This is a genomic window from Microbacterium halophytorum, assembly GCF_002970975.1.
GTDB classification, from domain to species: Bacteria; Actinomycetota; Actinomycetes; order Actinomycetales; family Microbacteriaceae; genus Microbacterium; species Microbacterium halophytorum.
This window is the reverse complement of the sequence record NZ_PNFA01000007.1, coordinates 169,853-221,756: the sequence shown is the minus strand read 5'-3', so window position 1 is coordinate 221,756 and position 51,904 is coordinate 169,853. Positions and strand designations below refer to the sequence as shown.

The following is a 51,904-nucleotide window of genomic DNA, read 5'->3' as shown; positions in this document are numbered from 1 at the left end:
CACCGCTGTTCGACGGGCGCTCAGACCAGGTCGTGCCGAACGACGACCTCGTCGCGGGCGGGGCCCACGCCGATGACCGAGATGCGCGTGCCGCTCATCTTCTCGAGCGCGAGCACGTAGTCCTGCGCGTTCTGCGGCAGGTCCTCGAAGCTGCGGCAGTCCGAGATATCCTCCGTCCAGCCGGGGAACTCCTCGAGGATCGGCGTCGCGTGGTGGAAGTCGCTCTGGCTGACCGGCACCTCGTCGAAGCGCTCGCCGTTCACGTCGTATGCGACGCAGACCGGGATCGTCGGGCGGCCCGTCAGCACGTCGAGCTTCGTCAGCACGAGGTCGGTGATGCCGTTCACGCGCGTCGCGTATCGCGTGATGGGGGCGTCGTACCAGCCCACGCGGCGTTCGCGGCCCGTCGTCGTGCCGAACTCGTGGCCCGTCGTGCGCAGCCAGTTGCCGTCGCCGTCGGTGTCGAACAGCTCGGTCGGGAAGGGGCCTGCGCCGACGCGGGTCGTGTACGCCTTCACGATGCCGACGATGCGGTCGAGCCGGCCGGGCCCGACGCCCGCGCCGCTCGCGGCGCCCGCGGCGGTCGCCGTCGAGCTCGTCACGAACGGGTACGTGCCGTGGTCGACGTCGAGCATCGTCGCCTGGCCGCCCTCGAAGACCACGACCTCGTCGCGCTGGAGGGCCTGGTCGAGCAGAAGGCCCGTGTCGCACACCATGGGGCGCACGCGCTCCGCGTAGCTCAGCAGGTCCTCGACGACCTCGTCGACCGTGATCGCGCGGCGGTTGAAGACCTTCAGCAGCAGGTGGTTCTTCTGGTCGAGCGCCCCCTCGACCTTCTGGCGCAGGATCGACTCGTCGAAGAGGTCCTGCATCCGGATGCCGACGCGGTTGATCTTGTCGGCATAGCTGGGCCCGATGCCGCGGCCCGTCGTGCCGATCTGGCGCTTGCCCAGGAAGCGCTCCTGCACCTTGTCGAGGGTGCGGTGGTACTGCGTGATGACGTGTGCGTTGGCCGAGATGCGCAGCTTCGACGTGTCGATGCCGCGGGCGTCGAGGGCCTCGAGCTCCTCGAAGAGCACGCCGAGGTCGATGACGACGCCGTTGCCGATCACCGGCGTGACGCCCGGCGAGAGGATGCCGCTCGGCAGCAGGTGCAGCGCGTACTTCTCGTCGCCGATGACGACGGTGTGGCCGGCGTTGTTGCCGCCGTTGAACTTCACCACCCAGTCGGTGCGCTCGCCGAGCAGGTCGGTCGCCTTGCCCTTGCCCTCATCGCCCCATTGGACGCCCACGATGACGATGCCAGGCATTCGTCCCCCTTATTCGTTGGGATGCGTACCCCCAGATCCTACGGGGCGCCCCTGACATCCGGCGAAGCGGGCCCCCTCCTGCCGGCGCGGAGGGGGCCGGCAGTCGCTACGCGATCCGGCTGCCGGGCGGCGTGCGGCGGGCGGGCGTGCGAGTGCGCGCCGCTCCCCACAGCATCAGGCCGACCGCGAGCAGCGCCTGCACTCCGAGCCCGACGAACCAGCTCGGCACGCTGGATTCGATCTGCTGCTGCGCCGTCGGCGGTTGCTCGAAGCCGTCGCCGTAGTACTCGCCCGTTTCGAGCGCCGGCTCGCCGTCGCACGGGTCGTTCCAGTCGTCCTGCACGAGCTCCGGCGGGTGCTGGGCGCCGCGCACGCCGTACTTGATCTGACCGAACAGGTCGACCGGGTACCCGGACGAGTCGTATGCCGTCGGGGTCGCGTCGGCGAGAACGACGAACGGGTTGGCCGCGAGCACCCACCACACGTAGTCGTAGCGGGGCGCCGTGCCCGTGCCGATCACCTGCACGCACTGCGGCGAGACATCGGGGCGCGGCACGATGCATTCGTCATCGTCGGCGGCATCGCAGGCGCCGGCTTCGACGTACACCTCGCCGGGGCTCTCCGTGAGAGTCGACGTCGTCGCGCGCACGGCCAGCGAACCGAGCGCGAACGCGATGAGCGTGCCGATCACGAGGAGCATCACGGTCAGGTAGGTCGCGGCGACCGAGAAGAGCGGCCGCGCGATCACGGCGCTGAGCCCGACGCCGATCGCTGACACGATGCCGATCTCGACCGCCAGGACGACCAGCGACACGACGAGCGTCCAGGGGTGCGGCTCGATGAACTCGAAGCCGTCGTACGCGGTCGCCGGCGGGACGTACCCCTTCACGAGCGAGAAGATCAGCGCCGGCAGCGCCGCGACGAGGTAGACCAGCCCGGTCGCCCACCCCGCGAGCAGCTTGGCGATCAGGATGTCGCCCGTCGTCGCGCGCGTCACCTGCACTGGCGCGAGCGTCGCGGCGTCCCTGTCACCGTTGATGGCGTTGCCCGTGAACGTCGGCGTGACGAGTACGGCCATCATCAGCACGCCGTACACGGCGAGCGAGAACATGCCGGAGCCGATCGATGCTGAACCCGAGAACACGAGCGAGCCGAGCCAGGTGATGGCCGTGACGACGACGAAGAAGATGCCGAGCAGCACGTAGAAGCCCACGCGGCGCACGCGCTGGCGCAGTTCGAGCCCGACGAGCACACCGATCCGAGAAGCGCTCATCGCTCGCCCCCTTCCGTCGCGTCCGATCCCGATGAGCGATGAGGCCCATCCGGATGCCCGAGGCCGAGGAACGCGCTCTCGAGCTCGCCCGTCGCGGGCGCGAAACCGGCGACGGGGATTCCCGCCGCGACGAGCGCCCGCAGGCCGTCGGCCGCCTCGGCCTCGCCGGGGAAGGCAGCGACGAGGTCGCGGCGGTCGACCCGGATGTCGGCCCCGGCGAGCGCCGCGCGGGCGCCGTCGACCCAGCGCTCGGCGCCCGCCTCGCGCGCCCCGACGACGCGGATGCGCCAGTCGCGCCGCCGCGGCGCCGCGGCGGCCGCGCGGCCGTCGACCGTCGCACCGGCCGAGAGGAACACGGCGTCGTCGACCATCTCCTCGAGCTCCGAGAGCACGTGGCTGGAGATCAGGACGGCGGTGCCGGCGTCGGCGAGGCCGCGCAGGTGCGCGCGCAGGGCGATGCGTGCGGCCGGGTCGAGACCCGACGCGGGTTCATCGAGGAGCAGCACGCTCGGCCGATGCACGAGCGCGCGGGCGAGACCCAACAACTGCTTCTGACCGCGGGAGAGCACCCGGGCGGGCGACCCGGCCAGCTCCTGCAGCCCCACCTCGCGCAGCAGCTCGTCGGCCCGCGCGGCGGCGTCTGCCTTCGGCGCGCCGTAGAGGCGGCCGGCGACCGTGAGCGTCTCCCGCGCGCTGAGCGAGTCCCAGGCCCCGAGCGCATCCGGCATCCACCCGATCCGGTTCCGGACGGCGGCGGGGTCGGCCTCGGGGTCGGCGCCGGCGATGCGGATCGTGCCCGCATCGGGGGCGAGCAGCGACGCGAGCATGAGGAACAGCGTCGTCTTCCCCGCCCCATTCGGCCCGATGAGCCCCGTGATCCTGCCCGGCAGCGCGTCGAACGTCGCGTCGCGCACGGCGTGCACCTCGCCGAACGAGCGCGCGAGCCCCCGCACCGCCACCCCGGCATACCCTCCTGCTGTTTCCGTCATATCGGAAGAGTATCGGCAGATATCGCCCGGCGCACCTCCGAGTCACCTGGCAAACGCCGGGGAGTGCGGCCGCGGGTCGACTCGCCCGGTCGACGGCGCCGGGCCGCTCACATCAGCTTCGTCGACTTCAGCGCCGCCAGCATCTTCTGGTTGGCCGTGATGAACGGGAGGCGAAGCACCAGGCCCAGCAGGAGCGCGGGGAGCGCGAACGCGGCGAGCCAGCCCAGCGAGACCCAGAAGTCGTTGTCGTAGATCCCGGCGATCGCCGAGCGCATCGCGTTCACCGCGTGCGTGGCGGGGAGGAACGGACTGATGCTCTGGAACCACTCCGGTAGCACCTGCAGCGGGTACGCCCCGCCGGAACCGGAGATCTGGATCACGAGCAGCAGCACGGCCAGCGCCTTGCCGGCGTTGCCGAACGTCACGACGAACGTGTACACGATCAGCGCGAACACGAGCGAGGCCACCCACCCCGCCAGGATCAGCAGGAACGGATGCTGCGGCTGGACCTGCGTGAAGAACACGCTGCCGAGGCACACGAGCGAGCTCTGGAGGAACGCGACGATCGCGAAGATTCCGAACCGGCCGACGTACGCCTGCGCGGGCGTGAGCTGCGGCAACGGCGATCCTTCGCCCTGCGGCGGGTCGACCCGGATCGAAACCGAGATGAGCAGGGCGCCGACCCACAGTGCGAGCACGGTGTAGAGCGGCGTCATGGCGGCGCCGAAGCCGACGACCGAGTAGACGGGCACGCGCTCGAGCGCAACGGGCTCGGCCAGGTGGGCGGCCAGCGCCTGCGGGTCCGCACCGATCAGGTCGGTGAGGGCGCTGAGGTCGCCGGTGTCCATGGCTTTCAGCAGAGCGTCGCCGAGCTCGTCGAACTTCTCGGCCGTCTCCGTAAGGGAGTCGGCCATGCCCATCGTCAGGTGCTCGGCGCTCGTCAGCGCCTCGCTCAGCGATCCGGAACCGGCGAGCGAATCGGCCGCCGATCGCAGCTCGCCGCCGATCGAGTCGACGTCCTCGCCGATGCCCGCGAGGGTGTCGGCGAGCGAGTCGAGCTTGGGCCGCAGGCTGCCTGTGTAGGCGTCCTGCGCGTCGTCGACGGCCTGCTTCGCCCGGGCGGTGAGCTCCTGCAGCTCGGCGTGCGTCGCCTGCACGTCGGTGTTGGTGTCTGTGACGTTCGCCGCCGCCTCGTCGAGCCGGTCCTGCAGCGCCTGCTGCCTCGCGATCGCGGCATCCAGTCGGGAGACGGCGCTGTCGAAGGCGTCGAGACCCGCATCCGGAAGCAGCGGGCGCACGTCGTCCACGAGCGCGTCCCGCAGCTCCTGGTGCCGATCGACCTGCCCCTGCACGCGATCGGCCAGGCCGCCGATCGTCTTCGCCGAGCTCGCCGATTGCGCGTCGGCCGCGGCGTAGACGTCGTCGATCCGGTCCGCGACGTCCTGGTAGCCGTCGGCCGTGCCCGACAGGGCGTCGCCGAGTGCCGCGGAGGTCTCGCCCAGCACGTTCTTCAGCGACTGCGCGGCATCCTTGCCCGCGCCCAGCGCGCCCGTTGCCTCCTGCAGCGAGTCCGCAGACGATGCGGCCAACCCCGCCGCGCTGTCGACCATCGGCCGCGTCGACGAGATCAGCGACGTGAACATGTCGGCGGTCGCCGATGCCGCACGCATCTGCGCGGATACCTCGCCGACGTGCGCGTGCAGGCGCGTCAGCACCGCCTGCGTGTCGGCGTCTTCGAGGTAATCGGACAGCGACGAGACGACGCCCAGCCCCACCTCGCTCAGCGTTTCGGCGAACACCTCGTTGATGCTCGCGGTGACCTCGCTGGCACCCTGGTCGGTCACCTTCGGCGCGAGCGCGTTCTTCTTCTCGTTGACGTAGTAGTCGATCTCGGTGCGATCCGAGCCGCCCGTGTAGAACGTCATCATGTCGGAGCTGAAGCTCGAGGGGATCACGATCGCGGCGTAGTACTCGCCCGACTCCGTGCCGTCGATCGCCTCGTCCTCCGAGACGAACTCCCAGTTCAGCTGGTCGTTCGCCCGCAGGGCCGACACGACCTGGTCGCCGACCGTGAGGGGCAGCGGCATGAGGTCGCTCTGGAAACCCTCATCGGTGTTCGCGACGGCGACCGTGAGGTTCTCGGTGTTGTCGAACGGGTCCCAGCTGGCGATCACGTTGAACCACGTGAACAGCGACGGGATGACGATCAGGCCGAACATCACGATGCCGACCATGACGCTGCTCGTCGCCCGGCGCAGGTCGAAGCGCACGAGGCTGAGGATGTTCTTCATGCGCGACCCTCCCCCTCGTTCCCGTCGGGGTCTGCCTCCGCGGCATCGTCGCGCCCGGATGCGGGTTCGGCGGTGCCGTCCGACCCGTCCGCCCGCGCATCCTCCGCGACATCCGGATCGAACAGGTCCTGCAGGGCGGCGAAGTCGTCGTCCTCCGGGTCGACCAGCGACGGATCGAGCACCACCGTCGGAGCCGCCCCCGCGGATGCCGATGCGGGTGCCGCGGCCCCCATGACGGGCAGCACCAGCGTGTCCCGGCTCGCCTCGGCGGCGAGCGCGCCGCGCAGCTCGGACTCGGGCATCCGGCCGACGGCCGCAGCCTGCCCGATGCTCTGCTCGAGGTACTCGAGCGCGACGAGCACCGCGATCACGATGAGGCTCCACAGGGCGAACAGGCCGAGCACGACGGCCTTGGCCTCCGGGACCAGCCACGCGATGGCGCCGAGCACGACGAGGCCCGCGGCGCCGATGATCAGCGTGAGCCGAAGCACCGACGGATACCGCTCGGTGAAGCGCCGGGTGCGCCGCGCGACCTCGGCGCGGAACCCGTCGCCGTCGGTGAGTGCCCGAATGATGTCGGGGGTGCGGCGACGGCCGATCACCTGCAAGTCTTCGTTCACCATCAGCTCGCTCTCGGCGAGGCCGCGGTTGAACAGCAGCGCGAAGTTGCCGAGGCGGCGGCGCAGGAACAGGCCGAGCACGAACGCCAGCACGACGAAGACGCCGAGCGTGCCCATTGCCTGCCAGTAGTGGCCGCCGTCGAAGCCGCTGACGGTCTCGCGCAGCGCGTCGATCCCGTACGTGAACGGCAGGAACGGGTACAGCGACTGGAAGAAGTCGGGCATCATCTCGATCGGATACAGCCCGGATGCCCCCGGTATCTGGAAGATCACGAGCAGGATGCACAGGCCCTTGCCGACGTGTCCGAAACACACCGACAGCGCGTAGATGATGCTGAGGTACGCCAGCCCGATGAGCACGGCGGTGCCGACGAACGCCACGGCGCTCGCGGTCTGCACACCGATCACGAGGTTTCCGACGGTCACGAGCACGGCCTGGAACACGGCGATCGCCGCGAACAGCAGCCACCGGCCCATGTACGCCTGGCCGACGGAGATGCCCTCGACGCCCTCCGTGTCGACCTCGAGGCGCATGATCACCATCAGCACGAACGCGCCGATCCAGAGCGAGAGGTTGGTGAACAGCGGTGCCATCGCCGAGCCGTACGTGTCGGTCGGGAACAGGACGTGCTGGCTCACCTCGACGGGTGACGCCATGAAGTCGGCGATCTGATCGGGCTCCAACCCGCTGATGGTGCTCAGCTGCGCCCAGACGTCGGCTGCGCCGAGGGCGAGCACGTCGGTCCGCACGGTGCCGAGGCCGCCCTGCGCCGCGGCGAGGTTGTCGTCGAACGCCGTGAGAGCGTCGACGTTCCCGCCGAGCTGGGTCTGCAGGCCCCGCAGCAGCTCCTGCGCCTGCGCGACCTGCGTGCGCTGAGCGCCCAGCGCGGCCGAGAACGCGTCGGCGCTCGACGACAGCGCCGACATCGCTCGGTTCAGTTCGGGAACGCTCTGCGTGAGGGCATCCCGGATGTAGCCGGCCGAGCTCGCGGCTCTCTCGACCGCCGCATCTGCGGCGTCGGCGGCCTCGGTGACGGCCGCGGTCGTGTCGCCGATGTCGGTGTTCAACTGCTTCAGGTCGGCGAGCATCTGCTGGTCGGCGTCGTTGCGCTCCTGGAGTGTGGCGATCGCAGCGCTGATGCGGTCCGCGGCGGGGGTCGTCGGATCGGTCTGGTCGAGCAGCGCCTGCAGCTCGTCGAGCGCCTCGCCGTTCGCCTCGACGACGGCGGTCAGGTCGTCGATTCCGGTGCCGACGGCGACGTTCGCGTTCTGCAGCTGCGCCGACAGGGTCGAGACCGCGGCGTTCATCTCGGATGAGGCGTCCGCGATCAGCGTCGTTCCCGACACGTACGCCGAGGTGACTTCATCCGTGAACGAGAGCACCTCCTGCTGCGCCTCGTCGGCGAGGCTCTGGGCCTGCGCGACGGCGCCCTGCACGTCGCCGAGCGTGCCGTCGACCCTCGTCAGCGTCGCGGCGGTGTCGTCGAGGCGGCCCTGCGCGTCGGTGAGCCCGCCCGTCAGGTCGCCGATGCGGTCGCGCGCCGTCTCCAGCGTCGCGACAGCTTCGTCGAGTTCGGCGACGGTGGAGTCCCGGGCCGTGCCGAGGCGGTCCTCGGCGTCCTCGCCCGCGAGCTGCAGCTCCTCGGACACGACCTCCGAGACGGTCGAGACGAACGTGCTGTTGATCTGCGCCTCGAGCGTCGACGCCCCGACATCCGTGATCTTCGGAGCGATCGCGTTGGCCTTCTCGTTGACGTAGTAGCGCAGCGCCGGCTGGTGGAAGTCGCCGCTCGTCATGCTGACGAAGTCGCGGCTGAAGTCTGCGGGGATGATGATCGCCGCATAGCTGTCCCCGCCGCGCACGGCCGCCATGGCCTCGTCCTCACCCGTGAACTCCCAGCCGAGCTGGTCGTTCGCCTCGAGCTGGTCGACGAGCTCGCCGCCGACGTCGATGTAGCCGGTCGCGTCCGACTCCGCGCCCTCGTCCTGGTTCACGACCGCGACGCTGACTTGCTCGGTGTTCGAGTACGGGTCCCAGAACGCGACGATATTGAACCACGCGTACAGCGAGGGCGTGACGATGACGCCGATGATGATGATCCACGACTTGCTGACGCGGGCGAGGCGGCCGAGATCGCGCCGGAAGACCGTCCAGGCGTTCGGCCTCATGACGACTCCGTCCCGACGATGTCCGGATGAGCGGACAGCAGGTCGTCCGCCTCCCGCCAGGACAGCCCCGCGATGCTCAGGACTGAACGTACCGCGATGACTTCGATCCCGGCGCGAGACACATCAGTCCGCGACACAACGGTGCGCGCCACCTCCTCGATCAGGCGCGCGACGGTCGCGGCCTCGAGGTCGGTGCGGAAGGCGCCGTCGCCCTGACCGCGCCGGACGAGGTCGAAGACCGCGCGGCGCAGGGGCGCGAGCGCAGCGACGGTATCGGCGACGTGGGCCTCGTCGAGCGCGAGCGCCGCGGTGACCTGCACGTGCGCGGCCTCCTGCCACAGGCGCGATGCGAGGCGCGCGAGGGCGATGCGGGCATCCGGGTCGTCGACCGACGCCGCAACGGCGTTGAAGCGCTGCGCGCCGTTCGCGATCAGCTCCCGGATGAGCGCGTCGCGGTCGGCGAAGTGGCCGTAGAGCGTGCGGCGCGAGAGGCCGGCGCTGCGGGCGATGGCGTCGACGGAGGCGTGCGGGTCGGTCGACAGCGCGGCCCTGGCGGCGTCGAGGATGCCGGCGCGGTTCTCGACGGCGTCGCGGCGGGGGGCACGGGCGGTCATGCCTCGATCCTATAAACGTGCACACGGGTGTGCAAGATATGCGCGCGACTCACAGCATCCGGTCATCCGCCGTGAATGCCCCGGATGGGCACCTCGGCCCGGGCCGGACGTCGGCACGCCGCCGTAGGCTGGGAGCGCAGCCGACACAGGGGGAACCGCCAGATGGCACAGCAGAACGCACCGACGCCCGACGAGATGGCGCGCGCCAGGGCTGTCCTCGACGAGATCGCGACGGCGTACTCCCGCCGCATGGTGGGCCAGGAGCGCCTGCGCACCAGCCTGCTCGTCGCGCTGATCTCCGGCGGCCACATCCTGCTCGAGTCCGTGCCCGGCCTGGCGAAGACGACGGCGGCGTCGACGCTCGCCGACACCGTCGCGGCCGACTTCAAGCGCATCCAGTGCACGCCCGACCTGCTGCCGAGCGACATCACGGGCAACCAGGTGTACGACCAGGCGAAGGGCACCTTCCGCACGGTGTTGGGCCCCGTGCACGCCAACTTCGTGCTGCTCGACGAGATCAACCGCTCGAGCGCGAAGACGCAGTCGGCGATGCTCGAGGCGATGCAGGAGCACCAGACCACGATCGGCGGCCAGGTGCACCACCTGCCGAAGCCGTTCCTCGTGATCGCGACGCAGAACCCGGTCGAGCAGGAGGGCACCTACGAGCTGCCCGAGGCGCAGCTCGATCGCTTCCTGCTGAAGGAGATCGTCGAGTACCCGAGCCCCCAGGAGGAGTTCGAGGTGCTCGCGCGCATCGACACCGGGCTGCTCGACCCCGAGGCCCACCTCGCGAGCACGGCGAGCCTCGACGACGTGCTGCTGATGCAGGACGTCGCGCGGCGCGTGCACGTCTCCCCCGAGATCCGGAACTACATCGTCGGCATCAGCTACGTGACCCGCAACCCCGCGCCCTACATCGGCGAGGAGCGCGCCCGGTACATCAAGTACGGGGCGAGCCCCCGCGCCTCGATCGCGTTCCTGCAGGCCTCGCGCGCGCTCGCCCTCATCAACGGCCGCGCGCACGTGCTGCCGGAGGACGTGCGCGAGCTGCGCCACCTCGTGCTGCGCCATCGCGTGCTGCTCACGTTCGAGGCGGAGGCCGACGGCATCCGGAGCGAAGACCTCGTCGACGCGATCTTCCAGTCGGTCCCGACGCCGTAGCCGATGCCTGCCACCCTGCTCACGCGGGTGAAGGGGAAGCTCTTCATCCACTCGCGGCGCAAGTCGGCGCACGCCCTCGACGGCGCGTACGCGTCGCTGTTCCACGGGCGCAGCCTCGACTTCCAGGATCTGCGGCGCTACGAGCACGGCGACGACATTCGCGACATCGACTGGCGCGCGACGGCCCGGCTGTCGAGCCTCCTCGTGAAGCGCTCGCGCGCGACCCGGATGCACACGGTGCTGTTCGCGGTCTGCACCGGCAGCGAGATGGCGGCGCTGGCCCCGGATGAGCGGCCCAAGAGCGAGCTCGCGATCATGGCCGTCGGCGCGCTGGGCCTCCTCGCGGCGCGGCACGGCGACGACGTCAGCGTGCTGCGCGGCGACGCCTCCGGCGTCAGGCGCACTCCGCCGCGGCGCTCGGAGGGCGCGCTCGAGCACGCGCTGCGGGCGATCCAGCGCGAGTCGACGCGCGACGGCCCGCCGAGCGACCGCGGCGCGATGCTGCGGGCGATCGCCCGCACGGTCTCGAAGCGCGCGATCCTCGTGATCGTGACGGACGAGGCGCCCCTCACGGCCGACGACGAGCGCACGCTGCGGCGCCTGCGCGCGCAGCACGACGTGCTCTGGGTGACGGTGCGCGACGCCGACCCCGTACTCGCCGAGCGCGCCCGCGGCGAGCGCCGCGACTCGTCGACCGGCTGGGCGGTGCCCGCGTTCCTGCACGGCGACGCCGATGTGGTCGCCGACCTGTCGGCGGCGCGCGCCGCCGAAGACGCCCACCGCGCCCGCGTGCTGGCGGCGCTCGAGATCAGCACGGCGGAGGTCTCGACGCACGACGACGCCGTACCGGCACTGCTCGGCATGCTGAACGCGAGGAGGGCGGCGCATGCGGGCCGCTGACGGCATCCGCGCGGCGCTCGCGCGCGGCCAGGGCGGCATCGGCCCGGAGGAGCTCTACCCGCCCGACCAGTACTCCGGCTGGTGGCTGCTGCTCGCGGTCGGCATCATCGCGGTGCTGATCGCGGCGACGGCCGCGATCCTCGTCGCCACCCGGGCGCGGAGGCCGAGGCCCGACCAGGGCCCACCGGGGACGCCCGTCGAGCGCCTCGGCCGCCTGCGGCTCGACTACCTGCATCGCATCGACCAGATCGAGGCGGCCCACGCCGACGGCAGGATCGACGCGCGCCGCGTGCACGCCGAGCTGAGCGCGCTCACGCGCGCGTTCGTCAACGATTACACGGGCATCGCGACGCCCGTGATGAGCCTGGAGGAGATCGGCACGCAGCAGGTGCATCCGGCGCTCGTCGCGGCGCTCGAGACGTACTACTACCCGAGCATCTTCGGCGACCGGCCTCCCGGCGACCCCGCACCGGGGATCGCCGCCGCCCGCGAGGTGGTGACGGCGTGGCAGTAGCGCAGCTCTGGCCCTTCTTCGCCGTCGCGGGCGCCCTCGCGATCGCGATCGGCATCGGCCTGTGGCGGGGCCGCACCCGCGGTGCGGAGGACGAGGACGGTGCGACCGTCTCCCGAGCCGAGCGCGTGCGCTGGCTGCCGTCGGTGCGCCGGGCGACCCGGCGACGTGCGGCGGGCCTGACGGCGATCGTACTGCTGGGCGTCGTCGCGGCGGGCGCGAGCGGCGTCGTCGCGGCCCGGCCGATGAGCGAGCAGACGATCGAACCCGCGAGCGCGAGCCGCGACATCATGCTGTGCCTCGACGTCTCCGGCTCCATGTCCGACGTCGACAAGGAGGTCCTCGACGTCTTCCTCGACCTCATCGACGGCTTCGAGGGCGAGCGCATCGGGCTGACGATCTTCAACGCGTCGCCTGCGCAGATCTTCCCCCTCACCGATGACTACGACTTCATCCGCGAGCACCTCCAGTCCATCCGCGACAGCTTCGAGTTCGGTGACATCACGCCCGAGCACTGGATCGGCACGCTCGACGGGCCCGGCGCCTCCCTGATCGGCGACGGCCTCGCCGCCTGCGCGCTGCGCTTCGACCACGCCGACCTCGACCGCTCGCGCTCGATCATCCTGGCCACGGACAACCAGCCGGCGGGCGCCGAGGTGCTCGACGTGCAGGAGGCCGCCGACTATGCGGGCTCGCAGGACATCCGGGTCTACGCGCTGAACCCGGTGCAGGGCCAGGCCGAAGCCGCCGACAGCCTCGTCGCCGCCGCCGAGTCGACGGGCGGCGCGGCGTACGCGCTGCGGGGCACGACGACGGTGTCGAGCATCGTCGACGACGTGCAGCGCCAGGAGGCCAGCGCGCTCACGGGCGAGGCGGAGGTGGTCGAGACCGACGACCCCGCCGCGTGGATCGTCCTGCTGCTCATGACGGTGCTCGCCGCCGTCGCGGTGATGTGGCGGGTGAGGCTGTGACGTTCCTCCCCGTGCTCCCATTCTGGCTGCTCGCGCCGCTCGCGCTGGCCGGCCTGGGCGTCGCCGTGTGGGCGCTCGCGCGCGCCAGGGCCGCTCGCGAACGCGCGCTCTGGGCGGTGCGGGTCCTCCTCGTCGCGGCGTGCGTCGTGCTCGCGCTGCGCCCCGGTGTGCCGGGCGGCACCTCGACCTCCGTAACGACGAACGTCGACGTCGTGATCGCGCTCGACAACACGACGAGCATGCTCGCGGAGGACGGCGCCTCGGGCGACGAACCGGATGGCGCGGGGGCGGGCGGCGACGCGGCCCCCGCGACCCGCGCCGACGACGCCCGCGCCGATATCGCGGCGCTCGTCGAGGCGTACCCCGGCGCGCGCTTCGCCCTGGTCACGTTCGACGACTCGGCCCAGCTGCGGCTGCCGCTGACGACCGACACCTCGGCGCTGATGTCGTCGCTCGACGTGCTCTCGCCGCCCCCGACCGACCGCTCGTCCGGCAGCTCGATCGGCATTGCGGCGCCGGTCGTCGCCGAGACCCTCGCGGGCTCCGCGGACGACGACGACCGCGCCCGCCTGGTGTTCTACCTCGGCGACGGCGAGCAGACGGCGGGCGGCGAGCCGGCGTCGTTCGCCGACAGCGCCGAGCTCGCGGGCGGCGGCGCGGTGCTCGGCTACGGCACCGAGGCCGGCGGCCGGATGCCGAGCGTCGCCGCGGGCACGGGCGGCACGGGCGAGTACCTCGAGGACCCGTCGACGGGGGAACCGGCCGTCTCCGTGATCGACGAGGAGGCTCTGGGCGCGATCGCCGACGACCTCGGCGTCGACTACGCGCACCGCGCGGGCGACCCCCTCGAACCGCCCGCGGTGCCCGAAGCGGTGACGACGACGAGCGACGCCGCGACTCCCGGTTCGCGCATCGAGCTGTCGTGGATCGTGGCGCTCGTCGTCGCGGCTCTGCTCGCGATCGAGGTCGGCGTCGCGAGCGGCCGCATCGCGCGCACCCTGCGCATCACGGCACCGAGGAAGGAGGCGCCATGACCCCGAACTCGGCTCCCGCACCCGCGCCGGCGGCCCCGCGCCGGCGCCTGCGCCGCCGCCTGCTGATCGGGCTCGCGCCCGTCGCGCTCGTCGGCCTGCTCGTCGTGGCGAAGATCCTGTCGATGTACGCGTTCGCGTTCGGCGCCGTGACGAGCCACGTCGCGGGCGATGCCCCCGCCACCGTCGCGGCGGCCGAGAACCAGGAGCCCGTCAACGTCTTCGAGCGCTGGCTCGCGCCGTACAACGTCGGCGTCGGCCTGGCCGCATCCGGGGACCTGCCGGAGGCGCGCGCGAAGTTCGAGGAGGCCCTCCCCCTCGCGCGCGGGCTCGACGTGTGCCCCGTGCGGCTCAACCTCGCGCTCGTGCTCGAGATGATGGGCGACGCCACGCGCGGGAGCGACCCGGATGCCGCCGCCGAGCTGTACGCGGAGGCGCTCGAGGTCAACGCGGGAACGCCGGAGGAGTGCCGCAGCGAGGAGGCCGACGCCGCCTCGCCCGACCCGTCGCGGCAGAGCTCCCAGACCCTCGACGACCAGCGGCAGCGGCTCGAACAGCAGCAGCAGCAACAGGGCGGCGACGAGGAGGAACCGCCGGAGGAGGAAGCGCAGCAGCAGCAGGACGACCTCGACGAGATCGAGGAGAAGCTGCGCGAGAGCGACCGCGAGCGCCAGGAGCAGCAGGGCGATGAGGGCGGCTCGGGCGGCGGGACGGACAAGCCATGGTGAGCGAACCGCGCTATCTCTCGCACCACGACGGCGCCCCGCCGACGCCGCCGCCGGGCGGGTACCAGCACGAGCGGCGGTTCCCCGCGTCACCGTTCGAACCAGCCGCGGCGGCCCCCCAGACGCCGAAGAAGGAGCCGAACCCCCGCCTGCGCCACCCGCTCGGCTGGGTCGCGCTGGCGGCGGCCGCCGCGTTCGGCATCGCGCTCGTCGCGACCCTCCTCGTCGCGGGTGCGGACGCCGTCTACGGCACGACGATGCTCGCGCTGCAGCTGATCGTCGCGGCCGCTGTCATCACGGCGCTCGTCGTCGCGCCGGCACGCGCGATCGGCTCGTGCGCGCTGGCGCTCGCGCTCGTGCTGAACATCGGCACCGTCGGGGCGGTCGGCGCGGTACAGGCCTCCGCCTCCGGCACCTACGCCGGCGCTGGCGCCGAAACCGACCCTGAGGCCGCGTACCCCGGTGTGAAGGGCGTCGACGACGACCTCGTGCTCGAGGCGCCGTCGCTCGAGCAGACGGCCGACGGCATCGACCGGGTCGCGAAGCGCATCCGCGACGAGCTGAGCGCCGAGTTCGGCTTCACCTGGGTCTCGGGGGGCGAGCCGGCGCTCCGCGGCGAGCGCAACGGCTACGGCGGCGAGTCGATGCTGCAGGAGTACACGGCGCCCGGATGGGCGACGAACGAACCGATCCACGGCTACGACGAGAAGCTGGCCGTGATGCGGGCGATCGACCGGATCCTCTACGACGAGGGCGTGTACTACTCGCTGTACCCGCTGAACGAGCCGGCCGAGGGCTCGATCTCCGACGAGAGCATGGAGCAGCTCTACGGGTCGACCGACCCGCGCGAGCAGGTGCGGTGGTCGTACTACACCGAGCTGACGCGCCCCGACTACTCGCCGGAAGCCCCGTCCCCTCCCCTGTTCTACGCCGACATCATCGACCTCGACAACGACGAAACGGGCCGATGGACGCAGCAGCAGGAGGCCTTGGCCGAGGACCACGGCCAGCCCCTGGAGGGCCTGCAGCTGCAGTTCATCGCCCCCCAGCAGTTGTCGGAGTCGGACCGCGAGGCCTTCGTGAAGGCGCTGGAGGAGCACCCCGAGCCCGCGGGATGACGCGTCATATACGGCGGGTTCCGGGTGGCGCGGGCGCTCAGCCCGCCATCGACAGCCCGGCGGCGAGGGCGAAGCCGATCACCGTCGCCAGGCCGGTGTTCTCCTTCGCCTTCCGCTGGGCATCCGGGATCATCGTGTCGACCAGCATCACGAGCAGCGCGCCGGCAGCGAAACCGTTGGCACCCGCGCTGAAGGCGGCGGGCACCGAATCGGCGAGCGCGTAGCCGCCGACCGTCGCGAGCGCGCAGACGACCGCGACCCCCGACCACAACAGCATCACGCGGGAGCGCCGCATGCCGCCCTCGAGCAGCTCTGATGCGGAGCCGATCGACTCCGGCAGGTTCGAGACCACGATCGCGATCACGAGCGCCATGCTGACGCCGTCGCCAGCGGCGAGGCCGATGCCGAGCACGAGCTGCTCAGGGATGCCGTCGAGCAGCGCCCCGACCGCGAGCGGTCCGCCCTGGCCGGCCGCCGCCGACGCCCGCCGTTCGACGAGCCGATCGGCGACGTAGTAGGTCAGCGCACCGACCGCCATGCCGACGACGAGCGGCACCGGGCCGGCGACCGCGAGCCCGTCCTCGAAGAGCTCGAACGAGATCGATGCGATCAGGGCGCCGGCGCCGAAGCCGAGCACAAGCCCCAGCCACGCGGGCGGCCAGCCCTTCCACAGCGCGAGCACGGCGCCGAGCGCGAGCGGCGCCGCCGCGACGACGCCCCACACAACTGCAGCACCCACGCGGCACCTCCTGTTGAAACCATGCCACGGAGCGGGCCGCCGCTGTGCGATCCTGGTCGCTGCCGCGCCGCGTGCTCGCACGTGCACGGCGCGCGACGGAAGAGGAAGAAGGTACGGCTGCATGACCGATGCGACCGGTGACAACGCCTGGCGGCGCGTGGTCGCCGCGCTGGCCAACGACGACGTGCGGCGCGCGGCCGGCGCGCTGTTCCTCGGCGCCGACCCGGAGGGCGAGCTCGCGAAGCTGTCACCTTCACGGCGCCGGCACGTGGTGTCGACCCTCGTCGGCTCGGGGATCGCGACGGGCGACAACGGCGCTCTCGCCGCGAACCCGAGCGTCTTCGCCGAGCTGCTCGCCCAGCGGCCCGCCCGCACGGCCACCGGCATCGAGCGCTTCCTGCGCAACGGCCGGATCGTGCAGTACCCGATGAGCAAGGCCGAGCGCGGGGAGCTGCTGGCCTGGGTGGCGCGGCGCGCGCTGAAGCCCGGCGAGGTCGTCTCCGAGAAGGAGATGAACGAGCGTGTGCGCCCGTTCTCCGACAACGTCGCGATCCTGCGCCGGTACCTCGTCGACTACGGCATGGTCGAGCGCCGCCCCGACGGCACGGAGTACGCGCTCGCGGCAGGCGCGGACGGCGGCACGGCACCACCCGCCGGCTGAAGCGCGCGTTCGGCGGAGCCCGCGCATCCGGATACACCGACCCGGATCGTGCGCCCACCGCACGCCCCGTAGGATGGTCAGCATGTCGAAGGTCCTTCAGTCACTCCCCGTCGGCGAGCGCGTCGGCATCGCCTTCTCCGGGGGTCTTGACACCTCCTGTGCCGTCGCCTGGATGAAGGACGCCGGCGCGGTGCCCTACACCTACACGGGCGACCTCGGGCAGTACGACGAAGACGACATCGCCTCGATCCCGGAGCGCGCCCTCGAGTACGGCGCCGAGAAGTCCCGGATGATCGACTGCAAGCCGCTTCTCGTCGAGGAGGGCTTCTCGGCCCTCGCCTGCGGCGCGTTCCACATCCGGTCGGCCGGCCGCACCTACTTCAACACGACGCCCATCGGCCGCGCCGTCACCGGCACGCTCCTGGTGCGCGCCATGAAGGAGGACGGCGTCGACATCTGGGGCGACGGCTCGACCTACAAGGGCAACGACATCGAGCGCTTCTACCGCTACGGCCTGCTCGCCCACCCGGCGCTGCGGATCTACAAGCCGTGGCTCGACGCCGACTTCGTCTCGCAGCTCGGCGGCCGCCAGGAGATGAGCGAGTGGCTCGTCGAACACGGCTACCCGTACCGCGACTCGGCGGAGAAGGCCTACTCGACCGACGCCAACATCTGGGGCGCGACGCACGAGGCCAAGACCCTCGAAGACCTGAACGTCTCGCTCGAGACCGTCGAGCCGATCATGGGCGTGAAGTACTGGGACCCCTCGGTCGAGGTGCCCAGCGAGGACGTCACGGTCACCTTCGACCAGGGCCGCCCCGTCGCGATCAACGGCCGCGAGTTCGCCGACCCCGTCGAGCTCGTGCGCGAGGCGAACACGATCGGCGGCCGCCACGGCCTCGGCATGAACGACCAGATCGAGAACCGCATCATCGAGGCGAAGAGCCGCGGCATCTACGAGGCGCCGGGCATGGCGCTGCTGTTCGTGGCCTACGAGCGCCTCGTCAACGCGATCGTGAACGAGGACACCCTCGCCACCTACCACGAGCAGGGCCGCCGCCTCGGCCGCCTGATGTACGAGGGCCGCTGGCTCGAGCCCCAGTCGCTGATGCTGCGCGAGTCGATCCAGAAGTGGGTCGGTTCGACGATCTCGGGCACCGTCACGATCCGCCTGCGCCGCGGCGAGGACTACACGATCCTCGACACGGCGGGCCAGTCGCTGTCGTACGCGGGCGAGAAGCTGTCGATGGAGCGCGTCGGCGATGCCGCGTTCGGGCCCGTCGACCGGATCGGCCAGATGACCATGCGCAACCTCGACATCGCCGACTCGCGCGCCCGCCTCGAGGGCTACGTGCAGCGCGGTCTCATCGGCGGCACGACGGGTGAGCTGATCGGCTCGATGGAGGCGGGCGGCGCCGAGGCGATCACCTCGCACGCGGGTCCGATCGACGACTCCGAGGCGCTCGACCAGGTCGGTGAGGCGGCGGCGTTCGACGCCGGCACCGACTGATCGCTCTCTCCGGGAGGGGGTCGCGCACCGATGTGCGCGACCCCCTCCCGCGTGTCCGGGGTTCGTGCCATGATCCTCCCGTGGGCCGACCGGCCCGCACACGGGTGAGGAGAGCAAGTCATGGCGATGCAGGCAACCCCCTATCTGACCTTCGACGGCAACGCCGAGGAGGCGATGAAGTTCTACCAGGCCGCGCTCGGCGGCCAACTCGACATCGTGCGCATCAAGGACATGCCGATGGAGGGCGGCGACGACGAGTGGAGCCCCGAGGACGTGATGCACTCGGCGCTCGTCGTCGACGGCGTCTCGGTCGTGTACGGCTCCGACGGCGGCGACGCCTCCTCGTCGGGCGGCTCCGTCACGGTGTGCCTCTCGGGTGACGACGCCGATGAGCTCGCGGCGGCGTTCGAGAAGCTGAGCGACGGCGCCGACGTCACGGCGCCGTTCGGGCCCGCGCCCTGGGGCGGGTTCTACGGTCAGTTCACCGACCGGTTCGGCGTTCCGTGGATGCTGGAGGGCGGCGGCGAGCAGCCCGCCTGACCCGGCGGGTGCCGCGGGCTTCCGGGCGGACGGCCGCCCGGAAGCCCTACGCAGCGGCGGGCGCAGCCGCCGCGATGCGCGCCCGCCGGCGCCAGAGAGCGAGGATCCCGGTGCTGACGATGCCGAACGCGATCGCGATCCCGATCACGTACAGGGCGACGCCGCCGTAGCCGCCCTGCACGTGCGGGTTCAGGAACGGGTACGGGTACCACCAGGCGGAGCCCGTGGCCGGCGACACGACGTGCTCGGCCCGGAGGAGCGTGTACCCGACCCAGGCGATCGGATAGGCGAGCACGACCCCGATCGCTCCCCAGGGGAGAGCCCGGTGGCGGGCGAGGAGCGCGTCGGCCAGCAGGAACAGCGGCCCGACGACGTGCATCACCTCGTTGGCCCACGACACCGTGTTGCCGACGAGGAGCGCCGGCCCGAACCGGAGCAGCGTGTTGTAGACGAGGCCCGTGATCGTCATGAACGTGGCCGCCGCGAGGAACAGCGTGCCGACCCACGCCGGCTCGCGGCCGGTGCGCCCCCGGAGGGCGCGCACCGCCACGACCGCGAGCGCGACGGCGGCGACGATGTTGGACTCGACCGTGAAGAAGCTGAAGAAGTTCGCGACGATCGTCGGGACGTGTGAGCCGTACTCCGTTCCGGAGGCGAGCGCGAAGCGGATCGAGTGGACCAGTTGGGTCGCGACCGCAGCCGCGATGAGGGCGGCCATCCCGAGCCGCACGAACGTCCAGGGCGCCGTCGTCATGGGACGAGGCTAGTGGGTGCCCGGCGCATTCGCGTTCATTCCGGGATCGCCAGGTGCTCCTTCTTCGCCTGCTTGCGATTGCGCGACTTCTGGAAGAGCTTCTTCGCGTCCTCCGGGTCGAGCGTTCCCTCGGCGAGCATGCGGATGGGGCAGCGCTTGCAGCGCGGCTTCGATTTGCAGCACTCCTTCTTGGGCCCCTTGGCCTTCTTCTTGTGCTTCTTGCCCTTCCCCATGGCGTCGATAGTAGGTCGCGCTGGGCACACTGCACGAATCTGCCCGGGGCAGCCCGATCGGTGGCAGAGTCGGGGTGTCACCGTCGCACGAGGAGGTCGTCATGCGGGTCGCCGTTCCCACCGAGGTCAAGAACAACGAGAACCGCGTCGCCATCACGCCGGCCGGCGTCGACGCGCTCGCGCACCGGGGCCACGAGATCTTCGTGCAAGCCGGCGCTGGCGCAGGGTCGCGCATCGCCGACGACGACTATCGCCGCGCCGGAGCGGTCATCACGCCGGATGCCGAGAGCACCTGGGCCGCGGCCGACCTGCTCGTGAAGGTGAAGGAGCCCGTCGCGAGCGAGTACGGCTTCCTGCGCGACGACCTCACCCTGTTCGCCTACCTCCACCTCGCGGCCGATCGGCCGCTGACGGAGGCGCTCGTGTCGTCCGGCGCGACCGCCGTCGCATACGAGACGGTGCAGCTGCCCGACAGGTCTCTGCCGCTGCTCACGCCGATGAGCGAGGTCGCGGGGCGTCTGTCGGTCACCGTCGGCGCTTACCACCTGATGAGCCCGCAGGGCGGCCGCGGGTCGCTGCTCGGCGGGGTTCCCGGTGTCGGCAGGGCGCACGTCGTCGTCATCGGCGGCGGCACCGCGGGCGAGAACGCCGCGGCGAACGCTCTCGGCCTCGGCGCCCGGGTCACGGTGCTCGACGTCGACCTGCGCCGGCTCGCCGAGCTCGAGGCGCGCTACGGAAACGGGCTCGAGACGCGGTATTCGACGCGCTACGCCGTCGCGGACGCCCTCATGGACGCGGACCTCGTCATCGGCTCGGTGCTGATCCCGGGGGCCGCCGCGCCGAAGCTCGTCACGGATGAGATGGTGAGCCGGATGAAGCCGGGCGCCGTGCTCGTCGACATCGCAATCGATCAGGGCGGCTGCTTCGAGGGCTCGCACCCGACGACGCACGACGACCCGACCTTCGCGGTGCACGACGCGGTGTACTACTGCGTCGCGAACATGCCGGGGGCGGTGCCGGCGACCTCGACCCACGCGCTCACGAACGCGACGCTCCCCTACATCGAGAAGATCGCCGCCCGAGGCTGGACCGCGGCGGCCGAAGCCGACCCAGCTCTCGCACTGGGCCTGAACGTCAGCGCGGGCGAGATCACGAACGCGGGGGTCGCCGCCGCGATGGGCTGAGCGGCGGAGGAAGAGGCGCACCCGTCAGCCCTCGTCCTCCAGCACCTCGCGGTCGCGGTCCAGCTCATCCCGGATGAGGTGGGCGGAGTCGAGCGTGCCGTTCCGGTACGACTGCCGGCCGGCCATGTGGGCCGACAGCGGGGCGGTCGCGAGCTGGATGATCACGACGGGGATCAGGAACGCGACGGCGGCCCAGGACTGCAGCGCGATGGCGACGCCGATCGAGATCAGGATCAGGCCGAGCACCTGCGGCTTGGTCGCGGCGTGGATGCGGCTCGGCACGTCGCGGAAGCGGAGCAGCCCGATCGACGCCGTGAGGCACAGCAGCGCGCCGATCAGGACGAGCACGAGCGCGACCAGGTACCAGCTCATCGCGCACCCCCGTTCCGGTCGGGCCCGCCGGCATCCGGATGCTCCGGCACCGCGTCGGAGGCCGCTCCGCTGCCCGTCGGCTCGGCGACGGCACCGCCGCGCGTCCCCGAGTTCGCCGCGCCCCCGGGCGCCTCGGCGTCATCGCGGTCGCGCGGGCCGCGGGCCTCCGTGCCGTCGCTGCGATCGCGACGGGCGACGAAGCGCGCCACCGCGACGGTGCCGAGCACGCCCGTCGCCGCGATCATCAGCATGACGGGCAGCGTGTCGGTGCGCTCGTTGATGGCGGCGTCGGCGCCGAGGACGCACAGCACCATCGTCAGCAGCACGTCGCTCGCGAGCGCGCGGTCGAGGATCGACGGACCCTTGATCATCCGGATGATCGCGAGCAGCGCCGCGACCGCGAACACGGCCGAGATCAGCGCGATGAGCACCGCTTCGATGGTCATGACGCAGCCTCCCCCGACTCGCGTCGCTCGAGGTACGGCGGCAGCTTGGCGCGGCACACCCCGAGCTCGGAGCGCGAGCCGACGGCCCGCACGATGCGCCGCTCCCAGGTGAGCACGTTGTGCCGCACCCTGTCGAGGTCGGCATCGTCGCGCACGCCGATCGCGTGCAGGTAGAGCACGCGACGGCCGCGGTCGGCCTCGACGACGGTCGTGCCGGGAACGAGCGAGACGGCGACGGCCGTGTGGGTCATGATCAGGTCGTCGTCGACGCGCAGCGGCGCCTTCACGATCGCAGCGCTCGGCGTGCCGGGGCCGATCGCCTGCCACGCGACCTGGAGGGCGCCGTGCACGAGCTCCCACAGGAACTGCACGATGAACACGGCCAGCCAGAACACGTTGACGCGGCCCGTCAGGTCGGCAGGCGGAAGCCGGAACACGGTCGTGACGAAGGCGGCGACGCCGACGCCCGTGATCGCGGCCAGCCAGGTGAACTGACCCCACAGCATCATCCACAGCACGACGAGCCACACGAAGAACGGCAGCTGGTTCCAGAATCTCTTCAGAGTCCTGTTCGTCATGTCCCCTGCTCCACCCCCTCGAGCTCGACGAGGGAGATCGGCTGCAGAAGCGATTCACCGATGCGCTCGCAGACCTCGTAGATCGGGCCGGCGAACACCGTGAGCGCGAGCGTCACGGCGACCATTCCGATCGTGGCGCCCGTCATGATGCGCGGGCTGACGCGGCGCTCCGTGAGCGTGTCGGCGGCCGGCGCGAGCTGGAGATGCCCGAAGCGGTCCTGGTCACCCGGTTCGTCGTCCTTCTCGCGCCAGAACGACAGGTTCCAGGCCCGCATCAGCGCGTACAGCGTCAGAAGCGAGGTCAGGACACCGGCGACGACCGAGACCCACATGATCGGGGTCCCGACGGCGACGGCCGCGTCGAACAGGCCGAACTTGCCGATGAAGCCCGAGAACGGAGGCAGCCCGCCGAGGTTCAGGGCCGGGATCAGGTACAGGGCCGCGATCAGCGGGGCGGCCTTCACGAGACCCTTCACCCTCAGGATCGAGGTCGAGCCCGCGTAGCGCTCGATCAGGCCGACGGCGAGGAACAGGGTGGTCTGCACGACGATGTGGTGGACGATGTAGTACACCGTCGCGCCGACGGCCTCTGGCGTATTGATCGCGAGCCCGAAGATCATGTATCCGACGTGGCTGACGAGGGTGAACGACAGGATGCGCTTCAGCTCGGCCTGCGCGACGGCGCCGAGGATGCCGACGACCATCGTCGCGACGGCCGCGATCGCGAGCACCAGGTCGATGTCGCTGTCGGGGAAGATCTGCGTCTCGGTCCGGATGATCGCGTAGACGCCGACCTTCGTCAGCAGGCCGGCGAACACCGCGGTCACGGGCGCCGGTGCTGTCGGATAGGAGTCAGGCAGCCAGAACGACAGCGGGAAGATCGCCGCTTTGATGGCGAAGCCGAGCAGCAGCAGCACGTGCAGGAGCAGCACGACCCCGTCCGGGAGCTCGCCCATCCGCTCGGCGATCTGCGCCATGTTCACGGTGCCGAGGGCGCCGTAGATCACGGCGATCGCCGAGAGGAAGATGATGCTCGACACGAGCGAGACCACGATGTAGACCGTGCCCGTCCGGATGCGCTCCTTGGTCGATCCGAGAGTGATCAGGACGTACGACGCGACCAGGAGGATCTCGAAGCCGACGTAGAGGTTGAACAGGTCTCCCGCGATGAACGCGTCGAAGATGCCGGCGGCCAGGATGAGGTAGGTCGGGTGGAAGATCGACACCGGGGTGTCCTCGTCGCCGTCCGCCGCGCCCTGCCCGATCGAGAACAGCAGGACGGCGAGCAGCACGATGCTCGAGACCGCGACGAGCAGAGCGGCGAGGCGGTCGACGTAGAGCACGATGCCGAACGGCAGCGGCCAGCCGCCCACCGAGACGGCGAGGGGCGTGCCCTGGTCGACGATGACGAGCATCCAAGCGGCGAGCAGGAAGGTCGCCGACAGCGTCGCGACCGACACCAGGATCTGCATCCGGCGGTGTCGGCTGAGGAGCAGGGTGAACGCCGCGCCCAGCAGCGGGAGGGCGACGAAGAGGGGCACGAGCAGGCTCATGGGCGGCCACCGCCGTTCCGGTCGGTGCGAGCGGGCTGCGCGGTCTGCGTGATCGCCGTGATCGGCGAGACGGCGTCGTCGGAGAAGTCGGTGTGCTCCTCGTCCTCCTCCTCGGCGGCGCCCTCCTCGACGTCGAGCACCGTCGTCGTCTCGGTCGCGCGCTCGCGCAGGGCGATGTCCTCGGCGTCGTCCTCGACGGCGTCCTCCTGGCCGAGCTGCCACGAGCGATAGATCAGGGCGAGGAGGAATGCGCTCACGGCGAATGTGATCACGATCGCCGTGAGCATGAGCGCCTGGGGCAGCGGGTCGGACTGCGGTTCGTCGCTGCCGTAGAACGGCGAGACGCCGGGGAACCCCATCGAGATGAGCAGGAGCAGGTTCGTCGCGTTGCCGAGCAGCAGGAAGCCGATCAGCACGCGCGTGAGGCTGCGCTCCATCATGGCGTAGACGCCGGCGCCGTAGAGCACGGCCATGACGACCACCAACGAGGCTGAGACGCTCATCGTGCCCCTCCCTCGGCGGGCCGCTGCACGGCGACCGGCTCTGTGATCACAGCGGACGCGTTCTCGGACGGCGTTCCCGCCGAGTAGCCGTCTGCCGCCGGCTGGAACCGGCGCCCGCCGTCCTCGACGATCTGCCGGTCGACCTCACCTCCGAGCGAGCGGAGCACGTCGAGCACGAGCCCGACCACGACGAGGTAGACGCCGATGTCGAAGAACGTCGACGAAACGAACTCGACGTGACCGACGAGCGGCAGATCTGCCTCCCACACGGCGCGCGTCAGCGGGTCGAGCCCCGCGAGCATCGGCGCGACCGCCGTGACTACGGAGATCGCCATGCCGGCACCGAGCATGTAACCGGCGTCGGTCGGGGCCGCGATGCCGAGTTCGTAGCGGCCTCCGGCAACATAGCGCATCACCAGCGCGAGGCCTGCGACCAGGCCGCCCGCGAAGCCGCCGCCCGGCAGGTTGTGGCCCGCGAACAGCAGATAGATCGAGATCACGATGATCGTGTGGAACAGGATGCGCACGACGACTTCGAGGATCATCGACCGCGATGCGGCGCTCATGCTCGACCCGGCGAGCAGCCAGGCCCGCGGCGCCCCGGAGTTCCCCGCATCCTGCATCCGGATGCCGTCCTGCGTCTCGACCAGCGGCGTGCGCCGGAAGCGCATGCGCTCGCGGATCGTGGTGCGCCGCCGCACGGAGCGGCGCGCCTGCGCGAGACGATCGTTGCGGGCCGTGACGAACACGAGCGAGGCGACGCCCGTCGCCGCGAGCACGAGCACGCTGAGCTCGCCCATGGTGTCCCAGCCGCGCAGGTCGACGAGCGCGACGTTGACGACGTTCTTGCCGTGGCCGATCTCGTAGGCCATCTCGGTCCACGCCGTCGACACGGGTTCCGCGACGCGCGCGCTCGCCGCGAGCACCGCGACGAGCGCCATCGTGACGCCGACGGCGGCCCCGACCAGGGCGCGCAGCACAGGCGTGCTCGTGCCGTGGTGGCTCCCCATCCGCGACGGAATGCGACGGAGGACGAGCGTGAACGCGACGAGCGTCACGGTCTCGACGAGCACCTGCGTGACGGCGAGGTCAGGTGCGCCCGAGAGTGCGAACAGCGTCACCATCCCGAGGCCCGTGACCGACACGAGCACGACGCCCGTGAAGCGCTTGCGGGCCCGCACCGCGACGATGCCGGCCACGATCATGGCGCCGGCGGCGATCGGCTGCGCCGGGTCGTGCCAGGCCACGAGGTTCACTTCCCAGTCGCCGTGGGCGACGAGCACGGTCGCCTCCGCTGCGACGAGCACGCCGAAGGCGAGCGCCACGTACGTCGGCAGCGAGCCGCGCTGGATCGCGCGCGTGATGAGCACCGCGAAGCGGTCGATCTCACGCGTGACCAGGTAGTACACGTCGGATGCATGCAGCCGCAGGAGGCGCCGCTGGCGCGGGACGCCGAAGCGGCGGGAGAGCCAGAACACGGCGATGCCGACGGCGATCGAGAGCGCAGAGAGCGCGAGCGCCGGCTCGAGCCCGTGCCAGAGGGCGAGGTGCGCGCCGTGCTCGCCCGGCGCCGTGTCCGCGTAGGGAGCGATGGCGCGGTCGAGCGCGGGGGCGGCGAAGCCGCCCGCCGCCGTGAGCGCCGCGAGGACGAGCGGGCTCGCGATGAAGTCGAGCGGCGGGTCCGGCCACTCCGTGCGCGGCCGCGGAGCCCCGCCCTTGGCCCTCTTCGTCCAGAACGCGCCCCAGATGAAGCGCAGGCCGTACGCGGCCGTGAGCGCCGAGCCCGCGACGATGCCGACGAGGGCCACCCAGCCCCACGGCTCGCCCGCCACCGCCTCGTCGATCATGGCCCCGAGCGCGGATTCCTTCGCAACGAACCCCAACAGCGGCGGCACTCCGGCCATCGATGCGATCGAGACGATCGACACGACCGCGAGCGTCGGCGCCTGGCGCCCGAGCCCACTGAGCTCGTCGATGTCGCGCGTGGACAGCTGTCGGTCGATGATGCCGACGACGAGGAACAGCGCCGCCTTGAACAGCGAGTGGGCCAGCAGCAGCGCGAGGCCGGCGAGGGCCGTATCGCGCGCTCCGTAGCCGATGACCGTCGTGATGAAGCCGAGCTGGCTGACCGTTCCGTACGCGAGCAGGCGCTTCAGGTCAGTCTCGCGCAGCGCCTGGAAGCCGCCGAGCAGCATCGTGAACACGCCGAGCGACACGACGAGCGGACGCCACGGCTCGATGTCGCCGAAGGCCGGGGCGAAGCGCGCGAGCAGGTAGATGCCGGCCTTCACCATCGCGGCGGCGTGCAGGTAGGCGCTCACGGGCGTAGGCGCCGCCATAGCGCCCGGCAGCCAGAAGTGGAAGGGGAAGATCGCCGACTTACTGAAGGCGCCGACCAGCAGGCACACGATCGCCGCGGCCGTCAGCGCGCCCGTCGGAGGCGCGGCGAGTATGCCGCTGATGGAATTGGTTCCCGCCTGCACCGCCAGGATGACGGCGCCGACGAACATCACGAGGCCGCCGAGCGTGGTCGTCAGCAGCGACTGCAGCGCGGCGCGGCGGCTGGCGGCACGGGTGAAGTAGTGGCCGATCAGCAGGTACGACAGCACGCTCGTGATCTCCCAGAAGATCACGAGCATGATGATGTCGTCCGTCAGGACGAGGCCGTACATCGTGCCGGCGAAGCCGAGCAGCTCGCCCGCGAAGCGGCCCCGCCCGGCGCCTTTGCCGCGGAAGTACGTCGCGCAGTAGATCAGCACGAGCGCGCCGACGCCCGCCACGACCAGCGTCATCACCCAGCTGAGGGTGTCCATCCGCATCGAGATCTCGACGCCCAGCGGGCCGATCCACTCGTATGTCTCGAACGGAATGCGCCCCGCCGCGACAGCGGGCGCCTGAACGAGCGCGTGCACGAAGCCGACGAGGGGAAGGAGCGCTGCGACGTAGAACACGCGCGATCCGAACCACGCCGCGAGCGGCACGACCGCAAGGGAGACCACTGCGAACGCGGCGAGGATCACGAGCATGCGGATATCTCCTCGTCGTCGGGCCGGCGGGGCTCACAGGCGGCGGGTGGTTGTCAAGCGGTGGATCCAGTCTATCGGTGCCGAACCTATGGGCTCCCCGGGGAGGCCTGGGTGCTCTCCCGCCGCGTGCGTGCTCCCGGCCCGCACAGCTACGATCATCCGGATGCGACTTGTTATTGCGGAGTGCTCGGTCGACTACACGGGCCGCCTGAACGCCCACCTGCCGCTCGCGAAGCGCGTGCTGATGCAGAAGGGCGACGGCAGCGTGCTGATCCACTCCGACGGCGGCTCGTACAAGCCGCTGAACTGGATGAGCCCGCCGTGCCGCACGGAGGTGCTGCAGCCGGATGAGGAGCTCGCCGAGGCCGGCGTCGTCGAGGTGTGGAAGGTGACCCACCAGAAGACGGGCGACGCGCTCACGGTGCGCATCCACGAGATGATCTCCGACTCGTCGCACGACCTCGGCGTCGACCCCGGCCTGATCAAGGACGGTGTCGAGTCGGACCTGCAGCGCCTCCTCGCCGAGCAGGTCGACCGCGTGAGCGAGGGCGCGACGCTCGTGCGACGCGAGTACCCGACGGCGATCGGCCCGGTCGACCTGATGGTGCGTGATGCCGAGGGCGCCCCCATCGCGGTCGAGATCAAGCGCCGCGGCGAGATCGACGGCGTCGAGCAGCTCACGCGCTACCTCGACCTGCTCGGCCGCGACCCGCTGCTGACGGGCATCAGGGGCGTCTTCGCCGCCCAGGAGATCAAGCCGCAGGCGCGCACCCTCGCCGAGGACCGCGGAATCGAATGCCTCGTGCTCGACTACGAGGGCATGAAGGGCATCGACAGCGGGGTCCCGACGCTGTTCTGAGCGCCGGGCCCGCGGCGCTCCCATCGTCGCGCCGGTGGCGGATGCCGTATGCGGCACGCCCCCGCCCTGCACTGCCGCACCCGGGGCGCGGGCCGCAGAGCCCAGAGCATGCCCGTCAGACAGGGACGTGCGCTCCGCGGGCGACGACGTCGACGACGGCATCGAGCACGTCGGGGTCGGTCAGTACTCGGTTGTGGCCGAGACCGGTCGGTCGCAGAATCCGCGAACGCCCGGCGTGTGCGCTGTGCAGCCGGACCGAGTCGTCATCCGCAAGGCCGCGATCGTCGCGACTGTGCACGACGAGCAGGCTGGTGTGCGCAGGAAGAGGGTGGGCTGCAGAGTCGAACTGCTCGGTCACGGATGCGGGAGTCTCGCCGATCCTCGCCGCGAACAGCTGCGTCAGCCGGTCGCGGGCCCCGCGCGACAGCTCAGCCGTCCGCGCGAACTGGTCGATCATCGCAGCCGGCCCGGCCGCGCCGGAGATCGTGGCGACGACCGGCGTCGGCGCGAAGGTGCGCGCTGCCGTGAGGCCGGCGATCGAGCCCACCGAGTGGCCGACGACAGCGGCGAACGGACCGAACCGCCGTTGCAGCCCTTCGGCCGCCGCCATCCAGTCCCGGATGTCCGGGCGTCGGCCGCCGGACGCGCCGTGCGCGGGGGCATCGAACGACACGACGCGCATTCCGACCGCGACGAGCCTCCGGATGAGAGGTGCGAACTGGATGGCCCTGCCCTTCCAACCGTGGATGACGAGCACGGTGCGCTCGCCGTCGCCCCAGCGGTAGGTCACGACGTCGCGACCACGCACGCGCAGCAGTTCCCGGTGCGCCGCGGCGTCGGTGGCGCGGTCGCGTTCGCGCAGCGGCATCCGGGGGCGCACACGGAAGAACAGGCGATAGGCGAGCCGACCGGCCAGATCGGGGGAGATCGCGTCGGCGGCGCGGAGGGCGGTCAGGACGAACGCGGCGGAACGGGTCATGGCTTCCTCGATTCGGAATGAATACGAACGATCGTATGTAGAGTATACGAACGATCGTGCGTAAACTAGAGGGGTGTCGGATCAGGTTGTGGACGGCCGCCGCGCGCGCGGAGACGCCTCGCGACGCCGCGTGCTGACGTGCGCCACGAATCTCGCTTCGGTCGACGGGCTCGACGGGCTCACGATCGGCCGCCTCGCCGAGTCGTCGAAGCACAGCAAGAGCAGCATCGCGACGCTGTTCGGGAGCAAGCAGTCCCTGCAGCTGGCGACGATCGCGGCCGCGCGCGAGGTGTTCATGACGACGATCGTCGAGCCCGCGCGCGACGAGCCCCGCGGTCTGCGCCGCCTGGCGGCCCTGCTGCGCAACGAGATCGCCTACTCGCGCGACCGCGTGTTCACCGGCGGCTGCTTCTTCGCGGCCGCCTCGGCCGACATCGACTCCAAGTCGGGCCCGGTGCGCGAGGCCGTGCGCGAGGCGCAGTTCCAGTGGCTCGGGTACATCACCGCGCAGATCCGGTACGCCATCGAGGCCTCCGAGCTGACGGCGGATGCCGAGGACGCCGACGAGATCGCGTTCGAGCTCATCGCGCTCCACGAGCACGCGAACAATCGCTCCCTGCTGCTCGGCGACGACCGTGTCTACGAGTTCGCCGCTCGCGCGATGCGGCGGCGGCTTCTCGCGGCCGGAGCGAGCGAGACGATGTTGGCGGCTCTGGCCCAGCAGCCTCACAGCGGGCGGTGACTCAGACGGTCATCGGTACGCTGGCGGCATGACTTCCGCACGCGCCTTCACCTGTGTCCTCTGGGATGTCGACGGGGTGGTGGCCGACGCATCGGCCGGCATCGTGCCGCGCGCGCAGCGGGTCCTCGAGGAGATGGGGCGGCCCGTGCCGTCGTTCGACGACATGCGCGCGTGGATCGGCCCGCCGATGCTCGAGTCGTTCCAGGTGCGCGCCGGCCTGAGCGCCGACGAGGCGGTCGTCGCGGTCGGCAAGTACCGCGCGCTGGCCGCCGCCGACGGCTACGCCAGCTCGGTGCGGCTGTACCCCGGCGTTCCCGAGCTGATCCGCGAGGTCGCGGGCGCGGGCGTGCCGATCTCGACGGCGAGCACGAAGCCCGAGAACCAGGTCGTCGCGATCCTCGAGCACTACGGGCTCGCCGACGCCTTCACGGCGATCTCGGGCGCGCGCCCGGCCGCCGACATCAACGACACCAAGGCCGACGTCGTCGCGAAGGCACTCGAACGACTCGAGGCGGCCGGCGCCGACGTCTCCGCGCCCGTCCTGATCGGCGACCGCCACCACGACGTCGACGGCGCGGGTGAGCACGGCGTGCCCGTCATCTTCGCGCGCTGGGGCTTCGGCTCCCCCGACGAGGAGGCGGGCGCGATCGCGGCCGTCGACACCGCCGACGAGCTCGGTGCCCTTCTGCGCACCGTCGTCCCCGCGCTGGCGCAGGCCGCATAGCGCACCGAGCGCGACGACGACACGGAACTCGGCTCTGCCGCACTCCGGTTCGCCGGCATCGGCTCGGGTCGCTGGGGCTCGCAGGGGCACCTGTCGTGGGTCGATGCCGACCAGCCGTACAGCGCGCACCACGACGAGACGAGGCGCGAGGCCGCGGCCCTCGATCTCGAGAAGTATGCACGCGTCGCCCACGAGCTGCGGCAACGCATCGGCCGGAAGGGGAAGCAGCGCCTCAACGGGCTGCGCTGGGCTCTCCCGCCTTCGCGAACGAACGCTCACACCCGCCGGCGAGGCCCGGCCTGAAGTGCCCGCGCTCGCCGGGCCGCGCAACCCGGCGACATCCGGCCGCGCCCGTGTCGCCGCATCCGGATACGCTCGTTGCATGAGCCACGCCTTCGACGCCATCACCCCGGAACAGCTGCGAGCGATCGGAAGCGCGAAGTGGTCGACGTTCCCCGGCAAGACCCCCGCCTGGGTCGCCGAGATGGACTTCGGCGTCGCACCGCCCATCACCCGCGCGCTGCACGAGGCGGTCGACAACGGCGCCTTCGGCTACCTGCCTGCCGCGACGGGCCTGGCGATGCGCGAGTCGCTCGTCGACTGGGCGGCCGATCGCTACGGCTGGTCGTTCTCTCCGGATGACGTGCAACCGATCTCCGACGTGATCCAGGCGTTCGAGGTGGCGATCGAGCACTTCAGCGCCCCCGGCTCGGCGATCGTGCTCCCGACGCCCGCGTACATGCCGTTCCTCACGGTCCCGCCGGCCATGAAGCGGCGCATCATCCAGGTGCCGATGATCCGCACGGCCGACAGCTGGGAGTACGACCTCGACGCGCTCGACGAGGCGTTCGCGAACGGCGGCGGGCTGCTCGTGCTGTGCAACCCGCACAACCCGATCGGCCGGGTCCTCCGCACGGACGAGCTCACGGCGATCGGCGAGGTCGTCGAGCGCCACGGCGCCCGCGTCTTCTCCGACGAGATCCACGCGCCGCTCGTCTACCCCGGCGAGCGCCACGTGCCGTACGCCTCGGTCAACGAGGTCAACGCCGGCCACACGGTCACGGCCACGAGCGCGTCGAAGGCGTTCAACCTGCCGGGCTTGAAGGCCGCTCAGGTCGTGCTCTCGAACGACCACGACAGGAAGTACTGGGCCGACAACTCGCGCTCGCTGCACTTCGAGCCGTCGAACCTCGGCGTCGTCGCGAACACGGCGGCGTACCGCGAGGGCGGTGACTGGCTCGCCGATGCGATCGGCTACCTCGACGGAAACCGGGCGCGCCTCGGCGAGCTCGTCGCCGAGCACCTGCCGGGCGCGCGCTACACGCCGCCGCAGGGCACGTACCTCGGTTGGATCGACTGCGCCGAGCTCGACATCCCCGGTTCGCCGTCCGATTTCTTCGCCGAGCACGCGGGCGTCGTGACGACCGACGGCGCCCACTGCGGCGTCGGCAGCGCGACCGCCATCCGGTTCAACTTCGCGACGCCGCGCCCCATCATGGAGGACGCCCTGACCCGGATGGGCGAGGCGCTCGCCGCGCGCTGACGCGTGGGGCCGTGCGCCGACCCCGGATCAGAGGAGGGCCCGGTCCGATCGGACCGGGCCCTCCTCGCGCCTCAGCGCACCTTGGGCGGGTCGAACTCCGGCGGCTCGGCCGCCGGCTCCGCCTCGAGAGCGGCGAGCGCCTCCTCGATCGCGCGGTCGAGCTGCGGGTCGTCCAGCGAGAACAGCGCCGCCGGGTCGTGGATGACCTCGATATCGGGGTCGATGCCGTGGTTCTCGACCCCCCAGCCCTTGCCCTCGATCCAGAACGCGTAGCGCGGCTGCGTCACACCCGTACCGTCAACGAGGTCGAAGCGTCCGTCGATGCCGACGACGCCGCCCCACGTGCGCGCTCCGATGACGGGGCCCAGGCCTAGCGCCTGCGCGCGGCCGTTCACGATGTCGCCGTCCGAGCCCGAGAACTCGTTGGCCACGAACACGATCGGCCCCCGGCGGGCGAGATCGGGGCTGCCGGCCGCGTTCTCGTAGTGCCGCGCGGTGACCCATGCCACGACCCGCGACGCGAGCCGTTCGATCACGAGCGGGCTCGTGTGGCCGCCGCGGTTGTAGCGGACATCGGCGACGACGCCCTCCTTCCCGTCGGCCGTGCGGAGGTCGCGGTGCAGCTGCGCCCATCCGGGGGCGGCCATGTCGGGCACGTGCACGTAGCCGAGCCGGCCGCCGGAGCGCTCCTCGACGTACTCGCGGCGCGAGCGCACCCAGTCCTGGTACCGCAGCGCCGTCTCCGCCTCGAGCGGTACGACGACGACCCTGCGGTCCTCCCCTCCCCGCCTCAGCGTCAGTTCGACGGGCTTGCCCGCCGCTCCGATCAGCGAGGCGCCCGGCCCGAACGCCGGGTCGACGGGAGCGCCGTCGACCTCGACGATGACGTCGCCCTCGACCGCACCGACGCCCGCCTGGCGCAGCGGCGAGCGCGCCCCTGGGTCGCTCGACTCGCCGGGGATGATCCGGTCGATGCGCCACCCGTCGCCGGACGGCGACAGGTCGGCGCCGAGGAACCCGAGCTTCTTCGACTGGTCGCCGGGAGGGGAAGCGGGCGAGACGTATGCGTGCGAGGTGTTCAGCTCGCCGACGTGCTCCCACATCATGTCGACGAGATCGTCGTGCGTGCGCACGAGCGCGACGGTCTCGCGCCACCGGGCCGTGACGGCGTCCCAGGAGACGCCGTCCATGTCCTCGCGCCAGAAGTGGTCGCGCATGAGGCGGGCGTTCTCGTCGAACATCTGGTGCCACTCGGCCGCCTGGTCGAGCTGGAAGCGCAGGCGCGACAGGTCGACCGCGACCGGGTCTTCGCCGCCGTCGGCCTTGCGCGACGACGGCACGACCTTGAGCTCGGCGCCCGCGCGCACGACGATCCGCTCGCCGTCGCCCGAGACGGCATAGGCGTCGACGCCATCGAACACCGTCCACTGCTCGCGTTCCTCGAACGACCAGCGCACGAGGCGGTCCTTCTGCTTCTCGCCCTCGACCCCGGCCCTGCGACTCCCGAGGCGACCGATGTCGGTGCCGCGCGCGACCCACACGACGCCGCCGGCCGTCGCGGCGAGGTCGGTGTACGCGTCCGACGGCACGGGGAACGGCACGACCCGCTCCTCGGCGCCCGCGACATCGAGATCGGGCGAGACGGCGGGCCCCGGCAGGGCCTTCTCAGCGTCGCCCGTCTTCGGCGACGACAGCGCCCAGCCGTCCTCGCTCGGCCCGAACGGCGCCGGGTCGACCGCCGACAACGGCAGCAGCCAGGGCCGCGTCACGCCGTTGAACGACAGGTCGAACGCCTGGGCGCTGTACTCGGGGTCGAAGGTGCGGTCCGACAGGAACACGAGGTGCTTGCCGTCGCGCGTGAAGTCGGGCGAACGGTCGTGGTACCTGCCGCTCGTGACCTGCACCGGCTCGTCGTCGGACGCCGTGTCGAAGACCCACACGGCGTGCAGCTCCGCCTCTCCCGTGGTCGGCTGCGACCACGTCAGGTAGCGCCCGTCCGGCGAGAAGCGCGGCGTCTCGGCCTCGCCCTGCCGCGAGCGCGCGATCTCGACGGCGCTCGCGGCCTCGATATCGATGAGCCGGATGACCCCATCGTGCGAGATCGACGCGAGCCTGTCGCCCTTCGGCGCGGCGGCGAGGTGCAGCACCCGGCCGAGCTGGCCGGTGAGGATCGGCAGCGAGTCGTCGACCTGGATGGCGTCCTCCCCGTCGACGTCGGTGACGTACGCGGGCCGACCGGCCGCACCGAGCACGACGGGCTCGCGCGTGCGCACGCCCGAGTCGGCGCCCGTCAGAGCCCGGGCGGGGCCCTGTCGGTGCGTCAGCCGGAACGGCTTGCCGCGCCACACCACCACGCTCGCGTCACCGCCGACGTCCGGGGCGAACTGGGTGAGGTTCTTCGTCGGGTCGAGGGCGACGGGTTCGAGCGCGACGCCCGGGACGTCGATGTCGATCGTGCGCGGCTCGGCGCCGACGGCGTCGAGCATCCGGATGCGCCCGCGGCTGTGCCAGACGATGCGGGCGCCGTCCGTGGTCGCGTCGCGCACGTAGCCGTCGTCCTCGCCCTGGAAGGTGAGCTGGCGCGGCTCGCCGGAGCCCGGCTCGTCCCACAGCCACACGTTCGCCTGCTCATGCGCCGCATCCGGGAGCTTCGCCGCTCGGTCCGACACGAACGCGAGCGCGCCGCCGACCCACATCGGGTCGACGAGCGAGGCGTGCTCGTCGGCGAGCAGGCGCCGCCACTCGGCGCCCGCGCCGTCGCGCAGCCACAGGCGCGGGGCGTTGCCGCCGCGGTAGCGCTTCCAGTGCGCCGGCGTGCGGCTGCCGGGCGTCGAGAGGGCCTCGCGGCCGTCCGCGTGCAGCGCGACGCCCCATGCCATCCCGATCTCGAGGCGCTCGGCCGTGCCATCGAGGGCGACGGCCTTCGTCACGGTGTGGCGCATCTCGGCCTCGCCGGCGCTCGACCCGACGAGCACGCGGCCGTCTGCGGTCCAGCCGAAGTTGTGCAGCATGGGGCTGCCCCAGTAGGTCAGCCTGCGCACGTCGCCGGATCCGACGCCGACGACCATCAGCTCCGGATGGCCGTCGCGGTGCGAGACGAAGGCGACGTGGGCACCGTCCGGCGAGAACCGGGGCTGCTTGACGGGCGCCCGATCGCTCGTGAGGCGCCACGCGCGGCCGCCTCCGACTGGTGCGAGCCACACGTCGTCCGCTGCGGTGAAGACGACGAGCTCGTCGTGGACATGGGGATACCTGAGGTATGCGGATGCCATACCGCTCACGCTATGGCATCGAGGGCGTGCACGGGGAGGGTCCGGACGAACAACCGCGCCCCGGTCTCGGAAGCGGGCGGGAGACGCGGAAGGCCCCCGCTCGCGATGGCGAGCGGGGGCCTGAGCGGTGCCCGACGGATCGGGACGCGCTGGCGCGGCCGACGAGTCGGGGCGCCTCCTGGTGTCGGTCCGGACTACAGCGGCCGGATGTTCTCCGCCTGCAGGCCCTTCGGGCCCTGCGCGATCTCGAACTCCACGCGCTGGTTCTCTTCCAGCGAGCGGTAGCCCTGCGATTCGATGGCGGTGTAGTGCGCGAAGACGTCAGAGCCGCCCTCGTCGGGAGAGATGAAGCCGTAGCCCTTCTCCGAGTTGAACCACTTGACGGTGCCCTGCGTGCTCATGTACTGCCGTTCTATAGAGATGAAGCCGGCACAGATCTCGCGCCGGCCACTCACAACGCTAGCCGCTCGCGCCTGTGTGCGATAGGGGCAATCTGAACCGATGCGCGATCGGGACCGGAAACGTAAACGGCTCCCACAGCTGGGGGGAAGCCGTGGGAGCCGGACGACCGAGAGAGGACGTCTGGATTCGAGTGTACTGCATTGTCCCCCATTCGGGGGACAGCGACAGCTCGAGTGCCCGGGCAGTCCATTCATTCGCAAGCATACGGAACGTCCGGGCCGTCGGAGCCCCGTCACCCCGCGTGGGTGACGGGGGCATCCCCGCGCCCCGTGCCCGTGCTTGTCTGAAGGCGTGAGGCAGACACGCAGAGGGAGTACCCATGTCCGCTGAGGAGACGTCGGAGCTCGAACGCCCCGACGACATCGACGCCCTGAAGGCCCGGCTCGCGCGACTCGAGGCGCGCAATCGCGAACTCGAGGAGGCGGAGCGCCCGTCGAAACGCGACTGGGGCCGCTCGACGGTTGCGGTCGTCCTGATCCTCGTCAGCGTTCTCCTGGCGCCCATCGCGGTGCTCGGCACCTGGGCGCGGGTGCAGCTCGTCGACACCGACCGCTTCGTCGCGACCTTCGCTCCGCTCGCGGAGGACCCTCAGGTACAGGACTTCGTCGCCGACCAGGCCGTCCAGGCGATCGAGGAGAACGTCGACATCGATTCCCTCGTCGGCGACCTGTTCACGGGGCTCGCCGAACTCGACCTGCCGCCGCGCGCCCAGGACGCGATCCCCCTGCTCGCCGGGCCCGCGTCGGAGGGCGTGCGGTCGCTGATCAGCAGCGGCGTCGACAAGGTCGTGGCCTCGCCGCAGTTCGCCCAGCTCTGGGAGAACACCCTTCGGGAGACGCACGGCCGTGCGATCGCCATCATCCAGGGCGACCCCGACACCGCGATCCAGCTCTCCGACGACGGCACCGTGACGCTCGAGCTGAACACGCTCATCGAGCAGGTGAAGGAGGTGCTCATCGACGAGGGCTTCGGCTTCGCCGAGAACATCCCCGCGATCGACCGCTCGATCCCGCTGGTCACGGCGGACGCCCTCGTGCTCGTCCGCACGGTGTATCAGATCGCCGTCGCCGCCGGGTACTGGCTGCCGTGGCTCGTCCTGGGCCTCGTCGCCGCCGGCGTCGCGACGGCCCATCGCCGCGCGCGTGCGCTGGGCTGGGCGGGCATCGGCCTCGCCGCTTCCTTCCTGCTTCTCGCGGCGGGGCTCGGCGCCGGCAGGGTCTTCTTCGTCGGGGCCGTGAGCCCGTCCGTGATGCCGGCCGGAACGGCCAGGAGCATCTTCGACCAGCTCACCGAGCTCCTCTCATCGACCCTCACGGCGCTGATCGTGCTGAGCGCCTTCGTCGCGCTCGGTGCGTGGCTCTCCGGTCGTTCGCGCCCCGCCGCTGCGCTGCGCGGAGCGACGAGCAGCGCCTTCTCGGCGGTGCGAGGCGCCGCCGACCGACACGGCGTCCGCACCGGCGCCTTCGGCCGCGCCGTCGACCGCTGGCGCCCCGCGATCATCGTGCTCACGATCCTGGTCGGCGTCTTCGCCCTGTTCCTCACGCGCCCCGTCACGACGGGCGCCGTCGTGACGACGGTCGTACTCGTGCTCGTCGTGCTGCTGGTCATCGAGTTGGTGCGGCGCCCCGCCGAGATGGACGCGGCCGCGGCATCCGGCGTCGCGGCCCCGACCCCGGATGCCGCGGCGGAGGGCGGCGCGAGCGTGCCGGAAGCCGCGAGGTCGCCACAGAACGAAGCTTCCCCGGCGCCTCCGAAGCGCTGAGCCCGAGCCTCGCGACCGCGCCCCCCACCGCTCGGGTGCCCTCGTTGCGAGTCCAGGCGCGCTGCACCCACACGATGCCGCACCCGAACCGATAACACCCCGCTCAAGTGCCGCTTCGTGCGGGTCCGCGCGCTGCACCCACGATCAACCGCACCTGAGGGAACACGGCGCGGGGACGGCGGGCGAGGCCCCGCCCCGGTCCATCCGGGGCGGGGCATCGCCCGCCTGACCCGGCTCAGGCCTCCCGGTTCCGGCGGACCAGGAGGAGGACTCCGCCGCCGAACAGGATCAGGGCGAGGGCCGTCGCGAGGGCACCGATCACGTCCGTGCCCGTCACGGCGAGATCATCGTCGCTGTCGTCGGCCGGGGGCTCCACCGGCGGAACGCCCGGGAACTCGTTCCGCACGAGCACGTACGTCGCCTCGTACTCGACCGTCACTGCCTCGACGCTCGTCCCGTCGATCGGATCGCCGTCGTTGACCGTGATCGTCGTCGTCGCGGCACCGCCGTCATCCGTCTCCGTCACGGCGCACTCGGTGCCGAGCGGCAGGCCCTCGAAGATCCGCTGCTCACCGTCGGCGAGCTCGAACTCGACGGGTTCGAGCTCCTCGCCCTCCGGTGTCGTGCAGACCGCCTCGAACACGAATGTCTGGTCCGCCGCATCGGCGGCGAGCTCGTTCCCGTCGGAGCTGCCGATCTGTTTCTCGACGATCAGCTGCCCGTTCGAGAACGTGTTCGCCACGGCGGCCGTCGCGGTGTCGTCGGCGATCGTCACGACCGCCGACGTGCCGTCGACCGGTTCGCCGTCGTTCACCGTGATGCTCGTCGACGGCGCGCCGCCCGCGTCGGTCTCGGTCAGCTCGCACTCCGTGCCGACGGGGAGCTCGTCGATCGACCATTCCTCGTCCGCCTGGAGCTCGAATCCGACCGGCTCGAGCTCGGTTCCGTCCGGCGTGGTGCAGGCCAGCTCGAACGCGAAGGTCGCGTTCTGCTGCTCCTCCGTGAGCTCGTAGTCGTTGCCGCTGGTGATCGACTTCTGCACGACCAGGCCGCCGTTCGAGAACGAGTTCTCGAACGCGACGTTCGTCGTGTCGTCGGCGATCACGACACCGGACGCCGTGGTGCCGTCGGTCGGCTCCGCGTCGTTCACGGTGATGGTGGTGGCCGCGGCACCGCCGTCGTCCGTCTCCGTCACCTCGCACTCGGTGCCGACGGGCAGGCCCTCGACTGGGTACTGGCCGCCGTCGGCGAGCTCGAAGGTCTCGTTCAGGAGCTCGTCGCCGGTGTCGGGGTCGACGCAGACGATCGAGAACGCGAACACCTGGTCGCTCTGCTCATCGGTGAGCGGGTTGTCGTTGCCGCTCACGACGCTCTTGTCGACGACCAGGCCGCCGTCGGCGTAGACGTTGTCGACCGCGACCGCGGTGGGGTCGTCGGCGACCGTGACGTCGTCGACGGCCGTGCCCGTCGTCGTCTCGCCGTCGACCGTGATGGTGGTCATCATCGACGTGCCGGCGTTCGTCTCCGTGACGTCGCACTCGCTGCCGACCGGCAGCTCGTCGTAGACGTACTCCTCATCCGCCGCGAGGGTGAACGTCACGGGGTCGAGCACGTCGCCGTCCGGAGTGGTGCAGACCACCTCGAAGTCGAACGTCTCCGCGAGCTGCTCGTCCGTGAGCGGGTTGTCGTTGCCCGCCGAGATCGTCTTCGAGACCACGATCTCGCCGTTCGAGAACGAGTTCTCGAACGCGACCGTCGCGGTGTCGTCGGCGATCACGACGCCCTCCGTGCTCGTGCCGTCGGTCGGGTCGCCGCCGTTCACCGTCACGGTCGTGGCGGCGGCTCCGCCGTCGCCCGTCTCCGTCACGGCGCACTCGGTGCCGACGACCATACCGTCGTACGCCTGCTCCTCGTCGGCCCCCAGCGCGAACTCGTCGTTCAGCACCTCGGTGCCGTCGGGGTCGACGCACACGATCGAGAAGTCGAACGTCTGCGTCTGCTGCGCGTCGGTGAGCGGGTTGTCGTTGCCGCTGACGATGGTCTTCGAGACGACGATGCCGCCGTTCGAGTAGGCGTTGTCGAAGGCCACCTCGGTCGCCTCATCGGCGACGGTGACGTCGTCGACGCTCGTACCGTCGGTCGTCTCGCCTGCCACCGTGACGGTGGTCGCCTGCGCGCCGCCCGCATCCGTCTCGGTCACGTCGCACTCGGTGCCGACGGGCAGCTCGTCCAAGACGAACTCCTCATCCGCGGCGAGCGTGAACGTCACCGGGTCGAGCTCCGTGCCGTCCGGCGTCGTGCAGACGACCGAGAAGTCGAACGTCTGCGCGAGCTGGTCGTCCGTCACGGCGTTGTCGTTGCCGCTCGAGATCGTCTTCGACACGATGATCTCTCCGTTCGAGAACGAGTTCTCGAACGCGACCGTCGCGGCGTCGTCGGTGATCGGCACGTCGTCGGCCGTCGTGCCGTCGGCCGGCTCCGCGCCGTCCACCGTCACGGTCGTCGCCATTGCGCCGCCCGTGCCGGTCTCCGTGACGTCACAAGCAGTGCCGACGGGCATGCCGTCGTACGCCTGCTCGGCGTCGGCCGCCAGCGTGAACTCCTCGTTCAGCACCTCGGTGCCGTCCGGGTCGGTGCAGACGATCGTGAAGTCGTACGTCTGCGCCAACTGGTCGTCCGTCAGCGGGTAGTCGTTGCCGCTGACCACGCGCTTCGAGACGACGATGCCGCCGTTCGAGAAGGTGTTGGTCGCCAGCACGTGCGCGCCCTCGTCGGTCACCTCGACGTCGCCCGAGCTGGTGCCGTCGGTCGGCTCGCCGTTGTTGACCGAGATCGTCGTCGACTCGGCACCGCCGGTGCCGGTCTCCTCCACGTCGCAGACTGTTCCGACCGGCAGGTTGTCGAACACCTGCTGCTCGCCCGAGGTCAGTTCGAACTGCACCGGAGGCAGCGGCTCGCCGTCACCAGCGACACATGTCATGGAGAAGTCGAACGTCTGCTCCGTCTGCTCGGGCGTGAGCTCGTTGTCGTTGCCGCTGACGACCGACTTCTCGACGACGAGCTGGCCGAGGGCGTAGGTGTTGGTCACGCCCACGGTCGTCACGTCGTTCGCGAGCGGGCGCTCCCGGATCTCGACCTCGGCACTCATGCCGTCGGCCGACGGGGTGACGCCGGGGCTCGACTGGAAGGTGCGGGCGATCTCACCGTACTCGCCGACCTCGCCGGTCTCCGTGACGGTGCAGTCAGTGCCGATCGGCAGGCCGTCGAGCGTGACGGGCGTGCCGTCGGCCGGCAGCGTCACAGTCGACGACTCACCGAGGTCGAGCGCGACGCGCTCGGGGTCGGCGACGCCGCTCGGCACGGTGCAGACGAGTTCGACATCGAACGAGTCGGGAATCTGTGTGACCCCGTTGTCGACGACCGTCTTCGACAGCTCGAGCGAACCCGTCTTGAGCGTCACGCCCGCGGGCTCCGGGGCCTTGACGAGGTCGACGCGGTCGCCGCTGACGCCGATGGCCGTGACACCGTTCTGGTTCCAGGCGAACTGCTCCTCCTGGTACTGCTCCAGCGTCGGCTGCAGGCCGAGGTCGGTCTGGTCGACGACGCGGTTCACGGTGTCGAACCAAATGTTGATCCATTCGCCCGGCTGCAACGGGTCGTCCTCCGGAATGTCGAACACGAATCGGATGCCGACGATGTCCTGGTCGGCTCCCGTGTAGTCGTAAATCGACACCCAAGACGCGTTTCCCGGGTTGGTGGGGTCATCGCACTCCGGGTCATCCGGCCACATCGACGAGGACGGATCGCTGCCGATGCACGCCGTCGGGTCGGTCGTCACTTCGATCGTCCCGCTCGCTCGTTCCGACACGTCACCGGAGAGCAGGATCGAGTCGGTGTCGAGTACCGACTGCCACGTGCTGTTGCGGTCGCCCCCACCGGCCAACAGCCGGTCGCCGGGGCGCGGCAGCATGTCGACGATCGTCATCTGCGTGAGCGGGTCCGTGCCCGCGTTCACGTGGTTCAGTTGCCAGTGGTCCGTGCCACCGACGGCGGTGTAGTCGGCGCAGGGAGTGCGGGTGTAATCGGCGGGTGCGCTCGGGCTCGTGCACTCCGCCTCGCCCGTGGCGGTGTTGACCTCGCCCGAGACGAGGTCCTCGCCCAGGGTGTCGACGTACTCGCCGTTGACGAACTTCTGTGCGCCGACGAGGGTGCCCTCGCGCGGCTGCACGTAGTTCGCGTTTCCGCACTCTGTCGCCCCGGTCTCGGGTGCGTTCGTCGCGTCCTGCCCGAACTCGGTCGGCTGCGTGCAGCTGACGAGGTCGACGCCGGTTTCTGCCACGACCGCGTTCCAGACCCGCTCGTCCGGGGCGACGCCCGCTTCGAGGATCAGCCCGAGGTTGATCGTCACCGTCTCCCCCGGCTGCATGCGCGAGCCCTCCGGCCAGGTGAACGAGAGCTCGCTGCCATCATCGCTCAGCGCGACCGCGATCTCCTCGGGGTCGATCGGGAGGCTGCCGCCATCGGTCCGCTCGTAGGTCGGCTGCGCGCCGTCCCACGTCAGATCCGCCGGCAGGTAGTCGGTGATCGTCTCGATCGGCAGGTAGCTCGTGCCGTCGTTCGTGAAGATCAGCTGCCACTGGTTGCTCGCCAGCGGATCGACGGTGTGCGACGACTCGTCGAGCGGTGCGCGCTTGGAGACCGTGATCCGGTGCTCGCCCGGCGAGAAGTCGATCTGCGCGGGGTCGCGGTCCTCGGCCTCTTCGGAAGCACTGCCGTTCGCGATCGCCAGCGCCTCGTTGTTGATCACCAGGCCCGCATCCCAATCGACATCGGCCGGGTCGCGCAATTGCACATCGATCGGCAGCTCGGCCGAGCCCCATCCGGATGTCCACGAGGTCGCCCCCAGCGGGAACATCTCGCCGTCGGCGCGGTCGAAGGTGATCCGCACGCCGTAGACGTCGGTCAGCTCGCCCGTGAAGTCGTCCTGTGCGACCCAGGCCCCGTCGACGAAGTAGTCGTAGGAGTACTGGTCGGAATCCGTCGGCACGGCGCCGGGCTCCGGCAGGGAGACGAGCTCGAACTTCTCCCAGAACTCGGCCGTCGTGTCCTCGATCGTGAGCTGCGACAGCGGGGCCGTCGTCTCGCCCGGCGTCGCCACGAGGTTCACGTGGACGGGCGCATCCGGGTCGGTCTCGATCAGCGTCGTACCGCCGTCGCCGACCGTGACGTCCTTGGTGAGGCCGACGTCGATCGACGCGGCGTCGAGCAGCGCCTCGGCGTTCTCCTCGTCAGCCGGCTCGGCGTCGGGGTTGATGACGACGTCCTGGCCGAGCGTGCGCGCCTCGTTCGGAACCGAGACCGGCACCCCGTCCTCGCCGCCCTCCACAGGCTCACCCGTCGAGCGGTGCTCAGCGCGCAGCTGTACGTCGAGGCGCATCGTGAGGTCGTCGCCGGCGACGATGCGGTTGCCGTTCGTCTCCGGGTCGGTGCCCTGGTAGGTCACCGAGACGCCGATCGCGTCGGCCAGGTCGGCGTCGGCCGCCCCCGCCTCGATCTCTGCGATCGAGTAGTTCGCCGTCGTCGGGCTGCCGCCGTTGTACAGCCACAGCTCGACCGTGCTCTGGTCCTTGTCGATGTATGAGGGCAGGTCCTGGAACGAGATCCCCGTGACGTTGAACTCATCCCAGTGGTTGCCGGCAGCACTCGCGGCCTCGGCGTCGAAGTCACGCCCCTCGAAGGGGCTCGTCGCCATATCGGTCGCCCCGAGCGCGTCGGTCGCGACGTCGGTCACCCGCACGCGAGAGAGCTTCATGACTCCCTTGCCGCTCTCGCTGCTCGAGGCGTTCTCGGCCGTCAGCGTGTACGACGTGGTCGGGTAGTCGGCCTGATCGAGGTCGCCCGGCTTCGGTGCGATGAGCGAGACGGCCTCGCCGTCGGGCAGTTCGTCGACCGTCTTGCTCAGCTGCACATTGCCGGTGCCATCGATCAGATTGATCATGTCGTCCGCGTCAGCGGTCACTGTGCCGTCGTCCCGCGTTCCCGTCATCTCGAACGTGTTGTCGATGCAGCCTTCCGCCGCCTCCGCACAGTTGAATGGCGTGCTCGACGTGACCCACTTGACCTCGCCGCCATCGGGCCGTGCCTCGTTGCGCAGGCGCCAGTCCAAGGTGTAGCTGCGGATGTCGCCCGTGTGCATGATGCCGGTGCCGACGCCGGGCGCGTCTGGCCGACCGGCATCGATCGCCGCCTGGCGACCCGCATCGTCCGGCTCGAGCACGAGGCGGATTCCGAGCGTGCTCTGCCGCTCGGCGTTCGTGAGCTGGTAGCCCTTGAAGCCCTGGTCGTTCATCCAGCTGCCGTCGGGAGCGGCGACCGACACCCAGTCGGCGCCGTCGTACAGCTGCACGTCGACGACGTCGTCCCACTCCATCTCGGGCTCGTCGGCGATCAGGATCGGGTCAACGCGGAGCAGGTCGAACGCCTCGAACACCGTGCCGGCGCCGTCAGCGGTCGGCGCGGCGGGGTCGGTCAGCGTGACCTGCGTGAAGCCCGCCTCAGTCACTGCCCAGCGCTGCACCGTCGAGCTCTCGGCGCCCGACTGCGACACGAGCAGGTCGTCGGTCCAGTTCTTGTCGTTCCACAGCGGCCCGATGTCGCCGTCCAAGTGTCGGATGCTGCCGTCGTCGGTCGCCTCGTCGTCGTCGACGACGAGGCGTGTGTCGAGCTGACCGGTGGCGTCCGACCGCGCCGTGTTGGTGTAGGGCGTCGGGTCATAGGGGAACCCGTCGTTCGGCGAGGTCGTCTCGCCCGTGCTGCGCAACGTGTCGCGCGCGACGAACATCAAGTTCGGCTGAACGTCGGTCGTGGCGCCGAAGCCGGCCGGGTTCGAGTACGTGAACCGGATGCCCGTGGTGTCCTCAGGTTCGGGGACCGGGATGTTCTCGGTCCCCGTCTCCGTGAGCGTCGCGACCTCGACCCACGCCTGGTCAGTCTCGTCGTACCGCTCGACGGTGAGTGTGGAGCCCTCGGGAACGTCGATCGGTGCGACGATCTGCGTCAGGTCGAATGCGTCCCAGAAGGTGCCCTCGCCCTGCCACTGGTCGGTCACAATGATCTCGGTCGGGTGCGCGTCGTCGCCTGTCGTCGTGGTCGTGGTCGGCAGCTCGACGATGACGTTGTCGCCGGGGAAGACGATGGCGGGGCTGACCTGCTTCTCGATATCGGTGACGATCGCCGGTGCGACGAGCACGAGGCTCGCGTCGTCGCTGTCGGTCGCCGGCTCCTCGACGCTCGGGGAGGTGCCCTCGACGTCGATCGTGTTGACGTACGGCTCGGTCTGACCTCCATCCGGGGCCAGGTTCTCGTCCGTATCGACGGTGTAGCGGATCTGGCTCGTCGCGCCGGGCGGAATCGCGCCCGTGAATGTGACGTCGAAGCCCGTGACGGTCTCGCCCGCAGGCGGGTCGGGAAGCGGCTCGCTCACCGTCAACTCCTCGGTGATCGGTTCGCCGCCCTCGACGTACCAGGTGATGCTGCCGCCGGTCGCACCCTCGGGCCACACCTCGTACGTGAGGTCGTCGGAGAAGCCGACGAATGCGATGTCGTCTGAGAAGTACGCGGCGTTCGCGCCCTCGCCCGGCTCGCTGATCGTCAGGCTGTCGAGGTTCGAGCTGTCGGGGGCCTGCGCGTTCTGCCCCGTGATCACGACATCGGCCTCATTGCCCGAGACGGTTTCGAGGTTCTCGACCTCCGCTCCGTCGGCGCCGATGAAGGCCTTGCCAGCGTTGACGTCGATCACGACGGGGGTGACGGCGAAGTCGGCGTTCGATGTCTGCGTCACCGGGTCCTCACCGTCGACCGTCACGGTCGCCGACATCACGTTGGAGGCGTTGTATCCGGCGTTCAGCGCGGTGCCGTCAATGCGGTCATCGGCACGCTGCGCGACGTCGAAGGCTTGGCTCGCGACGGCCTCTGGCGGGATGTCGCCCGTGTAGGTGATCCGAATGCCCGCGACATCCGCATCGGCGATGGAACCGTCGTAGGTGGTCCAATTCCACGTCGAGCCATCGTAGACGTACGCCTCGACGCTCGCTTCGGTCGCGCCCTCCGGCCAGCCAGACTGGTCGGTCGTCGGATCGGTCGCAAAACCAGCGAAGTCGACGTAGCGGAACGGGTTTGACGCGTCGAGCGTCGCGGCGCCGTCATCGGCGACGGTCGGGTCCTGCAGCACGAACGAGGTCGCGTTGACGTTCGAGGCCTGCGTGCCGCCGATCGTCATCGTCGAGGCGGCGCCGGGCTCGAATGGCTGCGCAGCGGGCTCCCACGTCTTCGACGGGGTCACGTCCACCGTGATCGGGACGTTGACGGAGATGATCGCGTCGTCCGTGATGCTGACCGGCGGATCGGCGGGGTCGGCCGTGCCGGTGTAAGTGACGGTGTTCGTCAGGTCTGCGTTGTTGTACTCCCAATCGGGCGCCAGGTCACTCGGCACCGTCAGCGTGTAAGTGAGCAGCCCCTGCGAGCCCGTCGGCATCCCGGTCGAGCCGTCGTCGAGAGGCGCTTCGACGTCGACTGTGATCGTGCGCTCGGCCTCGGTCGCGCCGACCGTACCGCTCGTGCCGGGCGTGACGCCGGGCATCTCGACCGTCGCGGCGCCTGGGTAGTTCGGGATGTTCGCGCTCAACCCGCTGATCTGCCAGCCGGCGAACGCCTCGGGCAGCACGTCGACCACGGTCACGGGGCTGTCCAATGCCGCATCCTCCGTGCTGAACTGCACCGTGTAATCGACCGACTCCCCCGGTGCGAGGTCGCGATGGGCATCCTGCCCATCGACCTGCTTGGTCAATTGCGGGAACGCGCCCGTCGCGGCTTGGGCCGCTGTCGGGGCGAACGTGTTGTCACCGATCACCGCCGCCGAGACGACGAGCAGCGCCGCGACTCCCGCCGCCAGCACCCGCCCGAAGCGGCTGCTGCCGCTCTTGCCGCCGGCGCTGTGCCGGGAAAGCGCCTTACTCATGGTGCGTTTACTCCCACCCCATCGGGAACACGATTCACTCGGAATGCTGGCACCTTCCTGGGAATCCCTGGGGCGCATTCACCCGGAGAGGGTGACATCGGATCCGCGGAATTCCGCGGATCTCACCGATCCGTGCGACCCGATGCGTCGCGCCGCCGAGCCAGCTCTGCCAGCGCCGACTCGAGCGCGTCGCCGAGCCGCGGGCGCATCGCGAACACGTTGTCGCTGCCAATCGCGTCGATGATGCCGGTCGCACGCAGCTGCCCGGAGACGCGCTCGTTCACGCCCGTGAGCATCAGCGTCGCCCCCGCGCCGCGCAACTCGCCGGCGTACCGCCGCAGCATCGTGAGGAACGTCACGCCCAGCTCCTCGGTTCCGCGCAGCCGGATCACGACGGCTCCGCCGGGCGCCGAAGCGCCCGGCGACGGCAGCTGCGCCCGGAACGACTCCGTCGACGCGAAGAACAGGCTGCCGTACGGCGCGATGACGACGGTGTCGCCCGCGACCAGCACCTCCGGCGGCTCGGACTCGACGGGTCGGCCGTGCGGATCGTCGAAGGTCCAGCGCACGAGCCGCACGCGGTTGGACTGCTGCGCGATCTGCAGCACGATCGCGAGGCCGACCCCCGCGAGCACGGCGTACTGCAGCGGGATCAGGATGCTGAGGACGAACGTGACGCAGAACACGGCCGCCTGGGTCGGCCCCGTGCGCCAGACGAGCACCGCCTGGTGGTAGTCGAACGTACGGACGCCGACCAGGATCAGCAGCGCGGCGAGCGCAGGCATCGCGACGAACTCGATCAGTCGGCCGAGCAGCAGCGCGGTGACGAGCATCACGGCCGCCGCGATCACGCCGGTGAGGGCCGTCCGCGCCCCCGCCGTGCGGGCGATCGCGGTCGCCGACATCGAGCCGCCGGCCGGCATCCCGCCGAACAGCCCCACGGCGACGTTCGCGACGCCCTGGCCGGTGAAGTCGGCCGAGGCATCCGGATACCTCCCATCCGGGTTCGGGATCGACCCCGAGATCGCCGCTCCCTGCACGAGCCCCACGAGCGCGAGCGAGACGGCGGGCAGCACGAGCGCACCGACGGTCCCGACGTCGGGCATCGTCAGCGTCGGGTGCGCGCCCGAGACGTCGGCGATGTCCGCGAGAGTCGCGACCCCGCCGTGCGGCAGGAGCGCCGCGAACGCCGAACCGGCGGCAACGGCCACGACCAGCGCGAGCGCGCCGAGCCTCGTGCGCTCGAGCACCAGGATGAGACCGAGCGTGACGAGACCGACCAGTACGGACCACCAGAGGAAGTGCGGGAGCCCGAACAGGGTGTCGATCAGCCGGGTGATGCGGTTGGCGCCCTGGCTGTCGTAGCCCGTGAAGTTGTCGAGCTGGCCGAGCACGATGTTCACGGCGACGGCGTTGACGAAGCCGTAGAGCACCGCCGTCGGGATGAACCGCACGAGTCTCCCCATGCGCGCGAGCCCGAGGCCCAGCATGACGACGCCCGCGAGCACCGCGAGCATGGCCATCGCTCCGGCCGCACCGTCGCCGTGGACCTCCGGCACGTCGGCGACGAGCACGCCCATCGCGCCCGTCGACTGCACCATCATGAACACCGAGCCCGTGGCGAGCGAACCGGCCAGCGTTCCCATCAGGTAGCCGTTCAGGCCCATCACGGGGTTCACGCCGGCGAGCACACCGGCCGCGAGGCCGTCGGGCACGCTCTCGATGCCGAGGGTCAGCCCGGCGCGGAGGTCGCCGCCGAAGGTCTTCTTCGAGCCGAATCGGCGCAGGTACGCGCGCACTCCGCTCGGCATCTCCACCACGCCATTCCACTTGACGCGGGGCGGCGGGGCGCACGGTTTCATCCCGGATGGGTGAGCGGCCGCACCGCAGCGCGTCGGTTCATCCCGGAAGGGCGAGCCGTATGTCGTGCGCGGCGCACGCGGGCTAGCGTGTCGGCGATGGGCACACCGAACTCCTCCCCGAGCGAACCGACCGATCGGCCGGTCGCCGCGGCAGGCGACGGCGCCGCCGCGGAGCCGCCCCCCGCGGTGTCGCGGGGGGCGGCGGAAGCTCCCGATTCCCCCGAGACGGAGCCCGCTCCGCGTACGCGGCGCCGCGCGCGCGTCATCCCGATCCTGCCGACGCGGCCCCTGGCATCCGGCTTCGTGCTCGGCATCGGCGTGATCCTCGCCGTCGCGCTCGCGATCGCCGTCGCGTCGATCTCAGGGGTGCTCGTCTCGGTCTTCTTCGGCCTTTTCATCGCGCTCGGCCTCGACCCCGCGGTGCGCGGGCTCGAACGGCGCGGACTCAGCCGCGGCAGGAGCGTCGCGATCGTCGCGCTCGCGTTCGCCCTCCTGATCGTGGCGATCGCCCTCGTCATCGTCCCGACCGTCGTGCGGCAGATCGTATACCTCATCACATCCGTACCGGGCGCATACGCCGACATGCAGGGCAGCGACTGGTACGTCGGGATCGAGGCCGCCCTCGACGTGGACCTCGACGCCACGATCCAGGACGGCCTGCGCGAGGCGACGAACCTCACGAACTTCCTCGCCGTCTCCGGCGGCCTGCTGCAGGTGGGCGCAGGCATCGTCGGCGCGATCTCGACGGGCTTCCTGGTCGTCGTGCTGACGCTCTACTTCCTGTCGTCCCTGCCGATGATGAAGGACGCGCTTGCCGGCCTGGTGCCGGCCTACAAGCGCCCCCGCTTCACAGGGCTGATGGAGCAGATCACCCACTCCGTCGGTTCGGTCGTCGCCGGCGGAATCACACTGTCGTCGATCAACGCCGTCGTCGTGCTGGCGCTCCAGTTCGCGGTCGGATCGTCGGCGGCCGTCCTCCTGGCCATCGTCGCGTTCTTCATCACGATGCTCCCGATGATCGGCTCGGTGCTCTTCCTCGTGATCGGCGGGGTCGCTTCGCTGTTCATTAGTCCGACGGCGGCGCTGATCTTCGCCGTCGGATACCTCGTCTATATGCAGATCGAGGCATACGTCGTTACCCCTCGCATCATGGGGAGAGCCGTCGCCGTCCCCGGCATCCTCGTCATCACGGGCGCCATGATCGGCGCGGCGCTGATGGGCCTGCTCGGGGCGCTCGTCGCGATCCCCATCACGGCGTCGATCCTGATCATCCTGCGCCAGGTCGTCGTGCCGAAACAGGATGCTCAGACCGAACCACCGGACGAGTGAGGGAATCGCCGACCGCTCTCGGCACGGTGAGGCCCCGCGGGCCCTCACCCCGAGGGGGTTAGCGGACGCCATTGGCCATCCGCGCGGTGCCACGATGAAGGCTCCGGCTACGAAAGGACACCGATGACCAGCTTCACCTACGGCCCCGTCGAGCTCTACCTCGTGGGGTTCGAGGGCGAGACTCCCAGCCCCGGCACGCTCGGTGCGCTCGGGGATCTGCTCGACACCGGCCTCGTCCGCCTGCTCGATTTCGTGCTCGTGACGAAGGCGGCCGATGGCGAGGTCGACGTCGTCGAGGTCGAGGACGACACCGCGGCGCTGGGGCTGGGCGGCGCCGTGCTCCTCGCGGCGGGTCTCGTCGGCGACGAGGACGTCGCGCGCTTCGGCGAGCAGATGGAACCGGGCAGCTCGGCGGCGCTGGTCGCCCTGGAGCTGTCGTTCCAGCGCGCGCTCGCCGAGAACCTCGCCTCCTCCGGCGGCATCGTGCTCGACAGCCAGAGGATCCCCGCCCCCATCGTCAACGCTCTGCTCGACTTCGCCGAGCAGACAGAAGGAGAGTGACATGCCCATCCGTCGAGTCGGCCGCCCCGGCCTGATCGGTCTCGCCGCCCGCACCGCCGTCGTCGCCGGGACGGCTCAGGCGGTCCAAGGCGGGGTCGCCCGCAACCAGCAGCGCCGCAGCCAGGCCGCGTACGAGCAGCAGCAGTACGAGGCGGCGCAGCAGCAGGCGCAGATCGACGCTGCCGCGCAGCAGGCCGCCCAGCAGGTGCCGCCCGCCGCACCGGCGCCCGCCGCCCCCGCACCGGCGCCCGCCGCCCCCGCAGCGGGCGGCACCGACCTCGTCGCGCAGCTCCAGCAGCTCGCGACCCTGATGCAGCAGGGCGTGCTCTCGCCCGACGAGTACGCGGCCGCCAAGGCAAAGCTGCTGGCGTAGCCGGTGGAGCGCGGCTCAACCGCGCTCCGGAACGGGCGGATCCGCGGGCCCCTCGTCGATTGCGGAATACCAGGCCACGCAGGCGGGTCACCCGCTACGGGTGACCCGCCTGCGTGGCATACTGACCTGCGTGATCGAGGTTGTGGGGGCCGAGGCCGGAACCGAAGAGGCGCCATCGCGCCGACGCTTCCGCCATGCCCCGCCACGTCGGCAATCGGGACATGCATCTCGGCCCCGCATCGTGCGGCTCATCGACGATCGGCTGAGCCGGGAGTCGACGCTGCTGGTCGTCGCGCCGAGCGGATACGGCAAGACCGCGGCCGTGAGCGAATGGGCGTCGACTCACCCGGGGCGGGTGGCTTGGCTCACCCTCGGCCCCTTCGCCACGAACCCGGCGCGCGTCGGCGTCGAGGCGCTGCGCGCGCTGCAGGAGCTCGCGATCGGGGGCGCCGCCGACCTGCGCCCCCTGCTCGAGATCGATCCTGACGCCATCGACCCCGCGGAACTGCCCGAGCTCCTCCGCAATGCGGTGGACGCCGCCGATTCACCCGTGTACCTGGTCGTCGACGATGCCCACCGGGCCCAGGACCGCATCAGGGAGGGCCTGATCGGGGCCCTGATGGAACAGGACGACGACC

General features: G+C 70.9%; 39 protein-coding genes and 1 pseudogene (1 of these 40 only partly in view). 20 read left to right on the top strand and 20 right to left on the bottom strand.

The window, feature by feature from the left end; all coding sequences use genetic code 11:
- Window positions 1-20 precede the first annotated feature (20 nt).
- The 6 genes from C0010_RS09375 to C0010_RS09350 all read right to left on the bottom strand — a co-directional run bounded on the left by C0010_RS09375 (window position 21) and on the right by C0010_RS09350 (window position 9,266).
- Window positions 21-1,310, bottom strand: a complete 1,290-nt coding sequence (locus tag C0010_RS09375; RefSeq protein ID WP_105566809.1) for an adenylosuccinate synthase — start codon at window positions 1,308-1,310, stop codon at window positions 21-23.
- Window positions 1,311-1,416: 106 nt separating this feature from the next.
- Window positions 1,417-2,583, bottom strand: a complete 1,167-nt coding sequence (locus tag C0010_RS09370) for an ABC transporter permease (protein WP_105566808.1) — start codon at window positions 2,581-2,583, stop codon at window positions 1,417-1,419.
- Window positions 2,580-3,572: an ABC transporter ATP-binding protein gene (locus tag C0010_RS09365; protein WP_105566807.1), complete on the bottom strand. Its 993-nt coding sequence runs from the start codon at window positions 3,570-3,572 to the stop codon at window positions 2,580-2,582. The genes C0010_RS09370 and C0010_RS09365 overlap by 4 nt, the downstream gene beginning before the upstream one ends.
- A gap of 107 nt (window positions 3,573-3,679) precedes the next feature.
- Window positions 3,680-5,863 carry a YhgE/Pip domain-containing protein gene (locus C0010_RS09360; protein WP_105566806.1) on the bottom strand — a complete coding sequence of 728 codons (2,184 nt, stop codon included), beginning with the start codon at window positions 5,861-5,863 and terminating at the stop codon, window positions 3,680-3,682.
- On the bottom strand, window positions 5,860-8,652 hold the full coding sequence (locus C0010_RS09355) for a YhgE/Pip domain-containing protein (RefSeq protein ID WP_105566805.1): 2,793 nt from the start codon (window positions 8,650-8,652) through the stop codon (window positions 5,860-5,862). The genes C0010_RS09360 and C0010_RS09355 overlap by 4 nt, the downstream gene beginning before the upstream one ends.
- On the bottom strand, window positions 8,649-9,266 hold the full coding sequence (locus C0010_RS09350; protein WP_105566804.1) for a TetR/AcrR family transcriptional regulator: 618 nt from the start codon (window positions 9,264-9,266) through the stop codon (window positions 8,649-8,651). Before C0010_RS09350 ends, C0010_RS09355 begins: the two co-directional genes overlap by 4 nt.
- Window positions 9,267-9,428: 162 nt before the next feature.
- Here C0010_RS09350 and C0010_RS09345 point away from each other — a divergent pair, with 162 nt between their 5' ends.
- The 7 genes from C0010_RS09345 to C0010_RS09315 are packed head-to-tail and all read left to right on the top strand — an operon-like array spanning window position 9,429 to window position 15,683.
- A complete protein-coding gene (locus C0010_RS09345) occupies window positions 9,429-10,427 on the top strand; it encodes an AAA family ATPase (protein WP_105566803.1) in 999 nt (332 codons plus the stop codon).
- Window positions 10,428-10,430: 3 nt separating this feature from the next.
- Complete coding sequence (locus C0010_RS09340) at window positions 10,431-11,327, top strand: DUF58 domain-containing protein (protein WP_105566802.1); 897 nt, start codon at window positions 10,431-10,433, stop codon at window positions 11,325-11,327.
- A complete protein-coding gene (locus tag C0010_RS09335) occupies window positions 11,314-11,841 on the top strand; it encodes a hypothetical protein (RefSeq protein WP_105566801.1) in 528 nt (175 codons plus the stop codon). Before C0010_RS09340 ends, C0010_RS09335 begins: the two co-directional genes overlap by 14 nt.
- Window positions 11,832-12,809 (top strand): VWA domain-containing protein, encoded by a 978-nt coding sequence (locus tag C0010_RS09330; protein ID WP_105566800.1) that lies wholly within the window; start codon window positions 11,832-11,834, stop codon window positions 12,807-12,809. The genes C0010_RS09335 and C0010_RS09330 overlap by 10 nt, the downstream gene beginning before the upstream one ends.
- On the top strand, window positions 12,806-13,843 hold the full coding sequence (locus C0010_RS09325; RefSeq protein WP_105566799.1) for a VWA domain-containing protein: 1,038 nt from the start codon (window positions 12,806-12,808) through the stop codon (window positions 13,841-13,843). Before C0010_RS09330 ends, C0010_RS09325 begins: the two co-directional genes overlap by 4 nt.
- Window positions 13,840-14,568 (top strand): hypothetical protein, encoded by a 729-nt coding sequence (locus C0010_RS09320; protein WP_105566798.1) that lies wholly within the window; start codon window positions 13,840-13,842, stop codon window positions 14,566-14,568. The genes C0010_RS09325 and C0010_RS09320 overlap by 4 nt, the downstream gene beginning before the upstream one ends.
- Window positions 14,562-15,683, top strand: a complete 1,122-nt coding sequence (locus C0010_RS09315) for a hypothetical protein (protein WP_105566797.1) — start codon at window positions 14,562-14,564, stop codon at window positions 15,681-15,683. The genes C0010_RS09320 and C0010_RS09315 overlap by 7 nt, the downstream gene beginning before the upstream one ends.
- A 37-nt stretch (window positions 15,684-15,720) precedes the next feature.
- Here the strand turns inward: C0010_RS09315 and C0010_RS09310 are convergent, their stop codons facing one another.
- The gene (locus C0010_RS09310) at window positions 15,721-16,422 is read right to left on the bottom strand and encodes a ZIP family metal transporter (RefSeq protein WP_105566796.1); all 702 of its coding nucleotides are present in this window, start codon (window positions 16,420-16,422) and stop codon (window positions 15,721-15,723) included.
- 121 nt (window positions 16,423-16,543) lie between these two features.
- On the opposite strand from C0010_RS09310, the gene C0010_RS09305 reads away from it, so the two are divergent.
- From C0010_RS09305 to C0010_RS09295, 3 genes are all read left to right on the top strand, one after another.
- On the top strand, window positions 16,544-17,083 hold the full coding sequence (locus tag C0010_RS09305; RefSeq protein ID WP_105566795.1) for a DUF2087 domain-containing protein: 540 nt from the start codon (window positions 16,544-16,546) through the stop codon (window positions 17,081-17,083).
- 82 nt (window positions 17,084-17,165) lie between these two features.
- A complete protein-coding gene (gene argG / locus C0010_RS09300) occupies window positions 17,166-18,593 on the top strand; it encodes an argininosuccinate synthase (protein WP_105566794.1) in 1,428 nt (475 codons plus the stop codon).
- A 120-nt stretch (window positions 18,594-18,713) separates the two neighbouring features.
- Window positions 18,714-19,133: a VOC family protein gene (locus C0010_RS09295; protein WP_105566793.1), complete on the top strand. Its 420-nt coding sequence runs from the start codon at window positions 18,714-18,716 to the stop codon at window positions 19,131-19,133.
- A gap of 46 nt (window positions 19,134-19,179) precedes the next feature.
- On the opposite strand, the gene C0010_RS09290 is transcribed toward C0010_RS09295, so the two are convergent.
- Entirely contained in the window at window positions 19,180-19,887 is a 708-nt protein-coding gene (locus C0010_RS09290) for a Pr6Pr family membrane protein (RefSeq protein WP_105566792.1), read from the bottom strand.
- 35 nt (window positions 19,888-19,922) lie between these two features.
- Complete coding sequence (locus tag C0010_RS09285; protein WP_105566791.1) at window positions 19,923-20,120, bottom strand: hypothetical protein; 198 nt, start codon at window positions 20,118-20,120, stop codon at window positions 19,923-19,925.
- 101 nt (window positions 20,121-20,221) lie between these two features.
- On the opposite strand from C0010_RS09285, the gene ald reads away from it, so the two are divergent.
- On the top strand, window positions 20,222-21,304 hold the full coding sequence (gene ald, locus C0010_RS09280) for an alanine dehydrogenase (RefSeq protein WP_105566790.1): 1,083 nt from the start codon (window positions 20,222-20,224) through the stop codon (window positions 21,302-21,304).
- A 24-nt stretch (window positions 21,305-21,328) separates the two neighbouring features.
- Here the strand turns inward: ald and mnhG are convergent, their stop codons facing one another.
- The 6 genes and pseudogenes from mnhG to C0010_RS09250 all read right to left on the bottom strand — a co-directional run bounded on the left by mnhG (window position 21,329) and on the right by C0010_RS09250 (window position 27,782).
- Window positions 21,329-21,676: a monovalent cation/H(+) antiporter subunit G gene (mnhG, locus tag C0010_RS09275; RefSeq protein WP_105566789.1), complete on the bottom strand. Its 348-nt coding sequence runs from the start codon at window positions 21,674-21,676 to the stop codon at window positions 21,329-21,331.
- Window positions 21,677-21,852: 176 nt separating this feature from the next.
- Window positions 21,853-22,122: pseudogene (locus C0010_RS15260) on the bottom strand (monovalent cation/H+ antiporter complex subunit F); the annotation flags it as partial.
- Entirely contained in the window at window positions 22,119-22,700 is a 582-nt protein-coding gene (locus C0010_RS09265; protein ID WP_105566788.1) for a Na+/H+ antiporter subunit E, read from the bottom strand. The pseudogene C0010_RS15260 and the gene C0010_RS09265, both read right to left, overlap by 4 nt.
- Window positions 22,697-24,253, bottom strand: coding sequence for a Na+/H+ antiporter subunit D (locus C0010_RS09260; RefSeq protein ID WP_105566787.1), 1,557 nt, complete (start codon window positions 24,251-24,253; stop codon window positions 22,697-22,699). Before C0010_RS09260 ends, C0010_RS09265 begins: the two co-directional genes overlap by 4 nt.
- Window positions 24,250-24,756 (bottom strand): Na(+)/H(+) antiporter subunit C, encoded by a 507-nt coding sequence (locus tag C0010_RS09255; RefSeq protein WP_105566786.1) that lies wholly within the window; start codon window positions 24,754-24,756, stop codon window positions 24,250-24,252. Before C0010_RS09255 ends, C0010_RS09260 begins: the two co-directional genes overlap by 4 nt.
- Complete coding sequence (locus tag C0010_RS09250) at window positions 24,753-27,782, bottom strand: Na+/H+ antiporter subunit A (RefSeq protein ID WP_105566785.1); 3,030 nt, start codon at window positions 27,780-27,782, stop codon at window positions 24,753-24,755. The genes C0010_RS09255 and C0010_RS09250 overlap by 4 nt, the downstream gene beginning before the upstream one ends.
- A gap of 163 nt (window positions 27,783-27,945) precedes the next feature.
- On the opposite strand from C0010_RS09250, the gene nucS reads away from it, so the two are divergent.
- A complete protein-coding gene (nucS, locus tag C0010_RS09245) occupies window positions 27,946-28,641 on the top strand; it encodes an endonuclease NucS (protein ID WP_105566784.1) in 696 nt (231 codons plus the stop codon).
- Window positions 28,642-28,756: 115 nt separating this feature from the next.
- On the opposite strand, the gene C0010_RS09240 is transcribed toward nucS, so the two are convergent.
- Window positions 28,757-29,620, bottom strand: coding sequence for an alpha/beta fold hydrolase (locus tag C0010_RS09240; protein WP_105566783.1), 864 nt, complete (start codon window positions 29,618-29,620; stop codon window positions 28,757-28,759).
- A 73-nt stretch (window positions 29,621-29,693) separates the two neighbouring features.
- On the opposite strand from C0010_RS09240, the gene C0010_RS09235 reads away from it, so the two are divergent.
- The 3 genes from C0010_RS09235 (at window position 29,694) to C0010_RS09225 (ending at window position 32,629) form a co-directional block, all read left to right on the top strand.
- Window positions 29,694-30,362 carry a TetR/AcrR family transcriptional regulator gene (locus tag C0010_RS09235; protein WP_105566782.1) on the top strand — a complete coding sequence of 223 codons (669 nt, stop codon included), beginning with the start codon at window positions 29,694-29,696 and terminating at the stop codon, window positions 30,360-30,362.
- A gap of 28 nt (window positions 30,363-30,390) precedes the next feature.
- Window positions 30,391-31,086 (top strand): HAD hydrolase-like protein, encoded by a 696-nt coding sequence (locus C0010_RS09230; protein ID WP_105566781.1) that lies wholly within the window; start codon window positions 30,391-30,393, stop codon window positions 31,084-31,086.
- Between the two features lie 382 nt (window positions 31,087-31,468).
- Entirely contained in the window at window positions 31,469-32,629 is a 1,161-nt protein-coding gene (locus C0010_RS09225) for a MalY/PatB family protein (RefSeq protein ID WP_105566780.1), read from the top strand.
- 71 nt (window positions 32,630-32,700) lie between these two features.
- Here C0010_RS09225 and C0010_RS09220 read toward each other — a convergent pair whose 3' ends face one another.
- Both C0010_RS09220 and C0010_RS09215 read right to left on the bottom strand, forming a co-directional pair.
- The gene (locus tag C0010_RS09220) at window positions 32,701-35,901 is read right to left on the bottom strand and encodes a S41 family peptidase (protein ID WP_105566779.1); all 3,201 of its coding nucleotides are present in this window, start codon (window positions 35,899-35,901) and stop codon (window positions 32,701-32,703) included.
- A gap of 194 nt (window positions 35,902-36,095) precedes the next feature.
- Entirely contained in the window at window positions 36,096-36,302 is a 207-nt protein-coding gene (locus tag C0010_RS09215) for a cold-shock protein (protein WP_105566778.1), read from the bottom strand.
- 380 nt (window positions 36,303-36,682) lie between these two features.
- Here C0010_RS09215 and C0010_RS09210 point away from each other — a divergent pair, with 380 nt between their 5' ends.
- Window positions 36,683-38,125 (top strand): hypothetical protein, encoded by a 1,443-nt coding sequence (locus C0010_RS09210; protein WP_198410824.1) that lies wholly within the window; start codon window positions 36,683-36,685, stop codon window positions 38,123-38,125.
- Between the two features lie 235 nt (window positions 38,126-38,360).
- On the opposite strand, the gene C0010_RS09205 is transcribed toward C0010_RS09210, so the two are convergent.
- Both C0010_RS09205 and C0010_RS09200 read right to left on the bottom strand, forming a co-directional pair.
- Complete coding sequence (locus C0010_RS09205) at window positions 38,361-47,141, bottom strand: DUF5979 domain-containing protein (RefSeq protein ID WP_105609296.1); 8,781 nt, start codon at window positions 47,139-47,141, stop codon at window positions 38,361-38,363.
- Between the two features lie 122 nt (window positions 47,142-47,263).
- On the bottom strand, window positions 47,264-48,952 hold the full coding sequence (locus C0010_RS09200; protein WP_105566822.1) for a SulP family inorganic anion transporter: 1,689 nt from the start codon (window positions 48,950-48,952) through the stop codon (window positions 47,264-47,266).
- Between the two features lie 147 nt (window positions 48,953-49,099).
- On the opposite strand from C0010_RS09200, the gene C0010_RS09195 reads away from it, so the two are divergent.
- From C0010_RS09195 to C0010_RS09175, 4 genes are all read left to right on the top strand, one after another.
- A complete protein-coding gene (locus C0010_RS09195) occupies window positions 49,100-50,332 on the top strand; it encodes an AI-2E family transporter (protein WP_158685412.1) in 1,233 nt (410 codons plus the stop codon).
- Window positions 50,333-50,455: 123 nt separating this feature from the next.
- Window positions 50,456-50,893 carry a DUF6325 family protein gene (locus C0010_RS14950; protein WP_158685410.1) on the top strand — a complete coding sequence of 146 codons (438 nt, stop codon included), beginning with the start codon at window positions 50,456-50,458 and terminating at the stop codon, window positions 50,891-50,893.
- 1 nt (window position 50,894) lies between these two features.
- Window positions 50,895-51,266, top strand: coding sequence for an SHOCT domain-containing protein (locus C0010_RS09185; protein WP_105566775.1), 372 nt, complete (start codon window positions 50,895-50,897; stop codon window positions 51,264-51,266).
- A 241-nt stretch (window positions 51,267-51,507) separates the two neighbouring features.
- Window positions 51,508-51,904, top strand: partial view of a LuxR C-terminal-related transcriptional regulator gene (locus C0010_RS09175; RefSeq protein ID WP_158685408.1) — the 5' portion only. Its footprint extends 2,063 nt past the window's final position; 397 of the gene's 2,460 nt are visible here — the first part of the coding sequence; it begins with the start codon at window positions 51,508-51,510; its stop codon lies beyond the right edge, outside the window.

Excerpts from the sequence above, each read along its gene's own strand:
- C0010_RS09375 (WP_105566809.1), bottom strand. The coding sequence starts at position 1,310 with ATGCCTGGCATCGTCATCGTGGGCGTCCAATGGGGCGATGAGGGCAAG.
- C0010_RS09370 (WP_105566808.1), bottom strand. The coding sequence starts at position 2,583 with ATGAGCGCTTCTCGGATCGGTGTGCTCGTCGGGCTCGAACTGCGCCAG.
- C0010_RS09365 (WP_105566807.1), bottom strand. The coding sequence starts at position 3,572 with ATGACGGAAACAGCAGGAGGGTATGCCGGGGTGGCGGTGCGGGGGCTC.
- C0010_RS09360 (WP_105566806.1), bottom strand. The coding sequence starts at position 5,863 with ATGAAGAACATCCTCAGCCTCGTGCGCTTCGACCTGCGCCGGGCGACG.
- C0010_RS09355 (WP_105566805.1), bottom strand. The coding sequence starts at position 8,652 with ATGAGGCCGAACGCCTGGACGGTCTTCCGGCGCGATCTCGGCCGCCTC.
- C0010_RS09350 (WP_105566804.1), bottom strand. The coding sequence starts at position 9,266 with ATGACCGCCCGTGCCCCCCGCCGCGACGCCGTCGAGAACCGCGCCGGC.
- C0010_RS09345 (WP_105566803.1), top strand. The coding sequence starts at position 9,429 with ATGGCACAGCAGAACGCACCGACGCCCGACGAGATGGCGCGCGCCAGG.
- C0010_RS09340 (WP_105566802.1), top strand. The coding sequence starts at position 10,431 with ATGCCTGCCACCCTGCTCACGCGGGTGAAGGGGAAGCTCTTCATCCAC.
- C0010_RS09335 (WP_105566801.1), top strand. The coding sequence starts at position 11,314 with ATGCGGGCCGCTGACGGCATCCGCGCGGCGCTCGCGCGCGGCCAGGGC.
- C0010_RS09320 (WP_105566798.1), top strand. The coding sequence starts at position 13,840 with ATGACCCCGAACTCGGCTCCCGCACCCGCGCCGGCGGCCCCGCGCCGG.
- C0010_RS09315 (WP_105566797.1), top strand. The coding sequence starts at position 14,562 with ATGGTGAGCGAACCGCGCTATCTCTCGCACCACGACGGCGCCCCGCCG.
- C0010_RS09305 (WP_105566795.1), top strand. The coding sequence starts at position 16,544 with ATGACCGATGCGACCGGTGACAACGCCTGGCGGCGCGTGGTCGCCGCG.
- argG (WP_105566794.1), top strand. The coding sequence starts at position 17,166 with ATGTCGAAGGTCCTTCAGTCACTCCCCGTCGGCGAGCGCGTCGGCATC.
- C0010_RS09295 (WP_105566793.1), top strand. The coding sequence starts at position 18,714 with ATGGCGATGCAGGCAACCCCCTATCTGACCTTCGACGGCAACGCCGAG.
- C0010_RS09290 (WP_105566792.1), bottom strand. The coding sequence starts at position 19,887 with ATGACGACGGCGCCCTGGACGTTCGTGCGGCTCGGGATGGCCGCCCTC.
- C0010_RS09285 (WP_105566791.1), bottom strand. The coding sequence starts at position 20,120 with ATGGGGAAGGGCAAGAAGCACAAGAAGAAGGCCAAGGGGCCCAAGAAG.
- ald (WP_105566790.1), top strand. The coding sequence starts at position 20,222 with ATGCGGGTCGCCGTTCCCACCGAGGTCAAGAACAACGAGAACCGCGTC.
- mnhG (WP_105566789.1), bottom strand. The coding sequence starts at position 21,676 with ATGAGCTGGTACCTGGTCGCGCTCGTGCTCGTCCTGATCGGCGCGCTG.
- C0010_RS09265 (WP_105566788.1), bottom strand. The coding sequence starts at position 22,700 with ATGACGAACAGGACTCTGAAGAGATTCTGGAACCAGCTGCCGTTCTTC.
- C0010_RS09260 (WP_105566787.1), bottom strand. The coding sequence starts at position 24,253 with ATGAGCCTGCTCGTGCCCCTCTTCGTCGCCCTCCCGCTGCTGGGCGCG.
- C0010_RS09255 (WP_105566786.1), bottom strand. The coding sequence starts at position 24,756 with ATGAGCGTCTCAGCCTCGTTGGTGGTCGTCATGGCCGTGCTCTACGGC.
- C0010_RS09250 (WP_105566785.1), bottom strand. The coding sequence starts at position 27,782 with ATGCTCGTGATCCTCGCCGCGTTCGCAGTGGTCTCCCTTGCGGTCGTG.
- nucS (WP_105566784.1), top strand. The coding sequence starts at position 27,946 with ATGCGACTTGTTATTGCGGAGTGCTCGGTCGACTACACGGGCCGCCTG.
- C0010_RS09240 (WP_105566783.1), bottom strand. The coding sequence starts at position 29,620 with ATGACCCGTTCCGCCGCGTTCGTCCTGACCGCCCTCCGCGCCGCCGAC.
- C0010_RS09230 (WP_105566781.1), top strand. The coding sequence starts at position 30,391 with ATGACTTCCGCACGCGCCTTCACCTGTGTCCTCTGGGATGTCGACGGG.
- C0010_RS09225 (WP_105566780.1), top strand. The coding sequence starts at position 31,469 with ATGAGCCACGCCTTCGACGCCATCACCCCGGAACAGCTGCGAGCGATC.
- C0010_RS09220 (WP_105566779.1), bottom strand. The coding sequence starts at position 35,901 with ATGGCATCCGCATACCTCAGGTATCCCCATGTCCACGACGAGCTCGTC.
- C0010_RS09215 (WP_105566778.1), bottom strand. The coding sequence starts at position 36,302 with ATGAGCACGCAGGGCACCGTCAAGTGGTTCAACTCGGAGAAGGGCTAC.
- C0010_RS09210 (WP_198410824.1), top strand. The coding sequence starts at position 36,683 with ATGTCCGCTGAGGAGACGTCGGAGCTCGAACGCCCCGACGACATCGAC.
- C0010_RS09205 (WP_105609296.1), bottom strand. The coding sequence starts at position 47,141 with ATGAGTAAGGCGCTTTCCCGGCACAGCGCCGGCGGCAAGAGCGGCAGC.
- C0010_RS09200 (WP_105566822.1), bottom strand. The coding sequence starts at position 48,952 with ATGCCGAGCGGAGTGCGCGCGTACCTGCGCCGATTCGGCTCGAAGAAG.
- C0010_RS09195 (WP_158685412.1), top strand. The coding sequence starts at position 49,100 with ATGGGCACACCGAACTCCTCCCCGAGCGAACCGACCGATCGGCCGGTC.
- C0010_RS14950 (WP_158685410.1), top strand. The coding sequence starts at position 50,456 with ATGACCAGCTTCACCTACGGCCCCGTCGAGCTCTACCTCGTGGGGTTC.
- C0010_RS09185 (WP_105566775.1), top strand. The coding sequence starts at position 50,895 with ATGCCCATCCGTCGAGTCGGCCGCCCCGGCCTGATCGGTCTCGCCGCC.